Source organism: Micromonospora sp. WMMB482, from assembly GCF_019038635.1.
Classification (GTDB): domain Bacteria; phylum Actinomycetota; class Actinomycetes; order Mycobacteriales; family Micromonosporaceae; genus Micromonospora; species Micromonospora marina.
The window spans coordinates 2,216,449-2,272,739 of record NZ_JAHOPD010000020.1 but is presented as its reverse complement, the minus strand read 5'-3'; the positions used below and the strand labels follow the sequence as shown (position 1 = coordinate 2,272,739).

The following is a 56,291-nucleotide window of genomic DNA, read 5'->3' as shown; positions in this document are numbered from 1 at the left end:
ACCAGCGTGGTGCGGCGGGCGGCGGCGCCGTCGGGGTTGGTGTAGAAGCGGACCAGCACGTGCGGCAGGCCCATCGTGCCGAGGAACGTGGCCAGGATCAGCGAGTACGTGGCGAACAGTCCCCGGTCGTCCTCGCCCGCGGTGTCCGGCAGCAGCCATTCGGTGGCGCCGGTCGCCGCGCCGGACACCTCCGGCACCGGGTCACCGGCGGCGAACTCCAGGCGGTCGCCGGGGCGTACCTCCCGGATGTCGCCGTCGGGCAGGGTGAGCGTCGCGCGGTGCTCGACCACCACCGTGGTCGCGGTCCGGAACGTCGGCCCGTCCGGCGGGGTCACCGCCGGGCGGGCGTCGGCCTGCCACTGCAACGCCAGGAAGATCGCGGGTACGGCGAGTGCGGTGAGCTTCAGCCAGTACTGGAACGCCTGCACGAAGGTGATGGCCCGCATGCCGCCCAGCGCCACGTTCGCGGTCACCACCACGGCGACGAGCAACGCGCCGAGCGGGTACGGCGAGCCGGTGAGCGTGGCGAGCGTCAGCCCGGCGCCCTGCAACTGCGGCACCAGGTAGAGCCAGCCGATGAAGATCACGAAGACGGTGGCCAGGGTGCGCAGCCGGCGCGAGCCGAGCCGCACCTCGCAGAAGTCGGGCAGGGTGAACGCGCCGGAGCGGCGCAGCGGCGCGGCCACGAACAGCAGCAACGCGAGGTATCCGGCGGCGAAGCCGACCGGGTACCAGAGCACGTCCACGCCGTACTTGAGGATCAGCCCGGCGACGCCGAGGAAGCTCGCCGCCGACAGGTACTCCCCGCCGATCGCGGCGGCGTTCCAGGTCGGGCTGACCGCCCGGGACGCGACCAGGAAGTCCGAGGTGGTCCGGGCCAGCCGTAGCCCGTAGAAGCCGATGCCGACGGTGACCAGGGTGACGGCGACGATCGCCGGAACCACGTAGCCGTTGGACATCAGCGTTCCGGCCGTCGGATCAGGTCGACGAAGTCCTGCTCGTTGCGTTCGGCCAGCCGCACGTACGCCCAGCCGACCACGATCAGGAACGGGAAGGACACGACACCGAGCAGCAGCCACGGCAGGTTGACCCCGAGCACCGTGACCCGGCCGACGGTGGGCGCGATGGCGAACAGCCAGGGCAGGCCGCCTAGCCCGATCAGCACCAGCAGGCTGAGCCGCAGCGCGAGGGAGAGCTGGGCGCGCATCAGCCCCTGCACGAGCGTCTCGCCGACCGGGGTCTGCTGGGTCAGCTCGGACCGGGTGCGGTCGGCCGGGTCGCCCGTCCGGGAGACCTCGGCCAGCACGATCCGGGTCCGCTTCGGCGCGGCGGCCGACCCGCTTTCCGGCTGGCCGCTCGGCCGGGACGCGCGCGGGCCGGGAACCGGGGCGGCCTCGGCGGGCCGCCCCGATGATTGCTGTTCCTCGGCTCCGGTCACCCCCGGCAGTCTCGCCCGCTCAGCGGGAATGTCAAGAGCACGGTCCGAGCCCTGTGCACAACCTGTGGATAACGCTTCACGGTTGTGGATAACCCGGTGGATGGCGTGGAGTCGTTGTGGACGAACGGACAGGGTGTCAGGGTGAGCCGGTAGAGAGGAGGTGTGACAGTGACCAGCCCGGCACGACCCGGAAGCGGCGACGTCTGGACCGTGGACGACCTCCAGGATCTCCCCGAGGACGGCCAGGACTACGAGATCTTCGACGGGAGCCTGCTCGTGTCCCCACACGCCGACGTCCGGCACGGTGCGATCGCCAACCGCCTCCGGCGGCTCCTCGACCGGCAGGCTCCGCCCGGCCTGCTCGTCGGGCAGGACGTCGGCGTCAGCGCGAAGCGCTCTTCCTACTTCGTACCGGACGTCTTCGTCGCCCACGAGGAGGCCCTGGAACGCGGTGGCCCGGCCCTCGCCCCCGCCGACGTGCTGCTCGTGGTCGAGGTCGTCTCGCCCGGCAACGCCGGTCGTGACCTGGTGCTCAAACGCCACGAGTACGGCGTGGCCGGCATCGCGAACTACTGGCTCCTGGAGCCGCGCAAGGAGTCCGTGACGGTGCTGGAGAACGTCGGCGGCCGGTACCGCGAGTCGGCAGTGCTGTCCGCGGCCGACGTGTACCGCGCCGACCACCCCTTCCCTCTCGTCCTGCCGGTCGGCGAGATCTTCTGAGCGCGCTCCGGCGCTCCCGTCAGCTCAGTCCCACCCGTACCGGGTTCGCGGTCGCCGAGCCGAGCCAGGTGTGCGGGTTGCCGAACCAGCACCACCCGAGCTTCGGCGCGCCCTGGCTGATCCACAGCGCGGGCACCCGGCGGTCGCCGCAGCGCGACCCGACGAGCGAGAAGCACCTGTTGCTCGCCAGCGCCTGCGGGTGCAGCGTGACGAACGCCAGCCCCTCGTCGATGGTGATCGGCAGGCGGCCCTTCGCGGTCATGTCCTCGAGTGCGGCCGACGGCGGCGCGTTGCGGTACTCCTCGCCCCGGTCCACGTCGAAGAGCAGGTACGCGGGCCCGGGCGGCACCTCCAGCTCCTTGAGCGGGTGGAACGTCGGCAGGTCGTCGGCGGGGAAGTTCCGGTCGAGGACGCCGGTCTTGCGCTTGCCGGCGAGCGTGGTGAGCGCGATGCGCTCCGGCACCGGCACCAGCTCTCGCGTGGTCACCAGCAGGAACGGCGCCCGCGCGTCGGTGGGACCGGCCAACCCGGCGGCACCGGTGACTGCCGCGTCGCGCAGCGGGGTGAGCAGCGCCCGGAACTCCTCCTCGGTCTGCCCGGCCAGCGCCGGGTAGCCGAGCTGCACGAGGCGGTCGAGCTGGCGGTCGAATTCGGTAGCGGCGTCGAAGCGGTCGTCGGACATGCGGTCCCCCACCCTGTCGTACGGTCTGCCGTACATTGTACGTCAGTGCCGTCGGTGACCCGTCCCCTCAGCGACTCCAGTCCTGTTTCGCGGCGCGGACCAGCTTGTCCTTCAGCTCCCGGGTGTGCCGCCGGCTCACCGGCAGCTCGGATCCGTCGATCACCACCACATAGCCGGAGTTGACCAGCCGCAGCTCGGCGATGAGACGCAACTGCACCAGGTACGAGCGGTGGATGCGGACGAACCCGGCATCAGCCCAGCGCTCGGCCAGCGTCGCCAGCGACACCCGGACCAGGTGCGAGCCGTCCGCCGTGTGCAGGCGTGCGTAGTCGCCCTGCGCCTCCACCCACCGCACCGCCGAGCGGGGCAGCATCCGGGTGGTGCCGGCCAGCTCGACCGGGATGGTTGGATCCTCCTCCGCCCGGGCCAGCGCGGCCGGGTGCGACGGCACCACCCGGGAGCCGATCACCCGGCGCAGCGACTCGGCCAGCCGCTCGGCGCGTACCGGCTTGCGCACGTAGTCGGTGGCGCCCAGGTCGAACGCGTCCACCGCGCCGTCGTCGTACGCGGTGACGAACACGATCGCCGGCGGCCGGGCGAACCGGCGCAGCACCCGGGCCAGCTCCATGCCGTCCAGACCCGGCATCCGGATGTCGAGGAACACCACGTCCACGTCGTCGTCGCGCAGCACACGCAGCGCCTCGGTCGCGTCCCCGGCCGTGTGCAGCCGGGCCACCCGGGGATCGGCGCGCAGGTGGTACGCCAGCTCGTCGAGCGCGGGCGGCTCGTCGTCCACCGCCAGCACCCGGAGGAATCCGGTGCCGGTGACGGTCATGACGACGCCCGGACGCCGGGATGGAACTTCGGCACGCGCATGCTGACCTTCGTACCCGAACCCAGGCCGGTCTCCACGACCAGGCCGAAGCCGTCCCCGAAGACCGACCGGAGCCGTTCGTCGACGTTCGAGAGGCCGACGTGCTGCCCGGGGTCGTCGGCCGGGTCGCCGGTCGCGCCGGACACCTCGGCGATGCCGGCGGTAAGCGTCGTCGGATCCATCCCCACCCCGTCGTCCTCCACCGTGATGTGGCACTCCGCGCCCGCGTCCCGAGCCTCGATGCTCACCATGCCGGTGCCCGGCTTGCGGGACAACCCGTGGCGTACGGCGTTCTCCACGAGCGGCTGGAGGCAGAGGAACGGCAGCGTCACCGGCAGCACCTCCGGCGCGATCTGGAGGCGCACCTGGAGCCGCTCACCGAAGCGGGCCCGCTCGATGGTCAGGTAGCGGTCGATCGAGCGCAGCTCCTCGGCGAGCGTGGTGAACTCGCCGTGCGCCCGGAACGAGTATCGGGTGAACTCGGCGAACTCCAGGATCAGCTCCCGCGCCCGCTCCGGGTCGGTGCGCACGAACGAACCGATCGCGGTGAGCGCGTTGTAGATGAAGTGCGGGCTGATCTGGGCGCGCAACGCGCGTACCTCGGCCCGCGCCAGCCGCTCCCGCGACGACTCCAGCTCGGCCAGCGCGAGCTGGTCACCCGCCCAGTGCGCGGTCTCCAGCGTCGCCTGCACCAGACCCGGGGCCGGGCGCTCGTCGGCCACCGCCACCAGCGCCCCGACCACCCGCCCGTCCGCACGCAGCGGCGCCACCACCGCGCCACGTACCGGGCAGTCGACCAGGTCGCAGCGCAGGTCCGACTCGCCCAGCACCGTGGAGCGCCCGGCCTCGGCCGCCCGCCGGGCCGCCGCGACCAGCTGGTCGCCGTGGTGCGCGCCCTGCCCGTCGACCGCGAGCAACGCGTCCCGGTCCGTCAGCGCCAGCCCGGCCGCGCCCACCAGGGCCCGCAGATGGCGTACGGCCTTCGCCGCGTCCGCCGCGGTCAGGCCGGCGCGCAGCGGCTCGGCGGCGAGCCCCGCGGTGTGCAGCACCTCGTACGTGGCCCGCTGCGTGGCGGTGGCGATGCCCCGCCGGCCGCGCAGCCGCAGCACCGCCCAGAGCGCCGCGGCCAACGCGGTGACCAGCGAGACGACGGCGAAGACGGCGGAGAGGTTGCCACCCACGCAGCGATCCTGCCGGGTGCCGGCCCGTCAGCGCTAGTACGCGCCCTTGCGGGCCAGCACCACGCCCACGGTCCGCCACAGGATGCTCAGGTCGTACGCCAGCGACCAGTTGTCGACGTAGTAAAGGTCGAGCCGGACCGCCTCGTCCCAGGACAGGTCGGAGCGGCCGGAGACCTGCCACAGACCGGTCATGCCCGGCCGGACCAGCAGCCGGCGCCGCACGTCGCCGAGGAAGTCGCCGTCGTCGGCGGGCAGGGGGCGCGGGCCGACGAGCGACATCTCACCCCAGAGCACGTTGATCAGCTGGGGCAGTTCGTCAAGCGACGTGGCACGCAGGAAGCGGCCCACCGGGAAGACCCGGGGATCCTGCTTCATCTTGAACAGCATGCCGTCGGTCTCGTTGCGGTCGACCAGGCCGGCCAGCCGCTCCTCGGCGTCGACGTACATGGTCCGGAACTTCCAGACCCGGAACGTCCGCCCCTCGTGGCCCACGCGGGGCTGGCGGAAGAAGACCGGCCCGCGGTCGGAGATCCGGATGGCGACGGCGACGGCGAGGAAGAGCGGGACCAGCAGCAGCAGGCCCAGCCCGGCGGCGACCCGGTCCATCAGGTTCTTGACCAGCAGCGCCGGCCCGGACAGGGTCGGCTCCTCGACGTGCAGCAGCGGCAGGCCCTCGATCGGGCGGATGTGCACCCGGGGACCGGCGATGTCGGTGAGCTGGGGCGCGACCACCAGGTCGACGCCGGAGCCCTCCAACTGCCAGGCCAGCCGGCGCAGCTCGCCCGGCTCGGCGCTGGCTGAGCCGCAGACCGCGATCGTGTCGCCGCCGACCTCACGCACCAGGGCCAGCACGTCGCGGCCGGCGTACACCGGCACCGGCGTCTCCATGCCCCGCGCGGCGGCGTACCCGTCGGTGAGGTGGATGGCCACCGGCACCAGCCCGACGCCGGGGTGACGGGTGACCGTGGTGAAGACCTCCAGGCACTCCGGCAGCGTGCCGACCAGCACCATCCGGTGCCCGGCGTGACCGGCGCGGCGACGCAGCGTGTGCAGGCCGGCCCGGGCGATCATCCGGCCGAGCAGGATCAGCAGCATGGCGCCGAGCAGCGCGAACCCGACGGTCCACCGGGACAGCGACGTGACCGTGGCGAAGGCCAGGAACGAGACGGTGGCGGCCACCGCCACGCCGGAGCGGATGACCCGCTTGTACTCGTCCGGCCCGAGCCCCAGGTAGCGCCGGTCGTACGTCCGGTTCCCCCACAGGAAGAGCACCCAGCCGAGCGGCAGGAGCAGGAACGCCACGGTGTAGAACCACGCCTGGGGGGCGTTCTTGAAGCCGGAGTCGGCCTGCTCGAAGACCTGCACGGCCAGGAAGCTGGCCAGGGCGGCCGCGCCGAAGTCGAGCAGCAGCAGGATCGCGATGTAGGGGCGGTGCCAGCGGGACACCCTGCGCCGCGCGCGGGCCCACGCCAACCGGGGCACGCCGTTGTGCGACGGCGGAGTCGGCGGCTGGATCTCAAAGCTGTCGACGTGCCGCACGCTCTTGCTCCGGCCTCTGTCGGTTACCGGGCGCTGGAGGCTTGTCGTCACCTCAACCCATGTCCTCCCGCATGACCCGCGTCCTCACTCGGCGTGAGGGCCCGGGTCGCTCACCGTCCCAGTCTCCCACGCGGGCCCGGCCTGGACCGGCCCCCGCGAGGAAGCCGTTCCGTTGGTGCCCGGTGAGATCTGGCCGGCTCCGAATCAGTTGTGAAGCCGGGGACCGAGCCACTATACCGATGGATGACGACTCGGGTAGAGGGGCGGACCGGACCTTCGGTGATCGCGGGTCGATTCCACTCGGTAACCGGCGAATCCGGTTACTCACCGTACGAGGCGGGACAACCTTCGGTCAGCCAGCGGCTTGCCGCCGGTCTGACAGGTGGGACAGTACTGGAGGCTCGACTCGGCGAACGAGACCTCCCGCACGGTGTCGCCGCAGACCGGACACGGCAGACCCTTGCGGGCGTGCACCTTCAGGCCCGAGCGCTTCTCGCCCTTCAGCTCCGCGGCCCGCTGCCCCATCGACCGGCGTACCGCGTCGCCGAGGACCGTGCGTGTCGCCGCGTGCAGACCGGCGAGCTGGTCGTCGGTGAGCCGGTCGGTGATCGCGAACGGCGAGAGCCGCGCCGCGTGCAGGATCTCGTCCGAGTACGCGTTCCCCACCCCGGCCAGCACCGCCTGGTCGGTCAGCACGCCCTTAACCTGACCCCGGCGGCTGCGCAGCCGCTCGGCGAAGGTCGGCAGGTCCGCCTCCAGCGCGTCCGGCCCGAGCTTCGCCACGCCCGGCACCTGCGCCGGTTCGGTGACCAGGTAGGCGGCCAGCTTCTTCTGGGTGCCGGCCTCGGTCAGGTCGAAGCCGGAGCCGTCGTCGAGGCGTACCCGCACCGCGATCGGGCCCTTGCCGGGCCGCAGCGGGGCCGCCGACGGGAACGCCTCCCGGTAGTGCAGCCAGCCGGCCCGGGCCAGGTGGACCACCAGGTGCAGTCCCTCGTCGAACCGGACGTCCAGGAACTTGCCGTACCGGCCGGCGCCGGTGACCGCACGGCCGGCGACCGCGCTCGGCGGCGGGTCGTACGTCTTCAGCGCGCTGATCGCGGCGACCTCGAACCGCTCGACGCGGCGGCCCACCGCACGCTCGCGCAGGTAACCGGCGAGCGCTTCCACCTCCGGTAGTTCGGGCACGGTACAACGGTAGCCTTCTTTCCCGTGAGCGCGAGGAATGAGCTTGCGAGTCCCTTGCGCGAGTGCGAGGAGTGAGCTTGCGAGCCCCGCAGTCGCGAGCAGAGATCGGCACAGTCGCGAACGAAAGGCGAGCTCTGTGAGAATCGTGGTGGCGCACAACCGGTACCGGGAAGCCCAGCCCTCCGGCGAGAACACCATCGTCGACGCGGAGATCGCCCAGCTCACCGCCGCCGGCGTGGAGGTGCTGCCGTTCCTGCGCAGCTCGGACGAGATCCCGTCGATGTCCAAGCCGGCCAAGGCGCTGCTGCCGATCTCGCCGATCTGGGCCCCGAAGGCCCAGCACGACCTCGACCGCCTGCTCACCGAGCATCGGCCGGACGTGTTGCACCTGCACAACCCGTACCCCCTGCTCTCGCCCTGGGTGGTGCGGACCGCGCACAGGCGCGGGGTGCCGGTGGTGCAGACGGTGCACAACTACCGGCAGGTCTGCTCCTCGGGCCTCTACTTCCGCGACGGTGTGATCTGCCAGGACTGCCGGGGACGCACGCTGGGCGTGCCGGCGATCGTGCACCGCTGCTACCGCGACTCCCGGGCGCAGAGCGCGCTGATGGCGACCACGCTCGCCGTGCACCGCCCCACCTGGAAGTCGGTGGACCGGTACGTCGCGCTCACCACGGCGGTCGCCGATCACCTGCGCGACTACGGCATCCCGGACGAGCGGATCGTGGTCAAGCCGAACGCGGTGCCCGACCCGGGCACCCCGGTGCCGGCCGGGAACGGCTTCCTCTTCATGGGCCGGCTCAGCCCGGAGAAGGGCCTGAACCTGCTGCTCGCGGCGTGGCGGCGGCATCCGGTGGGCGCGCTCGGCCCGCTGCGCATCGCCGGTGACGGCGAGCTGCGTCCGCTGGCCGAGGCGGCCGCCGCCGAGCGGCCCGACGTGCTCTACCTGGGCCAGCTCGACCGTTCCGGGGTACGCGCGGCGCTGGCCGACAGCTCCGTGGTGCTGGCCACCTCCACCTGGCACGACGTGCTGCCCACGGTGATCATCGAGGCGCTGGCAGCCGGGCGGCCGGTGCTCGGGACCGCGCTCGGCGGCATCCCTTACCTGGTGGGCGCGGACGGCCCGCGTGAGCCCGCCGGCACCGGCCCGGCCGAGGTGGCCACCGCGGCGCCGGGCGACGGGCGGGTCGCGTTGCCGTCCGGGGTGCAGCGCGGCGAGGCCGGCTGGGTGGTGGCGCCCGAGGTGGACGCGCTCGCCGCCGCGCTGCCGCTGGCCGCCACCGAGGCGGGGATGCTCGCCGGTCCGGCCCGGTCCCGCTACGAGCGCACCTTCCACCCCGACGTGATCACCAAGCGCCTGATCGACATCTACGCGGGCCTGGCCGGGGGGCGGCCTGCGCGCTGACCCAGGTGTTAGGAAGGGCCCCTTTCAATGCACGAGGCGTTAATAGGGGGCCCTTCCTTACCGCAGGGAGGCGCGGGCGGAGAACGCGATGCTCGCCAGCAGGAAGCCGCCGTTGACCACAGTGAACGCGACCATCAGCCAGAACGCCAGCGCGGGCGCGAAGGCCAGCACCAGGCCGGCCACGAAGATCACCGCGCCGTAGTCGCGGACCAGCTTCACCAGGCGTACCGGGAGCGACGTCGAGGTGACCATGCTCGCCGCGTTCGGCCCGGACTGCATCACCGACGTCACCAGGTTGACCATCCAGGTCCCGGCGAACACCGCCACCAGCCAGACCGGCGTGGACGGCCGCTGCGCCACCGCTGTCGCACCGATGGCGGCCACCAGCGCGATCTGGGCGGCCACGTCGCAGAGCACGTCGATCCGGGCACCGGCCGCGCTGCGCTGACCGGTCACCCGGGCGAGCTGCCCGTCGGCGCAGTCGAGCGCGTACGCGATCTGCCAGGCGACCAGGGCGACCAGCCCGACCACCCAGGCCGGTACGGTGCCGGCGGCCACGTCGTCGGCGAGCGCCACCACAGTGATCGAGGCGGCCAGCCCCAGCACCAGGTTGGTAAGCGTCAGCGCGGTCGGGCGCAGCCCCAGGCGCTGGGCGGCCAGCGCGAAGGCCGCCCCGATCCACTGGCTGATCGACTCGCTGAACAGGCCGCCTCCCCGGTTGACCCGGTGGAAGTCGGCGACGGTGGGGCGGGGCTCAGCCAATGTGGTCGCGGAGGGCACCGGCGTAGTCTGCCAGCCGCTCCCGCGTCTCGGTAGCGGACATCGCGAGGTGTTCGAGGATGGTGTAGCGGTCCGGCCGGGTGGCCGGCGCGAACTGCACCGCCTCGACGAACTGGTCGTCGGTCAGCTCGACCTCCGACGGCAGCCGGGGCAGCCCGTGCCGGGTCAGGCAGGCCGCCATCTCGGCGAACCGGCGCTCGTCGCCGCGCAGGAACGTGCAGAACAACGCGCCGAGGCCGGCCAGCTCGCCGTGCGAGGCGGTGCCGGGGAACAGCGCGTCGATCGCGTGCATGATCTCGTGGCAGCCGCCGCTGGACGGACGGCTGGTGCCGCAGACGGCCATAGCCAGCCCACTGGAGATCAACGCTTCGGCCAGAACGGTCACGAACGCGTCGTCGCTCATGTCACCGGGGTGGTTCAGCACCGCCTCCGCGCCGGCTCGGGCCAGTGAGGCGGCCAGCCCGTCGACCGGCTCGCCACGTACCCGCCGGGCCAGTTCCCAGTCCGCGAGCGCACTGATGTTGCTCACCACGTCGCCGATGCCGGCCCGGTTGTGCCGCTCCGGCCCGGCCTCCACGAAGTCCAGGTCCACGATCACCGCGATCGGGATGTGCACCCCGTAGGAGCCCTTCAGGCCCTCGGTGATCAAACTCGCCACCGGCGAGGCGATGCCGTCGTTCGCGAGTGCGGTCGCCACCGTCACCATCGGCAGCCCGCGCCGGGTCGCCGCGTACTTGGCCACGTCGATCGTCTTGCCGCCGCCGATGCCGACCACCGCGTCGTACGACCGGGTGCGCAGCTTCGCCCCCAGGTCGTCGGCGGCGTCGAGCGTGCCCCCGGCCACGGTGAACACGTCGGCCGAGCGCAGCGATGGCCGGATCAGCTCGGCGATCCGCTCGCCCTGCCCCGGCCCGACCACCACTGCGACGTCGCCGCCGGCGGAGATCCGCCCGTCGGAGAGAATCGCCGCCAGGTCGGCCACCGCGCCCCGCCGCACGTCGATGTGCAGCGGGGTGAGGACGCTGCGGGCTAGTAGCGGCACGCGATCTCCCGCGCCCGGGCCAGATCGGCGTGGTTGTCGACCTCGACCCAGGAGACGTCACCGATCGGGGCCGCCCGCACCTCGCCGCCGCGCTCGGCGAACTCCTGGTAGCCGTCCTCGTAGTAGAGGTTCGGGTCGCGCCGCCAGGTCGCCTCCAGCGCGTCGGCGAGCGGCGCGGCCACCTGCGGCTCGATGAGCGTCGCACCGATGTACTCGCCGTACGCCTCGCCCGGGTCCATCAGCTTGGTGATGCGGGTGAGCTGGCCGGCGGCGTCGAAGGTGGTCTTCATCTCCTCCTCGGCCAGCGGCTTGAGCGTGTCCACGGCGAGCAGGATGCCCGGGCCGCGCTCGGCCAGCAGCGTCTTCTCCACGCTCACCGGGTGCACGGTGTCGCCGTTGACGAGCAGCACACCACGGGAGAAGTGCTCCCGCGCCAGCCAGAGCGAGTACGCGTTGTTCCACTCCTCGGCCTTGTCGTTGTGGACCAGGGTGATCGTGACGCCGTACTTCTCCTCCAGGGCGGCCTGGCGCTGCCGCACCGCGTCGGCCGCGTAGCCGACCACGATCACGACCTCGTTCAGCCCCACCTCGGCGAGGTTGCGCAGCGCGATGTCGAGGATGGTGGTCTCCCCGTCGACCGGCACCAGGGCCTTGGGCAGGGTGTCGGTGTACGGCCGCAGCCGGCGCCCCGCTCCCGCGGCGAGCACCATCCCGATCATGCCGACACGCTCCTCTTCTCGACCCGTTTCCACCCGGCGAGGATATCGCCGGGCACGGGCCCGCAGTGGTTCAGCCCGTCAGCCCGATCGAGCGCAGCGCGGCGAAGCCGTCCTCGGCGATCCGCCGGATCAGTCCGTCGTTGACGTCGCGGTGCTCGTCGAGCAGCGCGATCTCCGACTCCGCCAGCCAGCGGAACTCGGTGTGCTTGCCGGCTTCCAGCCGGGGCCGGCTCAGGTCGCCGTCGACCCGGACCAGGAAGTCGGTCTCCACCCGGGTCAGCCCGTCGTCGGCGGTGTAACGGTATTCGCCGACCAGGCCGAGCACGTGCGACACGGCCCAGCCGGTCTCCTCGGTGACCTCCCGGCGCAGCGCGTCGTCGATCTCCTCGCCCGGTTCGAGGTGGCCGCCGACGATGTCCCAGCAGTTCGGGAAAAGGCGTCGGTCGGGGGATCGGCGTTGGATGAAGATGCGGCCGTCGTCGTCGACGATCAGCGCGCCGGTGCAGCGGAGGGGCTCGGTGGGCACCCTCCGACAGTAGCCATCCGGGCCGTCCGGAGCGATGCCCGTTCTTGTCCCGGTACGCATCGAGGGCCCACCATGTCCGTACTCAGTCGCCGTCCCACAGGGGTGATGTGTGATGCAGGTACGGGAAGCGATGTCCAGCGAGGTACTCGTGGTCGGGCCGGAGCACACGCTCCGGCAGGCGGCCCGGATGATGTCGGCCCGCGGTGTCGGGTCGGCGGTCGTGATCGACCCGGACTCCGAGGGGGTCGGGATCATGACCGAACGCGATGTGCTGAAGGCGATCGGCGCCGGGCTCGACCCGGATGTCGAGCGCACCGGGGCACACCTGACCTGGGACGTCGTCTACGCCGGCCCGGACTGGACGGTCGAGGAGGCAGCCGCGGCGATGGCCCGGGGCGGGTTCCGTCACCTGGTCGTGCTCGACGGCCGGGAGGTGGCGGGAGTCATCTCGGTACGGGATCTGATGCGGGTCTGGGCGGGGGAGCACGCGCCGACCCGTACCTGATCCTGTCCGGCGCGAGCGGCGCCGGAGAAAGGGCGATGGCCCGGCCGATATCGGCCGGGCCATCGTCGTGTCTGTTCCGTTTCGGTCGTGCCCGCCCGTCAGGGGCCGACGAAGACCGAGGTGCCGCGCCAGTCCACGTCGTCGACGCCCGGACCGCTGCGCACCGTGGCGGAGCCGGTCGGCACGCCGTCGGACCACGCCATCGAGGACAGGTTGCCGGTGCTCCGGGAGACGACGTAGAGCGTGTCGCCGTCCAGGAACAGGCCGCCCGCGTCGGCGAAGGCGGTGGTGCCGGTGACCGTGTTGCGCTCGGCGCCGACGGTGCCGGTGTCCGGCGCGAACCCGCGCCAGAACAGCGTGCTCTGACCGGCCAGCGAGTAGTAGATCCGTCCGGCCTTGTAGAACATCGCGGTCACGTTCGGCAGCTCCGCGGAGAAGTTGCCGGTCATGCCGGCGTAGGTGGAGCCCTCCGGGGCGGAGCCGGTGACGACCAGGTCCCACTTGGCGTCGTGGTACGGGTCCAGCTTCTTCGGGGTGCCGAACTCGGTGCCGTCGAACGAGCGCTTGTAGAGGTCGCCGCCGACGCCGTAGAACAGGTCACCGCCGACCCAGAACGCGCCCTTGACGCCCGACCAGCGGGTGTTGTCCGCGTTCGACACCGACATCGCGCTGCCGACCGAGGTCGCACCGTCGTACGAGCGCTTGGTGATGCTGTCGACTGTGGTGGCCGGCGGCACCGGGGGCAGCTTGACGATCTCGATGCCCTGCACCAGCGGGTTCTCCAGGACGCGACCGAAGTCGATGTCGATGTTGCCGTCGCTGGTGATCGGGAACGCGCGCATGGTGCCCCGGTTGGTGGCGCCGGTCGCGGCGATCGGGTCGAAGTTGCTGAGCCTGACCACGCCGTCGATCGTCACGTTGAACTTGCGCTTGCCGGCGGTGGCGGTGCCGGCCCAGCGGTTCGCCAGGTAGAGACGCACCTGCACCGGAGTGCCGGCCGGGACCGGGAAGTCCCACTGCATGTCCGGTGCGGTCGACTCGTCCCACCGCTCCGCGTTGAACAGCTCGACCGGCGTGCCCGACGGCACCGTGCCGTCGAGCGAGACGTTCGTGGGGTAGCTGGACGCCTGGTTGCCGGCGTTGTGGTAAGTGCTCGGCGCGGCGGCGGTGTCCGCGGCCCAGGCCGGGCCGCTCGGCGCGGCCAGCTGGTCGCCGCCCGCGTTGACCCGGTAGAGCACGTCGGAGGCGTCCGGCGTGGGCGCGGTCTTGACGATCTCGATGCCGTGCAGCAGCGGGTTCTGGAGCACCCGGCCGAAGTCGATGTCGACCACGCCGTCGCTGACCACCGAGACGGACTGCATGGTGCCGCGGTCGGTCCCGCCGGCGGCGGCGACCGGGTCGAAGTCGTTCAGCTTGAGCACGCCGTCGACGCTCACGTCGAACTTGCGGGCACCCGCCTTGCTGGTGCCGGCCCAGCGGTTGGCCATGTAGATCCGGACGTCGACCCGGGTGCCGGCCGCGACCGGGATGTCCCACTGCATGTCCGGCGCGGTCGACTCGTCCCACCGCTCGGTGTTGAACAGCGTGGCCGGCGTGCTCGCCGGCACGGTCGGGTCGAACGTCGCGTTCGTGGGGTAGCTGCTGGCCTGGTTGCCGGTGTTGTGGTACGGGCTGGGCGCGGTGGCGCTGTCGGCGGCCCAGTCCGGCCCGCCGTCGGTGGCCGGGATGGCCGGACCACCGGCGTTCACCCGGTAGAGCACCTCGGTCTGCGCCGCGCGACCGGCCTGGTAGACGTCGCCCGGCAGACCCTTGGTGCTGGTCGAGTGCGGGGCGTCGCCGCCGTCGAGCGGGAAGAAGGCGACCCGCTTGCGTTGGTACTCGAAGTCGCCGATGTACTCCTGGTCGCTGCCGAGCCAGAGTCCCTCCTGGGTCACCAGCATCTCGGTGACGCCGTAGCCGCGCGGGTGGCGGCCCGGGTTCCAGGAAAGCGGCAGGCCGCTCACCGGGTCGAGCGCTGCGATGCTGGCCCGCGGCACTGCGCCCGGTCCGGCCTTGTCGCGGGCGAGCGGGTTGTTCGACCAGCGGAAGTGACCGCCGACGTAGATGGCCTTCTCGCTGATGCCGACGGAGAGGAAGGTGTCTCCGCCGCTGAAGTTCGTCCAGGTCGGCTTCTGGCCGTCGCCGGTGGCGTCGGTCTCCCAGCGGGCCGCGGAGTCGCAGAGCGTGCCCGGGTACGACGCGCCGGTGGTGACCACGACGAAGTACTTGCTGTCCGGAGAGAACTGGATGTCGCGCACCCACGAGTCGAACGCGGAGTACTTGCAGGCCGCGGAGTAGCCGTCGGTGTTCCAGTCGGCGACGGTCGCCGAGCTCTCGCCCAGGTTGATCCGCACGATCTGGTCGTGCACGACGTCGTCGGCCTTCTTGAAGTTGCCGATCGCCACGAGGTGCTTGCCGTCGGGGGACACGGTGAACTTCTCCACGCCGACACCGGCCGAGGCACCGTTGTTGGTCGGGGTCCAGTTGTGGTGCTCGGTCAGCGACACGGTGAGGTAGTCGTCCACCGCGCCGGTGGTCGGGTTGAGCGAGGCCAGCCCGTTGCGGTTGGTCGTCGCGGTCACCGTGGTGAAGATGCCGCCGACCAGCAGGTGGCCGTCGACGAGCGCGATGTCGTTCACGGTGCCGTTGAACGCCGGGCCCTTGAACCCGTCGACCGGGGTGCCGTCCGCGACGTTCAGCAGCGCCAGCTTGCGGAAGTTCTTGTCGCCGACCTTGTTGAACTTGCCGGCGACGTAGACCGTGCCCGGGGTCGGACCGGCGACGATGGCGGTGACGTCACCGTCGAGCACCGGCGCGAACGCGTTGTCGATCTTGCCGGTCGCCTTGTCGAAGGCGAGCAGTCCGCGGCGGTCGACCGGGGTGGGTGAGGAACCCCGGTTCTGCGCGTTGGTGAACGAGCCGCCGACGATCACCTTGCTGCCGGCGTCGTGGATGGCCACGACGTTGCCGTCGTTGATGTTCGGCGTCTTGTCCGAGGGCACCTCGCCGACCATCGTGCTGTGGTCGGGCGCGGGCGCCGTGGCCGGCGCGGCGAGCGCCGGCACCGGTGTGAACAAGGTGGCGATGCCGAGCACGGCAGCGCCGAAGGCGGACACCGAGCGGTGTCTCAGGATCGAGGAAGCCACAGGCTACTCCGGGGGGAAACGTCGGAGGCGCTGCGGTCGTGGTCGGTGCCGACATGAGGCGGGGTGTCACTCGACCGACCGCAGACGTGAGAGCAATACCTTCTCGCATTCGGCCGTCGCCCGTCCACCCGGGTCGGGCCTTTTTGACCGAGGAAACGCGCCGGGTCACACGAAAAGACGAGCGACGATCAGTCCCCGGACACGGAGGGTGTTCCTGAGGAAACACTCAGGTCGGGCATCGGTGGCTGGAAGTACGGATCGGTCGCCATCTCCCGGAAGACCTGCTCGCTCTCCGGGTCGTCGCCGAACGTGCTGTCGTAGATGGGCTTCTCCGTCTGCCGGGCCGCGAAGTAGACCGCCGCCTTGATCTGCGGGTGCTTCTTCAGGTACGGCCCGACCTCGCGCATCCAGTCGGCCCGCTGGCCCGGCCGCCCGTCCTGGGTCAGGCCGTACTCGCCGATGATGACCGGCCGCGGGTGCTTCTTGGCGAAGGCCATGAAGTGGTCCATGCGATTGGAGAAGCTGTTCCACTCCGGACTGGGGTAGACGTCGGCGCAGAGCCAGTCGACCTGGTCGTCGCCGGGGTAGTAGGCGGCGGCCCGGCGCTGCGGCTCGGCGAAGCCGTCCGCGTGCGGGCACCACACCCACCCGGCGTTGGTGACCCCCATCTCGGTGAAGATGCCGCGGACGTGCTTCCAGGCCGCGACGTAGTCCTCCGGCGAGTGCATGCTCGCCGCCAGGTTCGGCCGGTCCATCTCCCACCGGTAGCGCAGCAGCACCGGAACGCCGAACTCCTTGACGTCCTTGGCGCGTTCCCGGATCAGCGCGTCGTAGACGCCGCTGACGGTGGACCGGGTGTCGGTGCCCTGCCACGAGATCATCTGGAGCTTGCCCCGGCTCTGGAACAACTGCTCGGTGGCGCTCGGGAACGGCTCGTTCCACTCGTGGAACATGTGCGCGATGGCGAGCTTGCCGCCAGCCGCCCGGTTGAAGTCGTCGAACGCGGCGGCCCGCCCGCTGGCGTTGTGGTACTGCGGCTTGACCCAGGTGCCGAGCCAGGCACCCTTCTCGGGTGGCTCCGGCCCGCGCCCGGTGGTGCGGACCGGCGCGGTCCGCGGTGTCACAGTCGGCGGGGGCGGCGCCGACGCCGTCGTCGACTCGTCGGATCGCTCCGAGCCGATGTCACAGGCCGCCACTGCCGGCGCCAGGAAGGCCAGGCCCAGCACGGCAGCCATCGTCAGTCGTAACCGTCGTACCACCGCAACCTCTCCCCAGGATGGTCGCCGGCCACGGTATTGGGCCCTGACGGATCCGCGGGGGCGGAGAGGCTCGCCGGGCCGGGCGGGCGACCCCTGGCACTCTACCTGTGACGCGGCGCTCAGGCGGGGTAGCCGAGTCGCGTCAGCAGCGGCCCGGCCTGAGCCATCACGTCGGCCAGATCCTTTTCGGTCAGCCGCTGCCGCCAGCGGCCCACCGAGCCCGGCCGTGCCTTGGCGAAGCGGGCGTGCAGCGCCTCCCGCCCGGCCGGGTCACCGACCTCCAGGAAGTCGGCCACGATCTCGGCGGCCTCGGCCGGGTGGGTGACGACGTCCTCGTACCGCAGGTGCCGCACCCGCTCCGCGGGCAGTTCGGCGAGCTGGGTGAGCGCGCTTCCGGTGAACCGCCGCCACATCCAGGCCGACCGGCCCAGGTCGGAGACCTGCGTGAACTCGTCGCGCCGCTCCGGCTCCACCCAGAACCGGGGCGCGGCGCCCCAGGGCGTACCGCCCCGGCCGCTGCGACCGGTGCCAGTGGACGCGGCGTTCAGCCAGGGCTGCTCGGCGTGCGACACCGCCACGTCCCGGCCGTCCCGGTAGACGTGCAGGAAGACCGCGTCCGGGAAGACCTCGGTCAGGAACGGCACGATGAAGCAGTTCTCCGGGTCCTTCTCGGCGAAGCGCAGCCCGCCGTGCCCGGACGCGGCGAGCAGTGCCCCGTAGTAGCCGCGGAAGTAGCGGGCGGCCCGCTGCGGCGTCCAGCTTCCCTCGTAGACACAACGGGCGACCGCCTTGGTCAGGCGCGGTTCGAAGTGGTACGACACGTCCGGCAGCGCGCCGACGCAACTGCCGAGGAACGTGGTGCCGGAGCGCGGGGCGCCGAGGATGAAGATCGGCCGCTCCACCTTCAGGGTGAGCCGGCGACCGCCCCCCTCCACCGGCCGTTCCAGCTCGCGGCGTTCCTTGCGGTCCGCCAGCAGCCCCACCGCGGCGAGCTTCGCGGCCTTCACGGTGGACAGGCCGGAGTGCGGGGCGAGGGGGGAGTCGCTTGTCATCGAAGGTCCCATCGGTACGCAGGATCGGTCAGGACGGGGCGGCCGGGTCCGCCCCGGCCCGGTTGCGGCCACGGCGCAGGGCACGCAGCGCGTCGAGGTGCAGGGTGCGCCGCCAGCGCCATGCGCCCGCCAGGTACGCGACCAGCCCGGCGACCGCCACCAGCGCGAGCACCGGCGGACCGGCCCCGAGCAGCGTCGCCACGCCCAGCGGCACGGCCAGCGCGACCAGTGCCAGCGCCATCGCGGCCCGGGTGCCCGCGCCGAACGGGTGCAGCCGCATCGACCACCAGAGCTGGGTCAGCGGTACCAGGTTGGTGACCAGGATGGAGACGGTCCAGGCCAGGGCCGCGCCGAGGATGCCGTAACGCGGGATGAGCACCAGGTTGCCGACCACGTTGAGCACGGTCCCGGCCATCGCGTTGTAGAACGTCCACGCGGTGCGCCCGGCCATGTTGAGCACCATGTCGACCATGCCGCAGCCGGTGGCCAGCAGCATGGTCAGCGCCAGCAGCACCACGACCCGGCGGCCGTCGCCGTACCCGGATCCGAACAGCGCCAGCATCGGCGTGGCGAACGCCGCGAAGATCAGGTACGCGGGCCAGGAGAGCAGCACGAGCCAGCCGGTGGCGGCCTGGTATAGCTGGCGCGCCTCGGCCCGGTCGTCGCGGGCGAACGCGGCGGCCAGCCGGTGCTGCACCGAACTGGACAGCGCGACGCTGGAGAGCTGACCCAGCGCCAGGAACCGGGTCGCGGCCGTGTAGATCGCCGCGTCCGCCGGCCCGCGCAACGCGCTGAGCAGCACGATGTCCAGCCGCTGCACGACGATCGCGGCCAGGCTGCTGACCGCGCGGGGACCGGTGAACCGCCAGAACGGCCCGGCCAGCTCGCGCGCCGGCACCGGCCGGGTCACCTGCCGCCCGGCCCGGCCGACCAGCCGGCTCAGCCAGAGCAGCGCGACCGCCGCGGCGATCAGGTACGGCACCACCCAGGCCAGCGGCAGCGCGGCGGTGGCGGACAGGCCGAGCCACGCGGCGACCGCCACACCCAGGAACTGCACGAGCGTGCGACCGAGCCGTTCCACTGTGAGCAGCGGGCGCATCTGGCCGAAGCCGCGGCAGGCGGCGAGCGCGTAGTCGTTCAGCGCGGCCAGCGGCACGAACGCCAGCAGGATGCGCAGCGCGGTCACCGCCTCCGGCCCGGCCTCCGGCATGGTGGCCCGGGCCAGCGCCGGTGCGGCCAGCCAGCCGGCCACCCCGAGCAGCGTGCCGACCACGAGCACCGGCAGCAATCCGACCAGGATCGTGCCCCGGATCTGGTCGCGGCGGTCGAGCGTGCGCTGGCGGCTGACGAAGTAGACGGTGCCGACGTCGGTGCCGAGCCGGGCCGCCGACGCGGCGATCATGAACGCGCTGGTGGCCGCGAAGAACATGCCCGCCTCGCGGACCGACCAGCCGCGGGCGATGACGATGTTCAGGCCGAAACCGGCCACCGCGGCCAGCCCGACCCCGACCAGGTTGGCGAAGCCCTGCCGGGCCGCGCCGCCCAGCCCTCCGCCCGGCCCGGGCGGCGGTGCGGTGAGCGTCGGGGTGCCGCTGGCGTCCGCCCGGGTCACCGCCGCCACGACGGCACGCGTCCCCACCACGCCGCCAGCCGCTCGTCGTACGGGGCGAAGTGGTCCTCCAGCCGGGTCCGCAGCTCCGCCGACATGGGCGAGCGGGAGCGCGAGTTGTGCTTGCCGAACGCGATGTCCGCCCAGCGGGGCAGCCCGAGGAAGTCGCAGACCGCGTCGAAGGAGGGACGCGGGTCGGCGAAGAAGTCGTCGCTGTCGATGACGTGCATGCGGTCCCGGCCGACGAGCGCCTCCAGGCGCTCCAGCTGCTCGATGTAGCGGCCCCGGGCCAGGTACGCGTTGTGCTGGAGGTGCTCGCTGGCGTACGACGCGGAGCTGATCATCCGCTCCCGCTCACCGGCCGTACGGGACTCCTCCAGCGCCAGCGCCCGCTCGAAGTCGGTCTCGGTCTCGTAGCCGCGGGCCAGCTCGTGCGAGTGCGCGGAGTAGGCGCGCTCCACCGGGTCACGCAGCAGCACCAGCAGCTTCACCGAGGGCAGGTCCCGGGCGATCCGCTGCCCGGCCAGCGGGTGGAACATGTAGTACGGGCTGGACTCGCCGGTGATCCCGCGTACCCCGATCTGGGCCTTCACCGCCTCGGCCTTGCCGGTGGTGGGGAAGTGCCCGAGGTACCAGCTCATCCCCCGGTGGTAGTCCATGTCGAAGTAGTGCACGCCCTTGTGGTACGCGGGCGGCAGCACACCGGGATGCTGCGAGAGCGTCTTGAACAGCGAGGTGGTGCCGCAGCGCTGCGCTCCCACGATCAGGAATCCCGGCACCAACCGCGAACCGGCGGTCAACCGGCCGACCGTCCGGCTCACCGACTTCACCGCGCGGAGCGCCTGCTCCTTGGCCACCGTCACGTCCCCACTCCTCACTCTCACCCGGCCCGGCGGGCCAGATGTTCCTCGACGGCGGGCAGCAGCCAGGTGTCGACGTGCCCCAGTCGCGCACCCGCCTCCGCCTGCCGGTCCCGCAGGTAGCGCGCTGCCAGCTCCACCAGGTAGAGCACGGCGACCAGATCGGCGCCCCCGCCGGTCTGGTCGAACGGCGCCAGGGTGCGCCCGGCGCCGGCGATCAGCGCCCGGGCCGCCTCGACCGGCTCCACCCCGTCGTGGCTCATCGCGCCCTGCACCGCCAGGTGCAGCGCGTCGTACCCGGCCGGCACGTCCGCCTCGAACCGTTCCCAGTCCCAGACCAGCACCCGGCCGTCGGCCAGCACCGCGCTGTTGCCGCCGTTCCAGTCCCCGTGCCAGGCGCCGAAGGCCACCACCGGGTCGGCGTCCGCGACGGACTTCAGTGCCGCGCGCAGCCGCCCGGCCTCCGGCCGGGGTCCGAGCGCGTCCACCGCCGTGGTGAGCCGGGCCGCGTGCCCGCTGCCCGCCCACGACTGCCGGCGTACGCCGAGACAGCCGGCGACCGCCACCATGGCCGCGCGTTCGGCCGCCTCCGCCGCGGCCGGGGCGGCCCGGGGCAGCCGCACCGGTAGCGCCTCCTGCACGAGCAGCGCGTGACCGTGCCAGTCGCCGTGATGGCGTACCCCGGCCGGCACCACCGGCCCGAGCGGCACCTCGGCGAGGCGGCGCAACGCCTCCGCCTCCGCGTGCACCAGCGCGCGGGTCAGCGCGTCGACGCCGAGCTTGGCGTACCCGAGGGCCCGGCCGTCCGGGGCGAGCAGTTGCAGCACCGGCTTGCGGTTCGCCCGGGCCGGCCCGATGTGCAGGCTCACGAGCGCCGGCTCACCGAGCACCTCGGTCAGGTACGCGTCCAGCCCGCCGCCGTCGACCACGAGCCGGTCGCGGAACACCAGCGGGCCCAGCCCGAGCCGGAACGCGGTTGACAGCCCCTGCCGGACCAGCTTGGCCTTGCGGCCGACGGCCTCGGTGGAGTGCCGGACCGCGCTCGCCGCCGCGCGGCCCGAGCCGGTCGGCACGAGCAGCCGGGGGCGGGACGCCGAGGGCACCACCACCCAGCCGGCGCCGCCGCGCCGCAGGCTGGGCTCGGCCGGCGCGGGCCAGATCAGCCCGGCCAGTTCACCGAGGTACGCGGCACGGCCGTCGCCGTCCGGGGGTACGCGGAACACCATCAGTGGTCACCGGTCTTTTTCAGTCGGGCCCGTAGCCCGGCGATCGTGCCCTGGGGTGGCTCCGGCGCGAGCGACCGGCGTATCCGGTCGTTGCGGGCCAGCAGGGCGACCGTGATCAGGGCGTAGGCGAGTGTCGCTTCCATCGCACCGTAGGTGAACTGGAAGAACAGCATGAGGATGAGCACGAGGGTGCCGGCGATCCCGATCGCGCTGTGGTCGCGCCGGTAGCGCCAGATGCAGTAGAGGAAGAAGGCGTTGTAGCAGATGGCGCCGACCCAGCCCTGCCCGACGAGCAGCGCCCAGACCTGGCCGTTGCTGCCCAGTTCCCGGTTGCCGCACTGCTTGCAGTCCTCGGACTTGCCGATGGCGATGGACCGGTTGCTGCCGATCAGCGCCCGGTTGCCGCCGTACCCGAGGACCGGCGAGTGGTTGGCCGCGGTCACCGCGCCCTGGGACAGCGTGGTCCGGATGTCGTCGCTGTGCCCGTTCGCGAGGCGTTCGTCGAAGGTGCGGCCGAGCGGTGTGGCGACGATCAGCACCCCGATCAGCCCGACCGCCAGGGCGAGCCCGCCGAGCACCACCATCCGGCCGCGCAGCGCGAGCCGCAGCGCGACGTACGCGGCGGCGATGCCGAGGCCGATCCACAGGCCGCGGTTCAGCGAGTAGACGATCGGGAAGATCGCGGCCAGGGCGATCGCCATGCCCGCGGTACGGCGCAGCGGCTTGCCCAGTACGACCCAGCCGACGATCAGCCAGACCAGCAGGATCGCGGTGTTCTGGCCCCACGAGTTCGTGTAGGTGAACGGCGCGGACGGGCGGGGTGAGCTTGCCTCCCCCTCGATCACCTGCTGCACCTGGGCGAACTTGATCTCCATGAGCGAGGTGACGTACGGGTGATCGGCGATCGACTGGGGCAGGACGGAACGCAGCGGCGCGACGAACGTGAGGTTCGGGAACAGCGAGCCGATCCAGCCGCCGAGCACCACGACCACGCCCATGAACCCGAACAGCCGGACCATCCGGCGCTGGGACAGATCCCGCTCCCGCAGGTTGTAGACGTAGAGCATCGTCACGGTCATGGCGACGTAGTTGGCGAGCCGGATGCCCCAGCCGATGTACTTGCCGCTGCCGCCGGGCGGCAGCGTGTTCGGCGCGGTCAGGTCGAGGGTGAGCACGGACAGGAACACCCACAGCAGCAGGACCATCCAGATCCCGAAGCCGGGCGGCACCCGGATCGGGCCCCGCTTGCGCATCTGCGCCACCATCGGCACCGCGAAGATGACGAAGACGAAGCTCGACACGCCGAGCACCCACCACAACGGGTACAGCAGGAAGACCGAGATCAGCGGCCATGCCGTCGGCAGCCGCCACGACCAGCTCTCCGGCCGTACCGTCACCGGCCGCAGGCGGTTCCCGTCCGGCGGCGAGACCGCCCCGACCGGGACCGTCCCGCGCGCGGTGCGGGGCGGGGTGGCGGTGCTCATTTCACGGAGACCTTGGCGGTGGTCGGCGTGTAGATCACCCATGCGTTGCCGGGCTGGAGGCGCAGGAGGTCGCCGCCGTTGTCGGCGAGCGTGCAGACCATGCCCAGGCCGGGCTTGCGCCACCGGCCCTTGGCGCTGTTCGGCCCGGACACCGCCAGCACCGCGCCCTCACCGAAGACGTTCGCCGAGGGCAGCGAGCGCGGGGACGGATTGCGGACGTCCAGCGTGCGGTATTCCATCGTCAGCACGATGACGGAGGCGGCGGTCACGGTGACCTTGCCGACCTTGCCGGCCCAGACGGACTTCGCCTGGTCGTACCGCCAGACCATCGGCGGGCCGCCGGAGACGGTGACGGTGAGTTCGGTGGCCGGCACGAGGTCGCGGACGGCGAGCGCGTCGCCCTCGTCGGCGTGGTCGATCGGCGGGGTCGGCGGCTGGCCGCCCTTCGGGGCCGCCTTGAGCAGCGCGGCGGTCGAGGTGTAGTCGCCGGAGAAGACCTTGCTGTCGTCGTCGGGCGTGACGCCGTCGAGCTCGGAGTTCTCGAACTGGGTGAGGAAGCCGGTGGGGCCGCCGTCGTACCCGACGAACGGGCGCAGCACCGCGAGCGACCGGATGTCGACCGGCCGGATCTCGGTGACCGGGCCGATCTTGGTGGCGTCCCTGGAGTGGAAAACGGCGGTCAGGTGCAGCGTGTCGGACTCGGCGAACTCGGCGTAGACCAGGTCGGCCGCGTCCAGGCCGGCCGGGGTGGTCGCGGGGCTCACCCGCAGCGGCACCGCGACCGCCTGGCGGGTGGCGGCGGCCGGGGTGCTCACCGGCGCGCCGGTGAGCGGGCCGGTGGGCAGGGTCGGTGAGGCACTGGCCGCGGACGGCGAGGCGGTGACGTCGCCCGGGTCCACCACCTTGACGTTGCCCGGCTCGGGCTCGGGCTCGCTGCACCCGGTCCCGACGCCGAGGACGACGGCGGGAGCGATGGCGGCGCGGAGCATCTGCCGGCGGTTCACCCCAGATCCTCGCCGGAGTCGAGGGCGTAGCTGCGGCCGTCGCCGTCACCCCGGGAGCGGTAGGTGCCGCCGGTGCCGTTGAGCGGTACCGGCTTGCCCGGGGTGCTCGAGGTGCCCGGGGTGCTCGGGGTGCTCGCGCTGCCGGGGTTGGCCGGCGGGGTGGCCTTGCCCGGAGCCGGCTTGGCCGGGCCGGGCCGGGACGACTGCATCCGCGGCAGCACCATCGTCGACTCGGCGGACGGGCCGGGGCTCGGCCGGGGCTTGGGCCGGTTGGCCGGTGCCGCCGGGGCGCTCGACGCGCCCGCGGCACCCGAGCTGCCCGAGGACGCCGGCCGCGTGGCGTCGGCCGCGGGTGCGGGCAGGCGCGGGGCCAGCACGGCACCGATCACCGGGGCGTTGACCTGCTCGAACTGCTGCAACGCGGCGGTGATCTCGCCGCTACGGGTCTTGCCCGCCTCGGCCACCATGATCACGGCGTCGACGTACCGGCCCAGGGCCTGGGCCTCCACGGCGAACGTGGGCTGCGCGGTCTCGATGATCACGTGGTCGAAGCGCGCGGACAGCTCGTGCAGGATCTCCAGCAGCCCGGCGACCGGCAGCTCGACCTCCGCGTCCAGGTCGCCCGGCACCAGCACCCGGAGCTGGCCCAGCCCTGGCACCGGCGCGAGCGCCTTGAGCGGCGGCACGTCGCGGCGCAGCACCGAGGCCAGGTTGTGCCGCCCCTCGGCCACCCCGGTGATGGTGCCCAGCGTCGAGTCGGGCTTGGTGGTGATCAGCGCGACCTGCTGGCCGGTGCGGGCGTACGCGGCGGCGAGGTTGGCGGCGACGAACCCGGCGGCGGTGCCGGCCGAGGCGTCGCAGATCAACAGCTGGCGGCCGCGTCCGCCCTGTGCCGGTTCGGGCACGGCGGACAGCAGCACGTTGCGCAACCGGCCCAGCTCGCGGGAGACCCGGTGCGTGGCCGGCAGGACGGTGAGCGAGGGCGTGCGGACCGGCAGCTCCAGCAGCAGCGGGAGGCCGACCCGGTCGGAGATGTCACGGCCGCGCCGGATCCGGGTGTCGAGCCGGTCCAGCACCAGCGCCAGCACGATGCCGAGCAGCAGGCCCGCGCCGATGCCGCTGGCGAGGTTGAGCGTGCGGTTCGGCGAGCTGGGCGAGTCGGGCAGCCGGGCGTCGGAGATGATCTCGCCGGGGTCGGAGCCGGCCGACACCAGCGGGCTGAGCCGGTTGTTCAGGCTGGTGATCTGGCTGGTCAGGACGTTCCGCTCGGCCTCGGCCCGCTCCCGCTCGGGCGAGTTCGACGGCGCCGCCGCGATCCGGCCGGCGACCGCGCTGAGCTCCTTGTTCAGGTCGGCGATCTGCTGCTTGAGCGCGTTGGTCTCGTTCTCCAGCGTCTTCTGCGCAGTGGCCTTGCGCAGGTCCAGGTACGCCTGGGCGAACGCGTGCGAGCCCGACTGGGCGCCCTCGGGGCTGTTCGCCTCGTACGCCACCTGAAGGATCTGGCTGTTCGGCGGAACCTTGACGGTCACCGACTTGACGAGCTGGTCGGCCCCGGTGTCGACCTTCATCAGCGCCTTGGCGCGCTCGGCCACCACAAGAGAGCGGACCACCTGGGCCTCGGTGTCGAGGTTGACCTTGGCGTTGGGGTTGCTCTCCGCGCCCGAGCCGAGCGGGCGCACCAGCAGCGACGTGGTCGAGGTGTAGCGGGCCTCCTGGATCTGGCTCAGCGCCAGTCCGCCGCCCAGGCCGAGGGCCGCGGCGAGCAGCAGGATCCACCAGCGGCGGCGCAGCCAGCCCAGGTAGGCCATCAGGGCAAGACCGTCGGGATCGCTCTCGGCCAAATGGGGTGAGGGCATCAGAGTCTGTCGCTCCCTTTCGACCGAGCCGGGCAGTCCACGGCACAGCTGGACCTGACCGTGGCCTTGAGTGTCCCCGATCCGAACGACGAGGGAAAGTCTGCTCATGTTCCGGTAAGCCTGCCCGGGTGTGGGCAGCCCGCGTAGAAATGGCCGATCGGCGCTGACCATTCGGCGGGTTTCCCGGTGTCGGGCCCGACCTGCCCCCGGACAAGCCGGCGTCGCCGACGGCTCTCGTGCGGAGCGGTGACGGAATCCTGACACATCTCACTTTCCTCTGGTGGCCCGCCCCGGCGGGCCCGGGGCCCACCGGGCTGACCTGGACGGTGGTCGGTCGATGCACATCCCAGTGACGGGAATCGAGAGGTGAGCCGACCGGCGCGTCAGGATCCGTCCAATGGCCCCTTCAGTTGCCCAGGGGCGCGCCAGTAGGTTGTCAGGGCGCGTCCGAGGGGCTTTCACAAAAAATCCGGACGCGTCATCCGCGTACGGGAGGAAGTCTGTGGTGAGCGGGTCAACCGAGGACTCGGGGCAGATCCTGCTGGTGGGTTCCAGTGGCGGGCACCTGGCCCAGCTCCTGGCCCTGGAACCGTGGTACCGGGATCGGCGCCGCGCATGGGTAACGTTCGACACCCCCGACGCGCGCTCGCTGCTCGCCGGCGAGGACGTGCTCTGGGCGCACCACCCCACCACGCGCAACGTCAAGAACCTGGTACGCAACGCGTTCCTCGCGCTGAAGGTGATCCGCCGGCGTCAGGTCGACGCGGTGGTCACGACCGGCGCCGGGGTCGCCCTGCCGTTCGTGGTGGCGGCCCGCATGCGCAAGATTCCGACGGTCTACATCGAGGTGTACGACCGGATCGACAGCGCGACGCTCACCGCCCGGCTCTGCCGTCCCTTTCTCTCCGCGATGCTCGTGCAGTGGGACGAGCAGCGCCGGATGTACCCCGAGGCCACCGTCGTGGGGAACCTCCTGTGATCCCCCGGCAGCGGGACCGGCGTGCCGCGGCACCGTACGTGCTGGTCGTGGTCGGCACCGACGTGCACCGCTTCGACCGGCTGGTCGGCTGGCTGGAGCGCTGGCACGCGGCAAGGACCGGGGTCCGGCTGGTCCTCCAGTACGGCCACAGCCGCACCCCGGCCCTGCCCGAGGCCACCCCGTTCCTCGGGCACGAGGAACTCCAGCGGGCGATGGCGGAGGCGACGCTCGTGGTCAGCCACGGCGGCCCGGCCACCATCACCGAGGCCCGGCGCAACGGCCACCTGCCGATCGTGGTGCCCCGCGACCCGTCGCACGACGAGCACGTCGACAACCATCAGCAGCTGTTCTCCCGTCGTCTGGGCGCGGCCGGCATGGTCCGGCTGTGCGAGTCCGAGACCGAGCTGCTAGCCGCCCTGGACGAAGGGCTCGCCGACCCGAGCCGGTTCGTCCTGGCCGCCGACCCGGGCCGCCCGGACCCGCGCGCCGAGGCGGTCGCCCGCGTCGGCGCGGTGATCGACGAGCTGGTGGCCCGCCGGGTACGGCAGCGAGCCGTCGGGCGTCGCGGATGAGCGCCCCGGATCCGGCGCCGCCGCGGGTCCTCTTCGTCGGCGGCCTCGGCCGCAGCGGTTCCACGCTGCTGGAACTGCTGCTGGCGCAGAGCGCCGACGTGTGTGCCGTCGGCGAGGTGGTGCACCTGTGGGAGCGGGCGCTCGGCGCTGACGAGCGGTGCGGCTGCGGTGATCGGTTCACCGCCTGCCCGTTCTGGCGGCAGGTCGGTGACCAGGCGTTCGGCGGCTGGGCCGCTGTCGACCGGGACGACGTGCTGGCGCTCAAGGACCGCGTCGACCGGACCCGGCACATCCCCCGGCTCGCCAAGGACGCGCTCCCGCCGGAGCAGTTGGCCGACGTCCGTCGCTACGCCGACCTGTACACCCGGATCTACCGGGCCGCGCTGTCGGCGACCGGCACCCGGGTGGTGGTGGACTCCAGCAAGCACGCCTCGCTCGCCTTCGCGTTGCGCTGGGCCGAAGGGCTGGACCTGCGGGTGCTGCACCTGGTCCGGGACAGCCGGGCGGTGGCGTACTCGTGGGGCAAGCAGGTACGCCGCCCCGAGGTGGTCGACGGCGAGGACTTCATGCCCACCTTCTCGCCGTTCGAGGTGAGCAAGCTGTGGACCGCGCAGAACGCGGCGTTCCACCTGCTCGCCTCCCGGGCGAAGGTGCTGCGGCTGCGGTACGAGGACTTCACCGCCGACCCGGCCGGCACCGTACGCCGGGTGCGGGACTTCGCCGGCCTGCCGGACGACCCGGCGGCGCTGCGCATCCTGTCCGGAGCCGACGACACCGGCGCGGCGCCCGAACCGGCCGCACCGTTCCGCGCGCACAGCGTCGCCGGCAACCCGCTGCGGTTCAGCGGCGGGCCGCTGACGGTACGCCGGGACGAGGCGTGGCGGGACCGCCTGCCGCGCCGCAGCCGTGCCGTGGTCAGCCTGGCCACGCTTCCCCTGCGGGTCCGCTACGGCTATCTGGGCCAGCGGGGATCCGACGAGTCCGTGGAGAGAGCATGAGTGGGCCGAGCATCTCGGTCGTCGTACCGACGCGGGACCGTCCGGAGCTGCTGCGTGCGGCGCTCGACGCGATCCTCAGCCAGGCGCACCCGGGCCTGATCGAGGCGATCGTGGTCTACGACCAGTCCGAGCCGGACCGGTCGCTGGAGACCGACCGGGGTGACCGCCGGATCCGGGTCGTCACCAATACCCGTACCGCCGGGCTGGCCGGCGCGCGCAACACCGGCATCGAGGCCGCCACCGGCGACTGGGTGGCGTTCTGCGACGACGACGACGAGTGGCTGCCGGGCAAGCTGGCCGCCCAGTTCGGGGCGCTCGACGCACACCCGGACGGCGCGCTGGTGAGCTGCGGCATCCGGGTCAGCTACGACGACCGTACGGTGGACCGCTCGCTGGACCGGGCCCGGATCTCGCTGGAGGCGCTGCTGCGCGACCGGCTCACCGAGCTGCACCCCTCCACGTTCCTGATCCGCCGGGCCGCGCTGCTCGACGCGATCGGGCTGGTGGACGAGCAGATCCCGGGCAGCTACGCGGAGGACTACGAGTTCCTGCTCCGCGCCGCCCGCTACGCCCCGCTGGTGAACGTGGACAGCCCGTACGTGCTGGTCCGCTGGCACAAGCGGTCCTACTTCGCGCAGCGCTGGGAGACCATCTCGACCGCGTTGCAGTGGCTGCTGCGCCGCTACCCGGAGTTCGCCACCGTGCCGCACGGCGAGGCGCGGGTCGCCGGGCAGATCGCCTTCGCGCAGGCGGCCATGGGCAACCGGCGCGACGCGGTCCGCTGGGCCCGGCGCACGCTGGCCCGCAACCCGAAGGAGCCGCGCGCCTACCTGGCGCTGGCGGTGGCGAGCCGGGCGGTGCAGGCCGACCGGGTGCTGCGCACGCTGCACAAGCGCGGCCGGGGCATCTGAGCCGTACGCGAAACGGGCGGGCGACCTCGGTCGCCCGCCCGTCGTCGTTGCGCTGCGGTCAGGCCGCGCAGAAGGACTTCCACGCCTGGATGCTCGGCTGGTCGAGCAGCCGGAAGTCGCCCTGGCTGACCGTCTGGTTGTAGTACGCCACGAACTCCGGCCGCTGGCCGTTGAGGAAGCCGGTCATCGACCGGATCCAGGCCGCCCGGCCGGTGCCCGAGTCACCCGGGACCAGGTCGCTGCCGGTCTCCGCGACGCCCCACGGCTTCCCGAGCGCCTTGGACTTGCTGATCATCGCGCCGTAGATCTCCTGCGGCTGGGCGTACCGCTTCCACTTGGCGCCCCAGTTGTAGCAGTCCCAGCCGAGCGCCTCGATCACGTCGCCGCCCGGGTAGAAGGCGTCGAAGCTGCGCCCGGACTTCGGGTCGAGCGTCCAGCACATCAGGATCAGCGTGTTGATCAGTTTGGGGTTGCCGGTCCGGTCGGCCAGGCCGGCGATCCGCTTCCACGCCGTCCGGTACGCCGCCGTGCTGAACGCGCCGCGCTCGACGTCGTCCTCCGGCTCGTGGAAGTACGACCAGTAGACGTTGTGCTCGCGCGGGATCGAGGCGAACCAGGAGGTCAGCCGGGAGTCGAACTTGCCGGTGTTGACCTCCTGCGGCGACGCCTTGAAGGACACCACCACGGTCCGGTCCACCACGTCGGCCCGGCTGCCGGACCAGGCCGGCGGCAGGCCGGGGAAGAAGATCCGGGCCATCCGCAGCTTGCCGAAGGTCCGATCGGACCGGGTCAGCGCCTGGCCGAACGTCTCCCCGTTCTGCACACCGATCGAGGCGCCGGGCAGCGTCAGTCGCGTACCGGTGAAGCCCGGCCCGGCGGCGTCCGCGGAGGCCGACGGACGCGCCGAGGGCTTGCTGCCGAGGCCCTGGTCGGCGCCCGGGGACGCGCCGGGGCTGGCCGGCTTGCCCGGGCCCATCGAGGTCGCCGACCCGACCGAGCCCGGCGTCCCGCCCGCCTGCCGGTCGGTCGAGTCGGGTCGCAGCGTGGCCACCGCGACTCCGCTGCCGGTCACGGCCAGGACCACCGCTGCCGCGATGGCGACGCGCCAGCGCCGCCAGGAGCCGCCGGACGGCGGCGCAGGCGCCGGGGCGAGCGGCGGCGCGGGCGGCCGGCCCGGCCCGCCGGTGGCCGGTCCGTGGAGAACGTCCACCGGGGGCGGGCCGGTCAGGGTGGCGGTCGCTGCGGTGCCCGCGGCCCAGCCGGTCTCGCCCGCAGGCCCGGGCCCGCCGGGCTCGTCGTGCGGCGTCCAGCCGGTGTGGCCGTCCGCCGGCCCGGCCTGCGTGGCCCAGGCGTCGTCGTACGGCTCACCCTGCGGCCAGGCGGCGTCGCCGTGGCCCGCCGGCCCGTACTGCGGCCGGACGCCGTCCGGCTGCGGCGCCCAGCCGTTCGCCGTGCCGGGCGCGGCGTCCCAGCCGGCCGGGTCGTGCCCCGGCCCGTCGTGGTGACCGGCGTCGTGCCGGTCGCGCTCGGGCCAGGGCAGGTCACCGCCCGGCCGGGCCGGTGGTGGTGACGTGCTCTCGGCCTGTGGCCAGGGCAGCGAAGGGCTGCCGGCCTGGCGCGGAATGTCCTGACCCGGCCACAGGCCGGTCGGCTGCCCGAAGGCATTGTGCGGCTCTCGGTCGGCCGGCATGACCCTCCCTGGCTGTCGGCGGCCCGTGGTCGGGGCTCAGATCGCCACGCATACCTGCCCGACGATAACCCTCAACCACCTGGCCGTACGTACCGTGACACTCAGCCGAACGCCTCACCCTGGTTGCCGGTGACGGTCGAAGCGGGCATCTCGACCCCGGTCCGGGCGATCGCGTCGAGCAACTGGTCGGCCAGTTCCGGCCGGCAGACCAGCAGATCGGGCAGTCGCGGGTCGGCGCGGTTGTAGCGCAGCGGCGAACCGTCGATCCGGGACGCGTGCATGCCCGCGCCGAGCGCCACCGCGACCGGGGCGGCACTGTCCCACTCGTACTGACCGCCCGCGTGGACGTACGCGTCGACCTCGCCGGTCACCACCGCGCAGACCTTCACACCGGCCGAGCCCATCGGCACGGCGGTGGCGCCGAGCATCTCGACCAGCTCGCCGACGAACGCCGGCGGGCGGCTGCGGCTCACCGCGATCCGGATCGGCCCGTCGGACGCCTTCGGCTGCGGGCAGGTGGTGCCGAGCACGAGCGGCCCACCGTCCACGGTGGTCCGGGCCGGCATGCCCACCGCGCCGGCGACCAGGGCGCCGTCGGGGGCGGCGGAGCGCTGCCAGAGCGCCACGTGCACCGCCCAGTCGTCCCGCCCCTCCTCGGAGAACTCGCGCGTGCCGTCCAGCGGGTCGATGATCCAGACCCGGTCCGCCTCGTGCCGGGGCGCGCGCTCGCCGTCCGCCCACGCGCGGCGCGCGTCGGCCTCCTCCTCGGAGAGCACCGCGTCGGCCGGCCGCAGCCGGGCCAGCGCCGCCGTCATCAGCTCGTGCGACGCGCGGTCGCCGGCGTCCTTGAGTGCCTTCGGGTCGGCGAAGCCCTGCCGGTCCCGCAGCGCGGTGAGCGCCTTGCCGGCCTCGGTCGCCAGCCACTGCGCGAACCGCTGGTCGTCGAGCCGTCCCGCCTCGTCCTCGGTCACGAGCCCCATCCCTTGTTCTCCCGGGTCTGCCGCGACCCGTCATCCTTCGGCGTCCGGTCGGGCCGGCGCCAGCGTCCGTCGGATCGTAGACAGTCGCGAGGCGGTCTCGGATCCCCCGGAGGCACCGGTGACCCGGCCGGCCGCCCGCATGTTGAACTTCGCGTGTATCGCGGCCGGAGCCGCCGGGCCAGGCCCTAGGCTCTGCGCATGACCGCCGAGCAGCTGATCTCGTTCGCCCGTGGCGCGCCTTCGCTGGACATCGTCGATGTCGAGGGGCTCAAGGCCGCCGCCGTCCGCGCCTTCGACGCCGACCCCGCCGGGGTCACCGCGTACGGCACCTCCGTCGGCTACCCGCCCTTGCGGAAGTGGATCGCCGAGAAGCACGGTGTCGAGGCCGACCAGGTGCTGATCACCAACGGCTCGTTGCAGGCCGACGCGTTCCTCTTCGACCACCTGGTCCGCCGGGGCGACGCGGTGGTGGTCGAGCGCCCGACGTACGACCGCACGCTGCTCAACCTCAAGCAGATGGGCGGCGAGGTGCACGGCGTGACGATCCAGCCGGACGGCCTGGACACCGCCGAGCTGCGCAAGCTGCTGGAGTCCGGGGTGCGGCCGCGGCTGGCCCACGTGATCCCCAACTACCAGAACCCGGCCGGCGTGACCCTCTCCCTGGAGAAGCGCCGTGAGCTGCTGGACCTGGCCGCCGAGTACGAGTTCACGATCTTCGAGGACGACCCGTACGCGGACATCCGGTTCCGGGGCGAGCCGCTGCCGTCGATGCTGTCGATGGACACCCGGGGCGTGGTGGTGCACGCCTCCAGCTTCACCAAGACGGTCTGCCCGGGCGTACGGGTCGGGTACCTGGTCGGCCCGGCCGAGCTGATCGCGGCGATCGCGAAGCGGGCCACCAACCTCTACATCTCGCCCGGCATGGTGGCGCAGGCGATCGTGCACCAGTTCTGCGTCTCCGGCGCGATCGACGAGTCGATCCGGACGGTCCGTTCGGCGCTCGGCGAGCGGTCGGCGGTGCTGGCCGAGTCGCTGCGCCGGCACCTTCCGGAGGCCCGGTTCGTGGAGCCGGACGGCGGCTACTTCCTCTGGGTGGAGCTGCCGGAGGACGTCGATGTCGACCGGCTCGCCCCGGCTGCCGCCGAGCGTGGCGTGGCGGTGGTGAAGGGCAGCGACTTCATGGTCGACGGTGGCCGACACGCGCTGCGCCTGGCGTACTCGGCGGTCACCGCGGACCGGATCGACGAGGGTGTGCGGCGTCTCGCCGAGGCGATGGCCGCCGTACGTGGCTGATTTTCTGTCGGGTTTCTGACAGAAGGGCCCCGCTGGCCGGTTCGGCTCTCCCGCTGGACCGGCCGGCAGCCCACAATGCTGCGAGTGCCGCTCACCTTTGCCCGGTGGCCGGCCCGCACGCCGGAGGACCGGCCGGGCCGGCGGCACGCCCAGCATCACTCCCGCCCCCCAAGGGGTGCCGGGTGGGCCGTGTCGCCCCTCACCCCCCTGACGCGGCCCGGCCCGCCCGGCGCCGCCGCGTGACGCCCGTCGCAACCGCACGTCCCCGCACCCGCGCCCGCGCTGCGCTTCCCACCGGTCGGCGTAACCTGCAAGCCGCAGCTCTAGGGGAAGGGGGCGAGAGATGACGGACCGGGTGGCACGCGACCGAACCGCCGGCACCGACGCCAGCCGGGCACTGCGCCCCCGCGCCTGGTCGGCACCGGTACGCGCGATGTCCCGCATCCTCAACGCCGACGGCACCCCGCGTACGGCCCAGCCGGCCGGCCCGGAGCGCAGCGGGATCGTCGACTGCGGGCTGTACGTCGACGGTGAGCGCCGCCCCGGCCACCCTCAGTACGCCGAGGCCCTGGCCGCCGCCCGGCAGGAGCGGGACGGCTTCGTCTGGCTCGGCCTGCACGAGCCCGACCTGGCCGAGATGACCGAGATCGCCGCCACGTTCGGCCTGCACGAGCTCGCCGTGGAGGACGCGGTCAAGGCCCAGCAGCGCCCGAAGCTGGAACACTTCGGCGAGATCGTCTTCCTGGTGCTGCGTACCGCCCGCTACTGCGAGCACGCCGAGCTGACCGAGAACTCCGAGGTGGTGGAGACCGGTCAGGTGATGCTCTTCATCGGGCCGCACTTCGTGATCAGCGTGCGGCACGGTGACGCCTGCCGGCTGGCGCCGGTGCGTGCCGACCTGGAGGCCAAGCGGGACCTGCTGCGGCACGGCCCGTGGGCGGTCGCGTACGCGATCACCGACCGCGTGGTGGACCTCTACCTGGAGGTGGCCGACCGGCTGGAGGACGACCTCGACGTGCTGGAGGCCGACGTCTTCGACCGGCAGAGCAGCGGCCGGATCCAGCGGATCTACCAGATGAAGCGCGAGCTGGTCGAGTTCAAGCGGGCGGTGGTGCCGTTGCAGCGCCCGCTGATGACGCTCACCGCACAGGTCAACCGCGCGGTGCCGCAGGAGGTACGGCGCTACTTCCGCGACGTGCAGGACCACCTCAGCCGCACGGTCGAGCAGGTGAACTCCTACGACGACCTGCTCAACTCGATCCTCCAGGCGCGGCTGGCCCAGGTCACCGTCGACCAGAACAACGACATGCGCAAGATCGCCGCCTGGGCCGCGATCGGTGCGGTGTGGACGGCGATCGCCGGCATCTACGGCATGAACTTCGACAACATGCCCGAGCTGAAGTGGACGTACGGCTATCCGGGGGTCTGGGCGCTGATGCTCGTGGCGTCCTTCACGCTCTACCGCCTGTTCCGCCGCAACGGCTGGCTGTAACCGCCGCCCACACGCGGAAGCGCCGGCCACGCGGGTGGTCCCGCGTGCCGGCGCTGATCCGACGGTACGAGGTCAGCGGCGGCCGCCGGCCTTCGCGGCGTTCTTCCCGGCCTGCACGGCCTGGGTGATGTCGTCGGCCGGGCGGCCGGAGACGTCCCGGGCACCCTCGGCGACGGAGGGAACCTGGTCGTTCGGGTGGATCACCGGCTGGCTGCCGGAGGTGGCGGTCGACGCGCTGCTGCCCTTGGCCACCGCCGAGGAGCCGGCGCCGGTCGGGCCGGCCTGCGTCACCTTCGCGCTCGCGTCCGGGGTCTCCACCACGATCGTGTCCACGTCCTCCCGCATCGGCTCCAGCTTGTCGTGACCGGTCGCGCCGAGCGTGCCGGTCGGGTCGTACTCGGCCCACTCCTGCTGCTCGCGGCGACGGCGCATGGCCATCGCACCGGCCAGGCCGGCGACGGTGCCGGCCACCAGCAGGCCCGCGGTCATGCCCCGCGACCTGCGCTGCTTCTTCTTTCCGGCCTTCATGTTCTTCGCCTTCTTCGTGATCGAGGACTGCTTCGCGGCCATCACCTTGCGGCCGCTCGACGCCTTGCCGGCGGCCTCGTCCCGGGCGTTGCGTACGGCCAGCAGCACCGGCGCGAGCGCCGCGGCGGTCGACGCGAGCCCGCTGGACGCCCGGTCCCGGACCAGGACCGCAGTCGGCGCGACGGCGACCCGGGCTGCCTGGACCCGCGGGCCGACAGTGGCGCCGGCGCCCTTCGCCGCGTGCGTGGCGGCCTGCCTCAGGTGACCGATGCCCTGGTTCAGCTCGACCTTCGCGAGCTGGCCCTGGGTCTTGCGCCGTCCGATTCCAAACACGGTCCCACCTCCTGGGAGTTGTTCCTTCGCCATCCTCCACCTTCGAATGCCTCCGCATGGCCAGATCGGGCACATGGGAGGATCCGCAAGGAACTGAACTACGAGTGAGGAGTACCCGTGGCCGAGGCTGTCTACGCCACCTTGCACACCAACGCCGGCCCGATCCGGCTGGAGCTCTTCCCGAACCACGCGCCGAAGACCGTCCGCAACTTCGTGGAGCTGGCCGAGGGCACCCGTGAGTACATCGACCCGCGTACCGGTCAGCCGGGCAGTGGGCCGTACTACGACGGCACCGTCTCGCACCGCGTGATCAGCGGTTTCATGATTCAGATGGGCGACCCGACCGGCACCGGCCGGGGTGGCCCGGGCTACAAGTTCGCCGACGAGTTCCACCCCGAGCTGCGCTTCGACCGGCCGTACCTGCTGGCGATGGCGAACGCCGGGCCGGGCACCAACGGCTCGCAGTTCTTCATCACGGTGTCGCCCACGCCACACCTGAACAACCGGCACACCATCTTCGGCCAGGTGGCCGACGAGCAGTCCGCGAAGGTGGTCGACTCGATCGCCAACACCCCGACCGGCCCGAGCGACCGGCCGATCCAGGACGTGGTGATCGAGCGGGTCGAGATCGAGCACAAGCAGTCCTGAGCGGTACGCGGGTACCTTTGCTCGCATGACTGAGCGCTCCGGCCAGCCAGGCGACGCCACCGGGGGTCCGGTGCCGACCACTCCGGTCTGCTACCGGCACCCCGGCCGGGAGACGTACATCCGGTGCACCCGGTGTGACCGGCCGATCTGCACCGAGTGCATGCGGGACGCCTCCGTCGGCCACCAGTGCCCGGAGTGCGTCGCCGAGGGCCGGCGCAGCGTGCGGCCGGCGCGTACCGCCTTCGGTGGCGGTGCCGCCGGCCGCCAGGGCAACGTCACGAAGGCGCTGATCGCGCTGAACGTGGTGATGATGCTGCTGTCCGTCCTCTCGGCCCGCAGCGGGACCGCCGTGGCCGGCGGTGGCCTGGGCGGCCTGATGGGCAACGGGACGCCGCTGACCGAGTGGGGGGCGGTGCTCGGCCTGGCGCGCTTCCCCGACGGGCACGTCGGCGGGGTGGCCGACGGCGAGTGGTACCGGCTGGTCACGGCCATGTTCCTGCACTACGGCGTGCTGCACCTGCTGCTGAACATGTGGGCGCTCTGGGTGCTCGGCCGGACGCTGGAGGCGGTGCTCGGGCCGCTGCGCTTCCTGGCGCTCTACCTGCTCGCCGGGCTGGGCGGCAACGTCGCCGCGTATGTCTTCACCGAGCCGAACCGGTTCACGGCCGGCGCCTCGACCGCCGTCTTCGGCCTGTTCGCCGCCGTCTTCGTGATCATGCGCCGGCTCGGCCGGGACACCTCGGCGATCGTGCCGATCCTGGTGATCAACCTGATCTTCACGTTCACCGTGCCGAGCATCTCGGTGGCCGGGCACCTCGGCGGGCTGGTCGCCGGCGCGCTGGTGGCGCTGGTCCTGGCGTACGCTCCACGCTCGCGGCGGACCGTGTTCCAGGTGGCCGGTTGCGCGATCGTGCTGGTCGCGCTGATCGGGCTGACGCTCGTCCGGACCGCCGCGCTACTCGGCTGAGCCCCGCGGCCTCAGCGCGCGGGGCGGGCCTCGTCCAGCGCCGCGGCCACCTCGTCCAGCGGGGCGTCCAGGTCGCGGCGGCCGAACAGGTGCAGCGACTCCCCCGCGTCGATCTCCAGCGTCTCGGCGGTGACCCCGCGCCGGCTGCGCCGCTCCAGGCGGATCGCCTCCACCGCGTCCCACGGCAGCCGGCGCCGCCCGGCGAACCCCCGCAGCACGGTGAGCCCGTCCGGGCCGACCGCGAGGCGGACCGGCGCGACCACGTCGCGCAGCGCCCAGCCGAGCAGACCGGCGGCGGCCAGCCCGGCGAGCGCCGGACGGACCGGATCACCGGAGGCGAAGACCAGCCCCAGGGCGACGAGCGCGAGCGCGCCGACCGCCTTGAGCACCGGCACCTCCCGCGGCACCCGCCACTGCCGGACCGGCGGCGACTGTGGATCCATCCGCCCAGCATGCCAGTCGCACCTGCCGCACGCCGGGGGAGGACGGCCGCTCCGGTCAGCACGTAGGATCGGGGCAAGCGAGGTTACCGGGGAGTAGACATGAGTGACGCGGTCATCGTCGGTGCGGTACGGACCCCGGTCGGGCGGCGCAAGGGCAGCCTCGCCGGAGTGCACCCGGTCGACCTCTCGGCGCACGTGCTGCGCGCGCTCGCCGAGCGCACCGGCATCGACCCGGGCCAGGTCGACGACGTGGTGTGGGGCTGCGTGTCGCAGGTCGGCGAGCAGTCCTGGAACGTGGCCCGCAACGCCGTGCTCGCGGCCGGCTGGCCGGAGTCGGTCCCCGGCACCACGCTCGACCGCCAGTGCGGGTCGAGCCAGCAGGCGCTGCACTTCGCTGCCGCGACGGTCCTCTCCGGCCAGGCCGACCTGGTCGTGGCCGGTGGCGTCGAGTCGATGACCCGGGTGCCGATGGGCTCCAGCGTCGCCGGCGGCATGCCGTTCAGCGCGGCCGTCCTGGAGCGCTACCGCGGCGTCGAGGGCGTCGCGGAGGACTCCCCACTGCCGTTCAACCAGGGCGTCGGAGCCGAGCTGATCGCGCAGCGGTGGCGCTTCTCGCGTACCCAGCTGGACGAGTTCGCGCTCGCCAGCCACGAGAAGGCCGCCGCCGCCCAGGACGCGGGCGCGTTCGAGGCCGAACTGGCGCCGGTGGCGCTCGCCGACGGCGGCAAGTTCTCCGCCGACGAGGGCATCCGCCGCGACACCTCGCTGGCGAAGCTGGGCGAGCTGGCCACCCCGTTCCGCGCCGACGGGGTGGTGACCGCCGGGTCCGCGTCGCAGATCTCCGACGGCGCCGCCGCGCTCGCTGTCACCACCGCCGAGTGGGCCAGCCGGCACGGCCTGCGCCCGCTGGCCCGGGTGCACACCGCCGTGGTCGCCGCCGACGACCCGGTCACCATGCTCACCGCGCCGATCCCGGCCACCGCGAAGGCGCTGCGCCGCGCGGGGCTGGGCATCGAGGAGATCGGGGTGTACGAGGTGAACGAGGCGTTCGCCCCGGTGCCGCTGGCGTGGCTGGCCGAGACCGAGGCGGACCCGGAGCGGCTGAACCCCCGGGGCGGGGCGATCGCGCTCGGTCACCCGCTCGGCGGGTCCGGCGCACGGATCATGACCACGATGCTTCAGCACATGCGGGACAACGGCATTCGCTACGGCCTCCAGACCATGTGCGAGGGCGGCGGCATGGCCAACGCCACGATCGTCGAGCTGCTCTGAGCCGACCGGCCGCCCGTGTCGCACCGCTGGTGCGACTTGCACGTGTGGAAGTTCCAGAAATCGGGCGTGACCCATATCACCCCTGGTCATCGGCTCGTTGGACCGGGCATGGACGTGTTCTCGCGAACGTTCCTCCCGGCCGCCGCCGATACCGGCCTGGCGACCCAGACCGTCACCCGGCACATGCCGGTGTTCCGCCGGTGCGTCGGCTCCGGCGACGCGACCATCCTGGTCACCCGGTGCAGCCGCCCGGACGATCCGGTGGGCGGCGACTACCTGATGCTCCTCACCCACCGGCGGCTGGTGGTCACCCGGCAGACCCGGGTGCTGCACCGGCTGCGCCTGCACCTCAACACCGAGCTGCGCGAGCTGAGCAACGTGACGTGGAGCCCCGACCCCCGCGCGCACAGCGTGGAGCTGGCGGCCACCGCGATCGACGGGGTACGTGAGCGCTTCGTCCTGCGTACCCACCACCCGAAGCAGGTGTGGCAGCTCGACGCGCTGCTCAACCACGCCTTCCGCACCCGCCTGCGTACGCCGGCCGAGCGGGTGGTCGCGACCATCGGCGAGTCACCGGCGGGAGCCCGCCCGACGGTGCTGCGGCCCGCCCCGGCCCGCTGACGTGCTCCTTACCTGATCCGAACATTCCCTCACCGGCCGGGCGGCCGCCGGTCGGTCATCATGAGCCGGTGACCACAGCCGCCCCGCTCGGGCTCGTCCTCGTCGTGGAGGACGAGCCGGCCATCGCCGACCTGGTCCGGCTCTACCTGACCCGGGACGGGTTCGGCGTACACCTGGAACGTGACGGCGAGGCCGGGCTGGCCGCCGCACGGCGCCTGCGCCCGGTGGCCTGCGTGCTCGACATCGCGCTGCCGGGCCTGGCCGGCACCGAGATCTGCCGCCGGCTGCGCGCGGCCGGCGACTGGACTCCCGTCATCTTCCTCACCGCCCGCGACGACGAGGTGGACCGCGTCGTCGGCCTGGAACTGGGCGCCGACGACTACGTCACCAAGCCGTTCAGCCCTCGCGAGCTGCTCGCCCGGCTGCGTGCGGTGCTGCGCCGCACCGCCGGCACGCCCGCCGAGCAGCCCCGCATGCTCGGCACCGTCGCACTCGACCCCTCCCGCCGGACGGTGACCGCCGGCGGTACGCCGGTGCAGCTCACCTCCACCGAATTCGACCTCCTCGCGTACCTGATGGCGCGTCCCGGCCGGGTGTTCACCCGGGAGGAACTGCTGGCGGGTGTGTGGGGGTACGCGGCGCATGCCGGCACCCGGACCGTCGACGTGCACGTGGCGCAGGTCCGGGCCAAACTCGGCCCGGACAGCGTGATCCGCACCCACCGGGGCGTCGGGTACGCCGCCGATGCCTGAGCAGCCCACAGTGCCGATGCCGCCCACCGGTCCGGCCCGCGGCGGCCGCCGCCCCGGACGGACACTCACCGCCCGCGCCGTGCTCGCCACCTGCGCGGTGGCGCTGGTGTCGGTGCTCGTCACCGCGCTGGTAGCGGTGCCCCTGGCGGTACGCGGCGCGGAACGCCGGGACCAGGAGGCCCTCGCCGCCCAGGCCCGGCTCGCCGCCGACGTGCTCCGGGTGCGGCCGGTACGCCAGCGCGACAGCGCCGGCGACCGGCTCATCCGGCAACTGCGCCGGCAGCAGATCGAGGTGTACGTGATCCAGGACGGGCGGGCCGACCGGCCGGGCCTGCCCGGACCGCTGGTGACGCGGGTGGCCGGCGGCGAGAACGTGTCCGGCCGGCGGCTGGTCGAGGGGGAACGCCGGCTGGTCGAGGGGCGGGCGCTGCCCGGTGGGGACGGGGTGGTGCTGACCCGGGCCCGTAGCGCCGCGCCCTGGCGGCAGGTGTTGCGCGGACTCTGGCTGCCGCTGCTCGCCGGACTCGCCGCCGGGGCGGCCGCCGGACTGCTGCTCGCCCGCCGGCTGGCGCGGCCGATCCGTACCGCCGCCACCGCCGCCGCCCGGCTGCGCGCCGGTGACCGGGCGGTCCGGGTGCCGGTCGAGCCGCCCGACGAGGTGGCCGACCTGGCGCACGCGCTCAACGGCCTGGCCGCCGCGCTCGCCACGAGCGAAGGGCGGCAGCGCGAGTTCCTGCTCTCCGTCTCGCACGAGCTGCGGACCCCGCTCACCGCCATCCGCGGCTACGCCGAGGCGCTGGCCGACGGTGTGATCGAGGCCGACGCGGTGCCGACGACCGGCCGGACCGTACTCGCCGAGGCCGAACACCTGGACCGGCTGGTCCGCGACCTGCTGGCGCTGGCCCGGTTGGAGGCGGTCGACTTCCCCCTGGAACCGGTGCCGGTCGACCTGGCCGGGCTCGCCGCCGACGCGGAGCGCACCTGGTCGGGCCGGTGCGCGGCGCTCGGGGTGCCGTTCCGGCTGGAGACGCCGGGAGTGCCGGTGCCGGCGTACACCGATCCGGGCCGGATCCGGCAGGTGGTGGACGGGCTGCTGGAGAACGCGCTGCGGGTCGTACCCCCGGGGGCGCCGGTGGTGCTCGCGGTCCGGGCCGACGGCCCGGCGGGCGGCGGGGTGCTGGAGGTCCGCGACGGCGGACCCGGTTTCACCGACGACGACCTGCGGGTGGCGTTCGAGCGCGGCGCGCTGCACGAGCGGTACCGCGGGGTGCGCAAGGTGGGCAGCGGGCTGGGCCTGGCGCTCGCCGCCGGGCTGGTCCGCCGGCTCGGCGGGGACATCGCCGCCGGGCACGCCCCGGAGGGTGGAGCCGCCTTCACGGTCCGGGTGCCCCCGGATCCTTACGCGGCTCGAACATCGGCCTGACCGTCCCCTCGCGTCGGTGCGGAACGCTCGGGTCGTCACCGCGAGGAGAGGACCACAGATGAGACGTCAGCGAATCGTCACCGGCGCCACCGCACTGCTCGCCGCCGCGGCGCTCGCGCTCACCGGGTGCGGCGTGGGCCGCTCCGGCGCGGCGCCGGACGACGCGGTCGAGGTGAGCGCCGCCCTGGGCGTGGACGGCCAGGCGCTCGCCGCGCTCGGCGTCGACGCCGACGAGCTGGACGTGGATCCGGTCGCCGCGCCTGCGCCCTCCGGCACGCCGCAGGCCGGGCCGGACGGCAAGGGCGAGCGGGCGAAGGACGGGCACAAGCGGCACCGTGCCCGGGTGCTGCTGCGGCGCAACACGCTGCACGGCGAGGCGGTGGTGCGGACCAAGGACGGCGGTACGAAGACCGTCGCGGTCCAGCGCGGTGAGGTGACCGCGATCGACGACAGGTCGGTGACCGTGAAGTCCACCGACGGCTTCACCGTGACGTGGACGTTCGGTGCGGAACTGCGGGTGGTCGAGCGGCGGACCACGATCCGATCGGCCGACATCAAGATCGGTACGACGGTCGGTGTGGCCGGCGCGAAGGACGGCGACAAGAGCGTGGCCCGGCTCGTCGTGGTACCACTTCGCCAGGAATAGGGTGCCCGGGCTCTCGTGACCTGAGCAATGTGCCAGGCTACGCTATGCCCCGACCTGCCATCGCCTCCGTGGAGATTCCGTGAAGCTCTCGATCCTCATGCCGGTCTACAACGAGGAAGAACGTATCGCGGATGCCCTCAAGCAGGCATTGGCGGTGGACTACCCCTGCGAGATCGAGCTCGTCGTCGTGGACGACGGCAGCCGGGACGGCACCGGTGAGATCCTCGGCCGGGTGGACGACGCCCGCCTGCGGGTGATCACCCACCAGCGCAACGCCGGTAAGGGCGCGGCCATCAAGACGGCGGTCGACAGCGCCGAGGGCGAGTACATGGTCATCCTCGACGCCGACCTGGAGTACGACCCGCAGGACATCCCGCGCCTGCTGGAGCCGGTGCTCGACGGCCGGGCGACAGTCGTCTACGGCAACCGGACCTTCGGCAGCCACAGCTCGTACAGCTTCTGGTACGTGATGGGCAACAAGGGCGTCACGCTCGCCGCGAACGTGCTCTACAACTCCTACATCGGCGACCTGGAGACCTGCTTCAAGCTGATGCCGCTGGAGCTGTACCGCTCGCTCCAGGTCCGCTCCCGCGGTTTCGGCATGGAGGCGGAGGTCACCGGCAAGCTGCTGCGCCGCCGCATCCGCCCGTACGAGGTGCCGATCAGCTACCGCGCACGGGGCCGCGAGGAGGGCAAGAAGATCACCTGGAAGGACGGCGTCGAGGCGATCTGGATCCTGGCCCGCGAGCGGGCCCGCCGCCGCCCGGCCAATCCCGCCGCCGCGCACTGAGCCCGAACCGACGGAACCCCGCGCCCCGGCACCAGCCGAGGTCGCGGGGTTCCGCCGTGTCCGGGACGCTCAGGTGAGGAACGCGTCGGCCGAGCGGCGCAGCCCGGCGGCGTCCAGGCCGTGCCAGCGTTCATGGTCCTCGGCGCCGCCGTAGCGGCGCAGGTCCCTGCGGCCCACCCCGAGCGCCAGCAGCCGGTGCGGGCGGTCGGCCAGCGCCTCCGACGCCACCCGTGCCGAGGTGCCCGCCAGGTACGGCTCGACCAGGATCACTTCGGTGCCGGTGAGCGCCCGCAACCCGGCGGTGTCGAACGGTCGCGGCCGGTGGGTGTAGGCCACCGTGACCGGCCGGTCGGCGACCGCGGCCACCGCGGCGTCCAGCACCGGACCGACCGCGACCAGCAGCGGCGCGCCCGGCCCGGCGTCGCGGACCACGTGCAGGTCACCCGCCTGGGGGTACGCCCGCGCGTTGGTCCGGGCGGACAACCGCAGGTACGCCGAGTCCCGCCCGCACACGACGTCGCGCAGCAGCGGCCGGACCTCGTCCGGGTGCCCGGGCACGTGCACGGTCCAGCCGTCCAGCGTGTCCAGCAGCGCCACGTCCGCCGGCCCGAGGTGGGTGCGTCCCGCCGACGCCCGGTCGTACGAGCCGCCGATGCCCACCAGCACCGCGCCGACGTCCTGGTGGTCGAGGTCCAGCTTGATCTGCTCGTACGCCCGCTCGACCAGGAACGGGGCGTAGCTGTGCACGATCGGCCGCTGCCCGGTCAGCGCCAGCCCACCGGCCACCCCGATCATCAACTGCTCCCGGATTCCCACGTTGATCACCCGGTCCGGGTGCCGGGCGGCGGCCGGCTCGAACGCGGCGGCGGAGATGTCGGCGAGCACGACTGTCGTACGCGGATCGGCGAGCACCTCCTCGGTGGTGGTCACGAACGCGTCCCGCATGGTGCTGCTCATCGTCACTCCCCGTCCGTGACGACCGCGACGACGACGTGCGGCCGGTGATCGTCGTGCCCGGTGAGGGCGGCGTGCAGGGCGCCGTGGTCGCGCCCGTCGACGGTGGCGGCGCTCCACCCGTTCACCGTGAACCGGCTCGCCGCGCCGCCCGGCCAGCCGTACGTGGCCGAGCGGTTGTCCAGCACGATCGCGGTCAGGTTGCCCAGCCCGGTCGCGAACGCGTACGCGATCGCCTCGTGGTTGGAGCCCTCGTCCAGTTCGGCGTCGCCGAGCAGCACGTACACCCGGGGCCCGGTGCGGCCCTGGGCCCGCAGCCCGAGCGCGGTGCCGACGCCCAGCCCGAGCCCGTGGCCCAGCGAGCCGGAACCGATCTCCACGCCCGGCACCAGCGTCCGGTCCGGGTGGTCGCCGAGCCGGCTCGCCGGGCCGCCCTGGTCGTCCAGCCACTCGGGCGGTAGGAAGCCGCGGGCGGCGAGCAGCGCGTAGTACCCGGCGACCGCGTGCCCCTTGGAGAGCAGGAAGCGGTCCCGGTCCGGGTCGGACACGGTGGCCGGGGTGATCCGGAGCACCCGGTCGTAGAGCACCTGAAGCACGTCGAGCGTCGAGTACACGTTGGCGCCGAACTCGCGGCCGGCGCGCACCCGGGTAAGGAGCGCGCCCAGGTCGGTGGCGGTGGTCGTCGTCATACCGATAGCCTCGGACTTGAAGCGAACTTCAACTCAAGGCCGTGTGATGCACGAAGCAACACTGACCATCGGGCAGCTCGCCGACCGCAGTGGCGTCGCCCCCTCGGCGCTGCGCTACTACGAGCGGCTCGGCCTGATCCACGCCGCCCGCACCGGCGGGAACCAGCGCCGCTACGCCCGCACCGAGCTGCGCCGGGTCGCGTTCATCCGGATCTCCCAGCAGGTGGGTGTCTCGCTGGAGGAGATCCGGGCGGCGCTGGACTCGCTGCCGTCGGGGCGTACGCCCACGCCTGACGACTGGGCCGCGCTGTCCCGCGCCTGGCGGGACCGGCTGGACGAGCGGATCCGGCTGCTCGGCAAGCTCCGCGACGACCTGGACGGCTGCATCGGCTGCGGCTGCCTGTCGTTGCAGCGCTGCGCGCTCTACAACCCCGGCGACTCGCTCGCCGCCGAAGGCCCCGGCCCGCGCCTCATGCTCCCGCGCCCCGGCCAGGGCTGACCCTCACCGGACCAGCAGCACCTTGCCAAGGTGGTCGTTGGTCTCCACGAGGCGGTGCGCGGCGGCGGCGTCGGCCATGTCCACCCGGGCGTGCACCACCGGCCGGATCCGGCCCGCCTCCACCAGGGGCCACACCTGCTCGCGTACGCCCCGGGCGATCGCCGCCTTCTGCTCGACCGGGCGGGACCGCAACGCGGTCGCGTGCACCGCCGCGCGCTTCGCCAGCAGCATCCCCAGATCGAGTTCGCCCTTGCGCCCGCCCTGCATGCCGATCACCACGAGCCGCCCGCCGGTCGCCAGCGCCGCCACGTTCCGGGGCAGGTAGGACGCGCCCATGATGTCCAGGATCACGTCCGCGCCCCGGCCGCCGGTGACCCGGCGTACCTCGTCGACGAAGTCCTGCTCGCGGTAGTCGATCGTGTGCGCGGCGCCCAGCTCGCGCAGCCGCTCGTGCTTGGCCGAGCGGGCGGTCACCACCACAGTCGCGCCGAGCGCCACACCGAGCTGGATCGCGAACGTGCCGATCCCGCTGCCGCCGCCGTGCACCAGCAGCGTGTCCCCCTCGGCCAGCCGGGCCAGGTCCACCACGTTCGACCAGACCGTGCAGGCCACCTCCGGCAGCGCCGCCGCGTCGACCAGGTCGACCCCGGCCGGCACCGGCAGCAACTGCCCGGCCGGCACCGCGACCTGCTCGGCGTAGCCGCCGCCGGCCAGCAACGCGCAGACTTCCTGGCCCACCGACCAGCCGGTCACGCCGGCACCGAGCGCCCGCACCGTCCCCGAACACTCCAGACCGGGGTACGCGGACGCGCCCGGCGGCGGCGGGTAGTGCCCCTGCCGCTGCAACAGATCGGCCCGGTTCACCGCGCTCGCCCGCACCTCCACGACCACCTCACCGGGGCCTGGCTCCGGATCCGGCACGTGGGTCCAGACGAGCGCCTCGGGTCCGCCGGGTTCGCTGATCGTGATCGCGCGCATGGTTCAGTCTTACCCGATCTGCCCGTCGGTCCACGCGCGAGCGAGGATCTCCGTCACGGTCTCCTCCGGGGTCTGGCCGGAGGTGTCCAGCCAGAGCCCTATCCGCGGCGTGGAGGTACGGAACCCGGCATCCAGCTCCGCCACCGGCCAGTCCCCGTACCCCTTCTTCGACCGGTCCCGCTCGCGGGCGGCGACCACCTCGGCGCGGGGGGCGAGCACCACCACGGCGAGCGGGCGGTGCCGGATCCGGCCGACCACGGCCGGCAGGTCCGGGCCGAGGATCACGTCCTGGAGTACGACGGTGAAGCCCGCCGACGCGTACCGGTCGGCGGCCGAGGCGGCCAGGTCGTAGCGGAGCCGGAGCTGCCGCAGCGCCTCGTCGGTCGGCTCGGCGGTCATGTCGGCCCGCCCGCTGACGATCATGCGGCGGAACACGTCGCCGCGCAGATGCACCGCCCGGGGCAGCCGCCGCGCCAGCCCTTCGGCCACTGTGGACTTGCCGGCGGCCATGATTCCGCTGATCAGCACCACTGCCGGGCTCTCCCACACGCACACATCCTCGCAAAGGAGGTGGGACGGCGGCTTGCCCGGTACGGCGTTCGTGGCAGACTGGTAGCCGGTCGCGCACCCCTCGGGGGCGTGCCGGGAGGGTTCGCCTAGTGGCCGATGGCGCTGGTCTTGAAAACCGGTAAGGCAGCGATGTCTTCGTGGGTTCGAATCCCACACCCTCCGCCAGTGCCGAAGTTGTCCGCTGGTGGGGCATGCGTGGGGGACTTCGTGTCGCCGTTCACCTCGGCCGGCGGTTAGCGGGGCGGCCAGCCAGCCCGGGCGTGTCGGCTGGAGAGAAGTCATGGCCTCTGCGGCTTATGCCTCTCGGGCATATTTATGACCGAGAGGCATAAGCCGTAGTAGGAAGGTTCCTCCTCCGGGGCGCCGAGCATCAGACAGTCGACCTGCAACCGCGAAGGGCACGGCAGGGCGGAGGAACGGCGGGGCCTCGGAACAGCGGGAGCGCCGGGCGCGGCCGTAGGCTGCGGGTTGCGGCGACGGCGGGAGGCGCTGGTGGCAGGGACGACGACGGTGGCCGGGGTGACGGCCGAGCTGGCCACGCTCGACGATCCGAGGATCCGCGCGGTCAACGAGCGCCACGGCGACGACCACGGGGTCAACCTGGGCAAGCTGCGGGCGATCGCCAAGCGGCTGAAGACGCAGCAGAACCTGGCCCGCGAGCTGTGGGCGACCGGGGACAGCGCGGCCCGGCTGCTGGCGCTGCTGATCTGCCGGCCGAAGGCGTACGAGCGGGACGAGCTGGACGCCATGCTGCGCGAGGCGCGTACGCCGAAGGTGCAAGACTGGCTCGTGAACTACGTGGTGAAGAAGAGCCCGCACGCCGAGCCGCTGCGCTTGGCCTGGTCGGCCGACAGGGATCCGGTGGTGGCGAGCGCCGGCTGGGCGCTGACCGCCGAGCGGGTGGCGCGGAATCCGGATGGGCTGGACCTGACCGGCCTGCTCGACGTGATCGAGGCGGAGATGGCGGCCGCGCCGGAGCGCCTCCAGTGGGCGATGAACCACTGCCTGGCGCAGATCGGGATCGAGCACGCCGCGTACCGGAACCGCGCGATCGGGATCGGCGAGCGGCTCGGGGTGCTCAAGGACTATCCGACGCCGCCGGGCTGCACGTCGCCGTACGCGCCGGTCTGGATCAACGAGATGGTGCGCCGACAGCACGGCGGGGCGGACAACGGGGTATGAAGGGGCGCAGGACATTCGCGTACCCGGAAGGACCGTTTCGATGACCCTGGAACGACCGATCGCCCCGGACCCGTACGAGCTGCTGCCGACGGTACCGTCGTTCGACCTGACCAGCGACGACGTGCACAACGGCGAGCCGATGGACGCGCGGTACGCGCACGGCAGCACCGGCGGCGAGAACGTCTCACCGCAGCTGTCCTGGTCGGGCTTCCCGGCCGAGACCAAGAGCTTCGTGGTCACGTGCTTCGACCCTGACGCCCCGACGGGCAGTGGCTTCTGGCACTGGGTGCTGGTGAACGTGCCCGCCTCCGTGACCGAACTGCCCGGCGGGGTGCGGGAGGACGACCTCGGTGGCGCGTTCAGCGTCCGCAACGACTACGGCGAGACCGGGTACGGCGGTGCGGCGCCGCCGCCCGGGGACCGGCCGCACCGGTACGTGTTCGCGGTGCACGCGGTGGACGTGGACCGCCTCGACATCCCCGCCGGGGCCAGCCCGGCCTTCGTCGGCTTCAACCTGGCGTTCCACACCCTGGCCCGCGCGGTCATCCGCCCCACGTACCAGATCAAGGAGTGAATGTAAGGAAGGGCCCCTTATTAACAGACGTCTGTTAATAAGGGGCCCTTCCTTACATCTCAGGCGGGGACGCGGGCGACGGCGAAGACGGACTGGCCGAACGGTGGCCGGACGCGCTGCTCGGCGGCCTTGGTGACGGGCAGGACCAGGGTGTCGTAGACCTTCACCATCGGGCCCTCCTTCGGCATCAGCCGGAAGACCTTGGTGGCCATGAAGTAGCCGATCAGGCCGAGCGCGTTGGCGTAGTGGATCCGCTCGACGGTGAGGCCCGCCTCGGTCATCGCCGCGCCGAGCGTCTTCTTCGTGTAGCGGCGGACGTGGCCGGTGGCGATGTCGGCGGGGCTCATGGCGAACTGGAACGCCGGCACGATGATGACCACGGCGCCGCCGGGGCGGACGAGATCCCGCATGCTGCGCAGCGCGCCCACGTGGTCGTCGATGTGCTCCAGCACGTTGTAGGAGACGGCCGCGCTGTAGTCGCCGCGCTCGTGGTGCGGGAGCAGCATCTGCCGGACCTCGACGCCCGGGTGGTCGGACAGCCGCTCCTTGAGCTGGATCAGCCGGTCCGGGTCGGCCTCGGTGGCGGTGATCCGGGGCGCGTGGGCGGCCCAGGCGGAGGCGTAGTCGCCCAGGCCACTGCCGATCTCGATCGGGTTGTCACCGAGGTAGGGCACCGCCAGCTCGACGAACCACTGCCGGTGGTTGACAGCCGTCGCGAGGCCTTCGAGCACCTCGGACTGGACGCGCTGATCCCCAGTGATTTCTGCCATGCGTCGATTCCTCACGATATGACTGACCCGCGCCTGGACCGTCAGAGTCAACCATCTGGATGGCTGAGGGGGAAATCGGGGGACGGAGGGGCCGAATTGTGATGCGGAGGGGTGCCTGTTCAGCGCTCGGCGAACTCGGCACATAGTACGTGATTCTGCGGAACATTGCACCTGCCAGTCATACCCTGACTACGCTCTGAAATGCCATGACTACTCCGGAAAGCGGTGCGAAAACGGCGAAATCTGAGCAGGGTACGCAGATCGACGCGCTCGCCGTGCTCAGCTTCGTGCTGCTCGCGCTCTGGGTGACCGCGCGCCTCTGGGTCGATCCGCGCAATGGAGTCCGGGACAATCGGACAGATCAGGCGCAATTCGAATGGATGATGGCGCATGGTGCGCGCGTCGTCACTGATTTTGCCTATCCGTTCACCTCGGACCGGATGAATGTGCCGGATGTCGTCAATCTCATGGCTAATACGTCCGTATTATCCGTTTCATTGCCCCTGACCCCGGTGACGCTCTGGGCAGGCCCGCGCTGGTCCTTTCTGATTTTCCTCACTCTCGGGCTCGCCGCCACCGGTGTGTCCTGGTATTTCCTGCTCTCCCGAGTCGTCGTGAGGTTCCGCGGTCCGGCCTGGCTCGGCGCCGCGTTCTGCGCGTTCGCGCCCGCGATGATCTCGCACGCCAACTCGCACCCCAACATCATCAGCCAGTACGTGGTGCCGCTGATCATCTGGCGGACGCTGCGCCTGGCCGAACCCGGCCGGTGGCTGCGCAACGGCGTCCTGCTGGCCCTGGTGATCGTCTGGCAGGCGTTTCTCAACCTGGAGATCCTGCTGATGACCGCCATGGGGCTCGGCGTGGTGGTGCTCGCGCTGGTGCTCGGGCGTCCCGCGCTGCGCTCGGCGGCCCGCCCGTTCGCCGCCGGACTCGGAGTCGCCGCGGTGGTCGCCGGGGCGCTGCTCGCGTACCCGCTCTGGGTGCAGTTCTTCGGCCCCGGCGCCTACAGCGGGCTCTCCACGCTGATCCGGGGCTACTCCACCGACCTCGCCGCGTACGTGGCCTGGTCCCGGGAGTCGGTGGCCGGCGACGCCCGGGGCAGCGAACCGCTCGTCAAGAACGCCACCGAGGAGAACGCGTTCTTCGGCTGGCCGCTGGTGATCCTGGTGGTCGCGCTCGTGTGGTGGCTGCGCCGCAACGCGGTGGTGCTCGGGCTGGCGGCGGTCGGGCTCGTGTTCGCGCTCTTCTCGCTCGGCCGGGAGATCCGCTACGACGGCGAGGACACCGGCATCCCCGGCCCCTGGGCCGCGCTGGAGAACCTGCCGGTCCTGCACTCGGTGGTGCCCACCCGCTGGTCGCTCGCGCTCACTCCGATCATCGGCGTGCTGCTCGCGCTCGGCGCCGACCGGGCCCGGCGGCTCGCCGTACGGCACCCGGACGCGCGCGATCGGATCCGGTTCGCCACGGTCACCGTGCTCGCCATGGCGCTGGTGCCGATCCTGCCCACGCCGCTGCCCGCGAAGCGCCTCGACCCGACTCCGGCGTTCGTCACCTCCGGCGCCTGGCGCCCCTACGTCGCCGACGGGCGGAGCATCGTCACGCTGCCGCTGCCCGACACCACGTACGCGGTCCCGCTGCGCTGGTCCGCCGAGACCCGGCTGGACATGCCGCTGGCCCGGGGCTACTTCCTCTATCCGGACACCCGCCCCGGCGGGGACCGGATCGCGCTGTTCACCGCGCCGCCGCGCCCCACCAGCACGTTCTTCGAGACGGTACGGCGCACCGACGCGGTCCCGCCGATCACCCCGCAGGATCGGGTGGCCGCCGTCGACGACCTGCGCTACTGGCGGGCCGGCGCGGTGATCCTCGACCCCCGGCTGCGGCAGGCCGAGGCGCTGCGCCGGGCGATGACGGAACTGAGCGGGATCACGCCGAGGCGTACCGGCGGGGTCTGGCTGTGGGACGTCCGGCCGCTGGTCGAGTGAGCAGTCAGCCCTGGCGGACGCAGCAGCCCTGGCACACCTTGGGCCGGGGCAGCGTGAACGCCAGGCAGCAGGTGCGCCGCTGGACGGTCGGCTCGCCGGCCGGGCCGGGCACCAGCTCGACCAGGTCGCTCAGGTCGAGCGCGTCGAGCAGCGTGCCGACGGCCGCCGTGGCCGAGCCGGGCAGCGCGTCCGACGCACGCAGGATGCCGTGCGCGATGCCGGAGGCCACCGAGCCGAGCAGCGTACGGGTGCCGATCCGGACCTCGCCCTGGATGGCGCCGACCAGCGGCACGAAGTGGGCGTCGAGCAGGGACGCGCGCAGCGCGCCGAGCAGCGCCGCCTCGTCCGGGACGACCCGCACGCCCGGAGCACCGGCCAGCGCCAGCGGGTCGCCGGGCAGTACCGCCACCGGGGTCGAGGCGCGCAGTCCCAGCGTGAGCAGCTGATGGTGGTCCTCGAAGTGCACGAGCACGTCGGCCGGGTCGAGCAGCGGCACCCGGCGGGCGGACGCCCAGCCGAGCACCGCGGGCAGCGCGGTCCAGTAGCTGTAGGACTTCCACGCCAGCGCGGCGCAGGCGTGCGGGGTGCCGCCCCACCGGCGCCCGGCGGCGGTCAGGAACTCGGACAGCAGCGTGCCGTCGATCAGCCGGGTGGCCGGGGACCAGCGGTCCATCTCGTCGTGGACCAGCAGGCCGGGTGCGAGCCCGGGCAGGTCGTCGGTGCCGAACATGGCACGCAGGGTCGCGGTCACCGGGGCGAGCGGGGTGGCGGCGTCGCGCCCCGGCATCACGGCTGTCACCTGGCCGTCCCCTGTCCTGTCGCCCTGCGGTCGGCGCCTGCCGTCGACCCAAGCTAAGGCTAGCCTAACCAGCCGCCCGGCGGGAGGGGAAGTGGTGTGACGGAGACGGAAAACGCCGCCGGCGAACCGGCGGCGGACGGCGTAAGGATCGACGTACGCCACTGAAAAGTCAAGGCGAGTGTCGAATACGAGGCAGTTTCCGTACACGTTCGGCCACTCAACGTGAAAATGGTCTTCCCGCGTACGAGGAAGCTGATGACGACCTCACCGATCGAGCGTGCCGCGGACTCGTTCGCGGCGGAACTCGCCCGGCACCGGACCGGCCGAGGGCTGTCCAAGAAGCAGCTGGCGACACTGATGGGCTTCGACCCGTCCTACGTCAGCCACGTCGAAGGGCGCCGCCACCGGCCCACCGAGGACTTCGCCCGCCGGGCCGAGGCCGTCCTGGAGGCCAGCGGCGCGATCTGGCAGCGCTTCCGGGAGTACGACGAGCTGCGGCACGGCCGGACCGGGGCCGCGCACCGCGACCCACCCGTGCCCGGCCAGTGGCTGCCCCCCGGCACCGGACTGGTGGTGGAACGGGAGGTGGCCACGCTCACGCACACCGGTGACGGCTACCACTGCGCGATCCGGCGGGAGCTGTACAACGCGGGCACCGAACCGGTCACCCGCTACCTGGTCCGGGTCGCCGTCGACCGCTACCCCAGCGACCCGGGCCGCTCCAACCGGCACCACCGGGAACATCCGCTCACCTTCGCCGAGCTGCAACTCACCGCGTACCGGGACGACGGGAACGGGCGCGAGCCGATGCACTGGCGGGCCAAGCACGACCGGGACGCGTTCAAGGAGATCTGGCTGCTGTTCGAGAACGACGAGGGCCGCTTTCCGCTCTACCCCGGCGACCGGGTCACCATCGAGTACGCGTACCGCGTCGGCCGGGACAAGTGGGGCCCCTGGTTCCAGCGGGCCGTACGCCTGCCCACCCGGCACCTGGCGGTGCGGCTCGACCTGCCCGCGGATCTCGACCCGAAGGTATGGGGCGCGGAGACCTCGCTGTCGGCGGAGGAGGGGCCGCTGCGTACCCCGATCCAGCGTTCGGTGGACGGCGGCCGGGTGGTCTTCGACTGGGGGACCGACGACCCGCCGCTGAACGCCCGCTACCGGATGCAGTGGCGGTTCCGCAGCCCCGAGCCGGACGCCGAACCGGACACCGCGCCCACCGGCGGCGCCCGGCTGCGGGCCAGCGACCGGATGCGGGCCGTGGGCATCGTGCAGCGCGGCGACGACCTGCTCCGGCAGCGGGCCCGCCAGTTCGACCTGCCGGCCGACGAACAGCACGCCCGGCAGGTGATCGACCGGCTCGCCGCGATGCTGGTCCGGCTGGACGAGCTGCACCCGTTCAGCAAGGGCGTCGGCCTCGCCGCGCCCCAGCTCGGCATCGGCTGGTCGGCAGCGCTCGTGCGCCCGGCCGACCGGGCGGCCGACCCGGTGGTGCTGCTCAACCCCCGGGTGGTGGACGCCGCGACCGAGACCGACGAGCAGTACGAGGGCTGCCTTTCCTTCTTCGACCACCGCGGCCTGGTGCCCCGTCCGTTGCGGATCGACGTGGAACACGCGCTGTGGGACGGCAGCCGGGTGATCACGTCCTACGAGTACGCGATGGCGCGACTGGTCGCGCACGAGATCGACCACCTGGAGGGGCGGCTCTACGTCGACCGGATGGCACCCGGCGTGCCACTGGTCCCGGTGGAGGAGTACCGCGAGACCGGCACCCCCTGGCGCTACTGAGAGACGGGGGCCGGGTCGCGTGCCCCAGGGGGCAGGGGCACGCGACCCGGCTCGGGGGGAGCAAGGTTCAGAGGTTGCCGAACGTGTCGTACCGGATGTGATCAGGCGGGACGTCGTCGGCGGCGAGCGCCCGCAGGGTGGCCCGGACCATTGGGGCCGAGCCGGAGACGTAGCAGTCGTGCGTGGTCCACGGGCCGTACCGGGTGACCACCTCGGAGACGTCACCGAGTTCGCCGCCGAAGTCCGGCTCCTCGCTGCACGCCGGGGTCACCGACAACCACGGGTGGGACGCCACCAGTTCCTCCAGGCCGGGCAGCCCGTACAGCTCGTCCGGGCGGCGCGCGCCGTAGAAGACGTGCACCCAGCGGGTCCGGTTGACCCGGGTCAACTCCTCCACCAGCGCCTTGATCGGCGCCAGGCCGACGCCGCCGGCCACACACAGCACGTCCCGGGCGGAGTCCGGGTCCAACGTCATCGACCCCATCGGCGCGGCCACCCGCAGCAGGTCACCCGGCTTGGTACGGCGCACCAGCGCGCCGGACACCCAGCCCGCCGCACCTGGTGGCGTCCGGACGTGGAACTCCAGCACGTTCTCCTCGTTCGGCGCGTTCGCCACCGAGTACGTCCGCCACACCCGCGGGTGGTAGCGGGGCACCTCCACGCTCACGTACTGGCCGGCCCGCCACGGGAGGGGATCCTGGAGCGCGCGTACGGTCAGCACCGCCGTGTCCGGGCCGTGCCGCTCGTGCGTCAGCACCTCGGCGTGCCAGTACGGCGGATTCTCGTCCGCGTCCGCGCCGGCCAGCATCCGCTCGCTGATGCCGGCGTACGCCTCCCGCCACGCCTGGTCGTACTCCAGGTTCCAGCCGTCCCCGGCGGTGCTGCGCAGCGCGTCGAGCAGCGCGACGCCCATCGTCGCGTAGTGCCCGGCCGCCACGTGGTACTTGCGGTGGTCCCGGCCCAGCGCGCGCAGGTACTCGTCGAAGCTCTCCGGGTCGCCCACCGCCTGGGTGGCCGTGACGATGGCCTCCAGGATGCGGTCACCCTGCCCGTTCATCTGCACCGGGAACAGCTTGCGCAGCTCCGGGTCGAGGAGGAACAGCCGGGCGTAGAAGTGACCGCTGAGCCGCTCCCGGTGCTCCTCGACCAGGGTCCAGCTCTCCTTCAGCAGCCGCGCGAAGTTCTCCACAGGGGCACGCTCCTTCTCCGTACGGGCGGATCGGCCCGCATAGAATGTCCACGGAGCGTGTACGCCGGTCGCACAGGCTGTGCGACCGTCCGGCCCGGTCGCCGAAGTGCTTTCATGGTCCGGTGACGGTTGACGAGCTGGCCCGTCCGGTCTCCCGCCGGATGCTGGGCACCGAGACGCTGCTCGTGCTCGGTCTGTCCCTCGGCCAGTCGGCCGTGTACGCGCTCGTCTCGCTGATCGCCAAGCTGACCGCGACCGGTGGCCTGTCGAAGCAGACCGCCGCCCTGAACACCTCCGCGTCGGCCCGGCCGTACCTCGACCTCACGTACCAGCTGCTCGGGATCGTCTTCGCGCTGCTGCCGGTGCTGCTCGCCGTACACCTGCTGGCGCGTGACCCCGGCGACCCGGCACGGACGCTCGGCGTCGACTTCCGCCGGCCCGCCTCCGACCTGGCCCGCGGCGCGGGCCTGACCGCGCTCATCGGCCTGCCCGGGCTGGCGCTGTTCTGGGTGGCGGCGCAGCTCGGCCTCAACGCCACGCTGGTCCCGGCCGCGCTGCCGGACCTCTGGTGGACGGTGCCGGTGCTGATCCTCGCCGCCGTGCAGAACTCCGTGCTGGAGGAGGTGATCGTGGTCGGCTACCTGATCACCCGGCTGCGGCAGCTCAACTGGCGGATCGGCGCGGTGCTCGCCACGAGCGCGCTGCTGCGTGGCTCGTACCACCTCTACCAGGGCTTCGGCGCGTTCGTGGGCAACGCCGTGATGGGCGTGATCTTCGGGCTGTTCTACCTGCGCACCCGCCGGGTGGCCCCGCTGATCGTCGCCCACACGCTGCTCGACATCTTC

General features: G+C 72.7%; 54 protein-coding genes and 1 tRNA gene (2 of these 55 only partly in view). 24 read left to right on the top strand and 31 right to left on the bottom strand.

The window, feature by feature from the left end; translation table 11 throughout:
* A protein-coding gene (locus tag KSK32_RS11555; RefSeq protein WP_216931158.1) for a cation acetate symporter crosses the window boundary here: on the bottom strand, positions 1–959 show its 5' portion. It extends 682 nt beyond the left edge of the window; the window shows 959 of its 1,641 coding nt (coding positions 1–959); its start codon is at positions 957–959; its stop codon lies beyond the left edge, outside the window.
* Positions 959–1,309 (bottom strand): hypothetical protein, encoded by a 351-nt coding sequence (locus tag KSK32_RS11550; RefSeq protein ID WP_216936013.1) that lies wholly within the window; start codon positions 1,307–1,309, stop codon positions 959–961. The genes KSK32_RS11555 and KSK32_RS11550 overlap by 1 nt, the downstream gene beginning before the upstream one ends.
* A 297-nt stretch (positions 1,310–1,606) precedes the next feature.
* Here KSK32_RS11550 and KSK32_RS11545 point away from each other — a divergent pair, with 297 nt between their 5' ends.
* On the top strand, positions 1,607–2,158 hold the full coding sequence (locus KSK32_RS11545; RefSeq protein ID WP_216931157.1) for a Uma2 family endonuclease: 552 nt from the start codon (positions 1,607–1,609) through the stop codon (positions 2,156–2,158).
* 19 nt (positions 2,159–2,177) lie between these two features.
* On the opposite strand, the gene KSK32_RS11540 is transcribed toward KSK32_RS11545, so the two are convergent.
* The 5 genes from KSK32_RS11540 to KSK32_RS11520 all read right to left on the bottom strand — a co-directional run bounded on the left by KSK32_RS11540 (position 2,178) and on the right by KSK32_RS11520 (position 7,619).
* Positions 2,178–2,840, bottom strand: a complete 663-nt coding sequence (locus KSK32_RS11540; RefSeq protein WP_254187019.1) for a DUF5701 family protein — start codon at positions 2,838–2,840, stop codon at positions 2,178–2,180.
* A gap of 67 nt (positions 2,841–2,907) precedes the next feature.
* Positions 2,908–3,675 (bottom strand): LytTR family DNA-binding domain-containing protein, encoded by a 768-nt coding sequence (locus KSK32_RS11535; protein ID WP_216931147.1) that lies wholly within the window; start codon positions 3,673–3,675, stop codon positions 2,908–2,910.
* On the bottom strand, positions 3,672–4,895 hold the full coding sequence (locus tag KSK32_RS11530) for a sensor histidine kinase (RefSeq protein WP_216931145.1): 1,224 nt from the start codon (positions 4,893–4,895) through the stop codon (positions 3,672–3,674). Before KSK32_RS11530 ends, KSK32_RS11535 begins: the two co-directional genes overlap by 4 nt.
* A 33-nt stretch (positions 4,896–4,928) precedes the next feature.
* Positions 4,929–6,434 (bottom strand): sugar transferase, encoded by a 1,506-nt coding sequence (locus KSK32_RS11525; protein ID WP_216931143.1) that lies wholly within the window; start codon positions 6,432–6,434, stop codon positions 4,929–4,931.
* A gap of 324 nt (positions 6,435–6,758) precedes the next feature.
* Positions 6,759–7,619 carry an Fpg/Nei family DNA glycosylase gene (locus KSK32_RS11520; RefSeq protein WP_216931141.1) on the bottom strand — a complete coding sequence of 287 codons (861 nt, stop codon included), beginning with the start codon at positions 7,617–7,619 and terminating at the stop codon, positions 6,759–6,761.
* 136 nt (positions 7,620–7,755) lie between these two features.
* Here KSK32_RS11520 and KSK32_RS11515 point away from each other — a divergent pair, with 136 nt between their 5' ends.
* Complete coding sequence (locus tag KSK32_RS11515) at positions 7,756–9,024, top strand: glycosyltransferase family 4 protein (protein WP_216931140.1); 1,269 nt, start codon at positions 7,756–7,758, stop codon at positions 9,022–9,024.
* Positions 9,025–9,081: 57 nt separating this feature from the next.
* Here KSK32_RS11515 and KSK32_RS11510 read toward each other — a convergent pair whose 3' ends face one another.
* From KSK32_RS11510 to KSK32_RS11495, 4 genes are all read right to left on the bottom strand, one after another.
* Positions 9,082–9,804, bottom strand: a complete 723-nt coding sequence (locus KSK32_RS11510) for a CDP-alcohol phosphatidyltransferase family protein (RefSeq protein WP_216931139.1) — start codon at positions 9,802–9,804, stop codon at positions 9,082–9,084.
* The gene (locus tag KSK32_RS11505; RefSeq protein ID WP_216931138.1) at positions 9,779–10,846 is read right to left on the bottom strand and encodes an iron-containing alcohol dehydrogenase family protein; all 1,068 of its coding nucleotides are present in this window, start codon (positions 10,844–10,846) and stop codon (positions 9,779–9,781) included. The genes KSK32_RS11510 and KSK32_RS11505 overlap by 26 nt, the downstream gene beginning before the upstream one ends.
* Positions 10,834–11,565, bottom strand: coding sequence for a sugar phosphate nucleotidyltransferase (locus KSK32_RS11500; protein WP_091041939.1), 732 nt, complete (start codon positions 11,563–11,565; stop codon positions 10,834–10,836). The genes KSK32_RS11505 and KSK32_RS11500 overlap by 13 nt, the downstream gene beginning before the upstream one ends.
* Before the next feature lie 70 nt (positions 11,566–11,635).
* Positions 11,636–12,091 carry an NUDIX domain-containing protein gene (locus KSK32_RS11495; RefSeq protein WP_289256546.1) on the bottom strand — a complete coding sequence of 152 codons (456 nt, stop codon included), beginning with the start codon at positions 12,089–12,091 and terminating at the stop codon, positions 11,636–11,638.
* Positions 12,092–12,203: 112 nt separating this feature from the next.
* Here KSK32_RS11495 and KSK32_RS11490 point away from each other — a divergent pair, with 112 nt between their 5' ends.
* The gene (locus KSK32_RS11490; protein WP_013289279.1) at positions 12,204–12,596 is read left to right on the top strand and encodes a cyclic nucleotide-binding/CBS domain-containing protein; all 393 of its coding nucleotides are present in this window, start codon (positions 12,204–12,206) and stop codon (positions 12,594–12,596) included.
* Positions 12,597–12,694: 98 nt separating this feature from the next.
* Here KSK32_RS11490 and KSK32_RS11485 read toward each other — a convergent pair whose 3' ends face one another.
* The 9 genes from KSK32_RS11485 to KSK32_RS11445 all read right to left on the bottom strand — a co-directional run bounded on the left by KSK32_RS11485 (position 12,695) and on the right by KSK32_RS11445 (position 26,131).
* Positions 12,695–15,751, bottom strand: coding sequence for a malectin domain-containing carbohydrate-binding protein (locus tag KSK32_RS11485; protein WP_289256545.1), 3,057 nt, complete (start codon positions 15,749–15,751; stop codon positions 12,695–12,697).
* A gap of 218 nt (positions 15,752–15,969) precedes the next feature.
* Positions 15,970–17,016 (bottom strand): glycoside hydrolase family 26 protein, encoded by a 1,047-nt coding sequence (locus tag KSK32_RS11480; protein ID WP_216931132.1) that lies wholly within the window; start codon positions 17,014–17,016, stop codon positions 15,970–15,972.
* Between the two features lie 143 nt (positions 17,017–17,159).
* Positions 17,160–18,092, bottom strand: a complete 933-nt coding sequence (locus tag KSK32_RS11475) for a sulfotransferase (protein WP_216931130.1) — start codon at positions 18,090–18,092, stop codon at positions 17,160–17,162.
* 28 nt (positions 18,093–18,120) lie between these two features.
* Positions 18,121–19,734, bottom strand: a complete 1,614-nt coding sequence (locus KSK32_RS11470; RefSeq protein WP_216931128.1) for an oligosaccharide flippase family protein — start codon at positions 19,732–19,734, stop codon at positions 18,121–18,123.
* On the bottom strand, positions 19,701–20,564 hold the full coding sequence (locus KSK32_RS11465; RefSeq protein ID WP_216931126.1) for a sulfotransferase: 864 nt from the start codon (positions 20,562–20,564) through the stop codon (positions 19,701–19,703). Before KSK32_RS11465 ends, KSK32_RS11470 begins: the two co-directional genes overlap by 34 nt.
* A gap of 17 nt (positions 20,565–20,581) precedes the next feature.
* Complete coding sequence (locus tag KSK32_RS11460; protein WP_216931124.1) at positions 20,582–21,787, bottom strand: hypothetical protein; 1,206 nt, start codon at positions 21,785–21,787, stop codon at positions 20,582–20,584.
* Positions 21,787–23,271, bottom strand: coding sequence for an O-antigen ligase (locus KSK32_RS11455; protein ID WP_216931121.1), 1,485 nt, complete (start codon positions 23,269–23,271; stop codon positions 21,787–21,789). The genes KSK32_RS11460 and KSK32_RS11455 overlap by 1 nt, the downstream gene beginning before the upstream one ends.
* Complete coding sequence (locus KSK32_RS11450) at positions 23,268–24,275, bottom strand: DUF3048 domain-containing protein (protein ID WP_216931119.1); 1,008 nt, start codon at positions 24,273–24,275, stop codon at positions 23,268–23,270. Before KSK32_RS11450 ends, KSK32_RS11455 begins: the two co-directional genes overlap by 4 nt.
* A complete protein-coding gene (locus tag KSK32_RS11445) occupies positions 24,272–26,131 on the bottom strand; it encodes a Wzz/FepE/Etk N-terminal domain-containing protein (RefSeq protein ID WP_216931118.1) in 1,860 nt (619 codons plus the stop codon). Before KSK32_RS11445 ends, KSK32_RS11450 begins: the two co-directional genes overlap by 4 nt.
* 502 nt (positions 26,132–26,633) lie before the next feature.
* Here KSK32_RS11445 and KSK32_RS11440 point away from each other — a divergent pair.
* The 4 genes from KSK32_RS11440 to KSK32_RS11425 are packed head-to-tail and all read left to right on the top strand — an operon-like array spanning position 26,634 to position 29,591.
* Positions 26,634–27,110: a UDP-N-acetylglucosamine--LPS N-acetylglucosamine transferase gene (locus KSK32_RS11440; RefSeq protein ID WP_216931116.1), complete on the top strand. Its 477-nt coding sequence runs from the start codon at positions 26,634–26,636 to the stop codon at positions 27,108–27,110.
* Entirely contained in the window at positions 27,107–27,682 is a 576-nt protein-coding gene (locus tag KSK32_RS11435) for a glycosyltransferase (protein ID WP_216931115.1), read from the top strand. Before KSK32_RS11440 ends, KSK32_RS11435 begins: the two co-directional genes overlap by 4 nt.
* Positions 27,679–28,680, top strand: coding sequence for a sulfotransferase (locus tag KSK32_RS11430; protein WP_216931113.1), 1,002 nt, complete (start codon positions 27,679–27,681; stop codon positions 28,678–28,680). The genes KSK32_RS11435 and KSK32_RS11430 overlap by 4 nt, the downstream gene beginning before the upstream one ends.
* Complete coding sequence (locus KSK32_RS11425) at positions 28,677–29,591, top strand: glycosyltransferase family 2 protein (protein ID WP_216931111.1); 915 nt, start codon at positions 28,677–28,679, stop codon at positions 29,589–29,591. Before KSK32_RS11430 ends, KSK32_RS11425 begins: the two co-directional genes overlap by 4 nt.
* Before the next feature lie 58 nt (positions 29,592–29,649).
* Here the strand turns inward: KSK32_RS11425 and KSK32_RS11420 are convergent, their stop codons facing one another.
* On the bottom strand, positions 29,650–31,281 hold the full coding sequence (locus KSK32_RS11420) for a hypothetical protein (protein ID WP_216931109.1): 1,632 nt from the start codon (positions 31,279–31,281) through the stop codon (positions 29,650–29,652).
* A gap of 101 nt (positions 31,282–31,382) precedes the next feature.
* The gene (locus KSK32_RS11415) at positions 31,383–32,261 is read right to left on the bottom strand and encodes a 3'(2'),5'-bisphosphate nucleotidase CysQ (RefSeq protein ID WP_216931107.1); all 879 of its coding nucleotides are present in this window, start codon (positions 32,259–32,261) and stop codon (positions 31,383–31,385) included.
* A gap of 198 nt (positions 32,262–32,459) precedes the next feature.
* On the opposite strand from KSK32_RS11415, the gene KSK32_RS11410 reads away from it, so the two are divergent.
* Complete coding sequence (locus KSK32_RS11410) at positions 32,460–33,554, top strand: PLP-dependent aminotransferase family protein (protein ID WP_216931106.1); 1,095 nt, start codon at positions 32,460–32,462, stop codon at positions 33,552–33,554.
* A 343-nt stretch (positions 33,555–33,897) separates the two neighbouring features.
* Entirely contained in the window at positions 33,898–35,046 is a 1,149-nt protein-coding gene (gene corA, locus KSK32_RS11405; RefSeq protein WP_216931104.1) for a magnesium/cobalt transporter CorA, read from the top strand.
* Between the two features lie 72 nt (positions 35,047–35,118).
* On the opposite strand, the gene KSK32_RS11400 is transcribed toward corA, so the two are convergent.
* The gene (locus tag KSK32_RS11400) at positions 35,119–35,940 is read right to left on the bottom strand and encodes a hypothetical protein (protein ID WP_216931103.1); all 822 of its coding nucleotides are present in this window, start codon (positions 35,938–35,940) and stop codon (positions 35,119–35,121) included.
* 84 nt (positions 35,941–36,024) lie between these two features.
* Here KSK32_RS11400 and KSK32_RS11395 point away from each other — a divergent pair, with 84 nt between their 5' ends.
* Both KSK32_RS11395 and KSK32_RS11390 read left to right on the top strand, forming a co-directional pair.
* Positions 36,025–36,555, top strand: coding sequence for a peptidylprolyl isomerase (locus tag KSK32_RS11395; RefSeq protein WP_013289260.1), 531 nt, complete (start codon positions 36,025–36,027; stop codon positions 36,553–36,555).
* A 25-nt stretch (positions 36,556–36,580) separates the two neighbouring features.
* Positions 36,581–37,522 carry a rhomboid family intramembrane serine protease gene (locus tag KSK32_RS11390; RefSeq protein ID WP_216931101.1) on the top strand — a complete coding sequence of 314 codons (942 nt, stop codon included), beginning with the start codon at positions 36,581–36,583 and terminating at the stop codon, positions 37,520–37,522.
* An 11-nt stretch (positions 37,523–37,533) separates the two neighbouring features.
* On the opposite strand, the gene KSK32_RS11385 is transcribed toward KSK32_RS11390, so the two are convergent.
* Positions 37,534–37,965, bottom strand: coding sequence for a PH domain-containing protein (locus tag KSK32_RS11385; RefSeq protein WP_216931099.1), 432 nt, complete (start codon positions 37,963–37,965; stop codon positions 37,534–37,536).
* A 99-nt stretch (positions 37,966–38,064) separates the two neighbouring features.
* On the opposite strand from KSK32_RS11385, the gene KSK32_RS11380 reads away from it, so the two are divergent.
* From KSK32_RS11380 to KSK32_RS11355, 6 genes are all read left to right on the top strand, one after another.
* Positions 38,065–39,237, top strand: coding sequence for an acetyl-CoA C-acyltransferase (locus tag KSK32_RS11380; RefSeq protein WP_018787410.1), 1,173 nt, complete (start codon positions 38,065–38,067; stop codon positions 39,235–39,237).
* A 108-nt stretch (positions 39,238–39,345) separates the two neighbouring features.
* A complete protein-coding gene (locus KSK32_RS11375) occupies positions 39,346–39,858 on the top strand; it encodes a hypothetical protein (RefSeq protein ID WP_216931097.1) in 513 nt (170 codons plus the stop codon).
* Between the two features lie 68 nt (positions 39,859–39,926).
* The gene (locus tag KSK32_RS11370; RefSeq protein ID WP_216931096.1) at positions 39,927–40,610 is read left to right on the top strand and encodes a response regulator transcription factor; all 684 of its coding nucleotides are present in this window, start codon (positions 39,927–39,929) and stop codon (positions 40,608–40,610) included.
* Positions 40,603–42,033 carry a HAMP domain-containing sensor histidine kinase gene (locus tag KSK32_RS11365; RefSeq protein WP_216931094.1) on the top strand — a complete coding sequence of 477 codons (1,431 nt, stop codon included), beginning with the start codon at positions 40,603–40,605 and terminating at the stop codon, positions 42,031–42,033. The genes KSK32_RS11370 and KSK32_RS11365 overlap by 8 nt, the downstream gene beginning before the upstream one ends.
* 58 nt (positions 42,034–42,091) lie before the next feature.
* A complete protein-coding gene (locus tag KSK32_RS11360; RefSeq protein ID WP_216931092.1) occupies positions 42,092–42,679 on the top strand; it encodes a hypothetical protein in 588 nt (195 codons plus the stop codon).
* Positions 42,680–42,758: 79 nt separating this feature from the next.
* A complete protein-coding gene (locus KSK32_RS11355; protein WP_120572614.1) occupies positions 42,759–43,469 on the top strand; it encodes a glycosyltransferase family 2 protein in 711 nt (236 codons plus the stop codon).
* A gap of 69 nt (positions 43,470–43,538) precedes the next feature.
* Here the strand turns inward: KSK32_RS11355 and KSK32_RS11350 are convergent, their stop codons facing one another.
* On the bottom strand, positions 43,539–44,414 hold the full coding sequence (locus KSK32_RS11350; RefSeq protein ID WP_216936011.1) for a transketolase family protein: 876 nt from the start codon (positions 44,412–44,414) through the stop codon (positions 43,539–43,541).
* Between the two features lie 14 nt (positions 44,415–44,428).
* Positions 44,429–45,112, bottom strand: coding sequence for a transketolase (locus KSK32_RS11345; RefSeq protein WP_216931090.1), 684 nt, complete (start codon positions 45,110–45,112; stop codon positions 44,429–44,431).
* Positions 45,113–45,158: 46 nt separating this feature from the next.
* Between KSK32_RS11345 and soxR the strand changes: the two genes are divergently transcribed.
* The gene (gene soxR / locus KSK32_RS11340; RefSeq protein WP_216931087.1) at positions 45,159–45,611 is read left to right on the top strand and encodes a redox-sensitive transcriptional activator SoxR; all 453 of its coding nucleotides are present in this window, start codon (positions 45,159–45,161) and stop codon (positions 45,609–45,611) included.
* A gap of 3 nt (positions 45,612–45,614) precedes the next feature.
* Here soxR and KSK32_RS11335 read toward each other — a convergent pair whose 3' ends face one another.
* Together KSK32_RS11335 and KSK32_RS11330 are read right to left on the bottom strand one after the other, a co-directional pair.
* On the bottom strand, positions 45,615–46,589 hold the full coding sequence (locus KSK32_RS11335; RefSeq protein WP_216931073.1) for an NAD(P)H-quinone oxidoreductase: 975 nt from the start codon (positions 46,587–46,589) through the stop codon (positions 45,615–45,617).
* Positions 46,590–46,598: 9 nt separating this feature from the next.
* The gene (locus tag KSK32_RS11330; protein ID WP_289256543.1) at positions 46,599–47,138 is read right to left on the bottom strand and encodes an AAA family ATPase; all 540 of its coding nucleotides are present in this window, start codon (positions 47,136–47,138) and stop codon (positions 46,599–46,601) included.
* A 96-nt stretch (positions 47,139–47,234) separates the two neighbouring features.
* Here KSK32_RS11330 and KSK32_RS11325 point away from each other — a divergent pair.
* The 3 genes from KSK32_RS11325 (at position 47,235) to KSK32_RS11315 (ending at position 48,915) form a co-directional block, all read left to right on the top strand.
* Positions 47,235–47,324, top strand: a tRNA-Ser gene (locus tag KSK32_RS11325).
* Between the two features lie 327 nt (positions 47,325–47,651).
* The gene (locus tag KSK32_RS11320; RefSeq protein WP_216931053.1) at positions 47,652–48,341 is read left to right on the top strand and encodes a DNA alkylation repair protein; all 690 of its coding nucleotides are present in this window, start codon (positions 47,652–47,654) and stop codon (positions 48,339–48,341) included.
* A 40-nt stretch (positions 48,342–48,381) separates the two neighbouring features.
* Positions 48,382–48,915, top strand: coding sequence for a YbhB/YbcL family Raf kinase inhibitor-like protein (locus tag KSK32_RS11315; RefSeq protein WP_216931051.1), 534 nt, complete (start codon positions 48,382–48,384; stop codon positions 48,913–48,915).
* A gap of 59 nt (positions 48,916–48,974) precedes the next feature.
* Here KSK32_RS11315 and KSK32_RS11310 read toward each other — a convergent pair whose 3' ends face one another.
* On the bottom strand, positions 48,975–49,685 hold the full coding sequence (locus KSK32_RS11310; RefSeq protein ID WP_216931048.1) for a bifunctional 2-polyprenyl-6-hydroxyphenol methylase/3-demethylubiquinol 3-O-methyltransferase UbiG: 711 nt from the start codon (positions 49,683–49,685) through the stop codon (positions 48,975–48,977).
* A gap of 206 nt (positions 49,686–49,891) precedes the next feature.
* Between KSK32_RS11310 and KSK32_RS11305 the strand changes: the two genes are divergently transcribed.
* On the top strand, positions 49,892–51,670 hold the full coding sequence (locus KSK32_RS11305; protein ID WP_216931046.1) for a hypothetical protein: 1,779 nt from the start codon (positions 49,892–49,894) through the stop codon (positions 51,668–51,670).
* 4 nt (positions 51,671–51,674) lie between these two features.
* Here the strand turns inward: KSK32_RS11305 and KSK32_RS11300 are convergent, their stop codons facing one another.
* Entirely contained in the window at positions 51,675–52,457 is a 783-nt protein-coding gene (locus KSK32_RS11300) for a hypothetical protein (RefSeq protein ID WP_216936007.1), read from the bottom strand.
* 267 nt (positions 52,458–52,724) lie between these two features.
* Here KSK32_RS11300 and KSK32_RS11295 point away from each other — a divergent pair, with 267 nt between their 5' ends.
* Positions 52,725–54,257 (top strand): peptide deformylase, encoded by a 1,533-nt coding sequence (locus KSK32_RS11295; protein WP_216931044.1) that lies wholly within the window; start codon positions 52,725–52,727, stop codon positions 54,255–54,257.
* Between the two features lie 67 nt (positions 54,258–54,324).
* Here KSK32_RS11295 and KSK32_RS11290 read toward each other — a convergent pair whose 3' ends face one another.
* Positions 54,325–55,446: a globin domain-containing protein gene (locus tag KSK32_RS11290; protein WP_216931042.1), complete on the bottom strand. Its 1,122-nt coding sequence runs from the start codon at positions 55,444–55,446 to the stop codon at positions 54,325–54,327.
* 122 nt (positions 55,447–55,568) lie between these two features.
* On the opposite strand from KSK32_RS11290, the gene KSK32_RS11285 reads away from it, so the two are divergent.
* A protein-coding gene (locus KSK32_RS11285; protein WP_216931040.1) for a CPBP family intramembrane glutamic endopeptidase crosses the window boundary here: on the top strand, positions 55,569–56,291 show its 5' portion. 51 nt of this gene lie beyond the right edge of the window; the window shows 723 of its 774 coding nt (coding positions 1–723); it begins with the start codon at positions 55,569–55,571; its stop codon lies beyond the right edge, outside the window.

Coding starts and splice junctions, on each gene's coding strand:
- KSK32_RS11420 (WP_216931109.1), bottom strand. CDS start 31,281: ATGCCGGCCGACCGAGAGCCGCACAATGCCTTCGGGCAGCCGACCGGC.
- KSK32_RS11295 (WP_216931044.1), top strand. CDS start 52,725: ATGACGACCTCACCGATCGAGCGTGCCGCGGACTCGTTCGCGGCGGAA.
- KSK32_RS11300 (WP_216936007.1), bottom strand. CDS start 52,457: ATGCCGGGGCGCGACGCCGCCACCCCGCTCGCCCCGGTGACCGCGACC.
- KSK32_RS11445 (WP_216931118.1), bottom strand. CDS start 26,131: ATGCCCTCACCCCATTTGGCCGAGAGCGATCCCGACGGTCTTGCCCTG.
- KSK32_RS11310 (WP_216931048.1), bottom strand. CDS start 49,685: ATGGCAGAAATCACTGGGGATCAGCGCGTCCAGTCCGAGGTGCTCGAA.
- KSK32_RS11500 (WP_091041939.1), bottom strand. CDS start 11,565: ATGATCGGGATGGTGCTCGCCGCGGGAGCGGGGCGCCGGCTGCGGCCG.
- KSK32_RS11360 (WP_216931092.1), top strand. CDS start 42,092: ATGAGACGTCAGCGAATCGTCACCGGCGCCACCGCACTGCTCGCCGCC.
- KSK32_RS11480 (WP_216931132.1), bottom strand. CDS start 17,016: ATGGCTGCCGTGCTGGGCCTGGCCTTCCTGGCGCCGGCAGTGGCGGCC.
- KSK32_RS11305 (WP_216931046.1), top strand. CDS start 49,892: ATGACTACTCCGGAAAGCGGTGCGAAAACGGCGAAATCTGAGCAGGGT.
- KSK32_RS11380 (WP_018787410.1), top strand. CDS start 38,065: ATGAGTGACGCGGTCATCGTCGGTGCGGTACGGACCCCGGTCGGGCGG.
- KSK32_RS11400 (WP_216931103.1), bottom strand. CDS start 35,940: ATGGCGAAGGAACAACTCCCAGGAGGTGGGACCGTGTTTGGAATCGGA.
- KSK32_RS11540 (WP_254187019.1), bottom strand. CDS start 2,840: ATGTCCGACGACCGCTTCGACGCCGCTACCGAATTCGACCGCCAGCTC.
- KSK32_RS11390 (WP_216931101.1), top strand. CDS start 36,581: ATGACTGAGCGCTCCGGCCAGCCAGGCGACGCCACCGGGGGTCCGGTG.
- KSK32_RS11410 (WP_216931106.1), top strand. CDS start 32,460: ATGACCGCCGAGCAGCTGATCTCGTTCGCCCGTGGCGCGCCTTCGCTG.
- KSK32_RS11345 (WP_216931090.1), bottom strand. CDS start 45,112: ATGACGACGACCACCGCCACCGACCTGGGCGCGCTCCTTACCCGGGTG.
- KSK32_RS11335 (WP_216931073.1), bottom strand. CDS start 46,589: ATGCGCGCGATCACGATCAGCGAACCCGGCGGACCCGAGGCGCTCGTC.
- KSK32_RS11350 (WP_216936011.1), bottom strand. CDS start 44,414: ATGCGGGACGCGTTCGTGACCACCACCGAGGAGGTGCTCGCCGATCCG.
- corA (WP_216931104.1), top strand. CDS start 33,898: ATGACGGACCGGGTGGCACGCGACCGAACCGCCGGCACCGACGCCAGC.
- KSK32_RS11315 (WP_216931051.1), top strand. CDS start 48,382: ATGACCCTGGAACGACCGATCGCCCCGGACCCGTACGAGCTGCTGCCG.
- KSK32_RS11365 (WP_216931094.1), top strand. CDS start 40,603: ATGCCTGAGCAGCCCACAGTGCCGATGCCGCCCACCGGTCCGGCCCGC.
- KSK32_RS11425 (WP_216931111.1), top strand. CDS start 28,677: ATGAGTGGGCCGAGCATCTCGGTCGTCGTACCGACGCGGGACCGTCCG.
- KSK32_RS11385 (WP_216931099.1), bottom strand. CDS start 37,965: ATGGATCCACAGTCGCCGCCGGTCCGGCAGTGGCGGGTGCCGCGGGAG.
- KSK32_RS11430 (WP_216931113.1), top strand. CDS start 27,679: ATGAGCGCCCCGGATCCGGCGCCGCCGCGGGTCCTCTTCGTCGGCGGC.
- KSK32_RS11490 (WP_013289279.1), top strand. CDS start 12,204: ATGCAGGTACGGGAAGCGATGTCCAGCGAGGTACTCGTGGTCGGGCCG.
- soxR (WP_216931087.1), top strand. CDS start 45,159: ATGCACGAAGCAACACTGACCATCGGGCAGCTCGCCGACCGCAGTGGC.
- KSK32_RS11475 (WP_216931130.1), bottom strand. CDS start 18,092: ATGACAAGCGACTCCCCCCTCGCCCCGCACTCCGGCCTGTCCACCGTG.
- KSK32_RS11535 (WP_216931147.1), bottom strand. CDS start 3,675: ATGACCGTCACCGGCACCGGATTCCTCCGGGTGCTGGCGGTGGACGAC.
- KSK32_RS11375 (WP_216931097.1), top strand. CDS start 39,346: ATGGACGTGTTCTCGCGAACGTTCCTCCCGGCCGCCGCCGATACCGGC.
- KSK32_RS11415 (WP_216931107.1), bottom strand. CDS start 32,261: ATGGGGCTCGTGACCGAGGACGAGGCGGGACGGCTCGACGACCAGCGG.
- KSK32_RS11455 (WP_216931121.1), bottom strand. CDS start 23,271: ATGAGCACCGCCACCCCGCCCCGCACCGCGCGCGGGACGGTCCCGGTC.
- KSK32_RS11460 (WP_216931124.1), bottom strand. CDS start 21,787: ATGGTGTTCCGCGTACCCCCGGACGGCGACGGCCGTGCCGCGTACCTC.